Raw genomic sequence first — 56,431 nt, forward strand, 5'->3', positions numbered from 1 at the left:
TCACCGCTGTGATTACGTCGGCGACGTCGACACAGCGGGCGATGATCAGCGGCCGCTTGTCGATCATGCCGTTGTAGAGCTTGCGGGCCTCGTCATAGCGGGCGTCGCCGGCGCGGATGACTTCGCCTCGCAGGCTTGCTGCGAATTTGGTGATGTCTTCATCGTTCATGACATTCCTCCCTGTTATTGGACCTGTCGGCCGGCCGATGAAACGCTAATCCCGTCCGCTGTTCCCGCAAATGTCACATCGTCCATTTCTGTTGCCCGATCGTTCAGAGTAGGATTAGACCGGATGGATAGTTGCCCGGGCGGCCATATTGCCGGATAGTTCGAGATGCCTGGCGGAAAAACTCGTTGTCAAAGGGAGTAGCCGATCGTTTCCGGAGGTGTAGTGCGTGGATGTCCTTTCCGATGTGCTCCGAGCCGTTCGCCTCACCGGTGCGATCTATTTCGACGTTGACGCTAGCTCTCCCTGGGTCGGCGAGTCGCCGGGCACGGCCGACATTGCCGCCGCCGTCATGCCGGAGGCAGAGCACATCATTTCTTTTCATGCCGTGATGTCGGGCTCGTGCTGGGCCGCGCTGGGAGACGATTCGGTGCCGCCGGTGCTCGTGAACGCCGGTGATGTCGTTGTCTTCCCCAGTGGTGTTCCGAACGTGTTGAGCTCCTCGCCGGGGGCGCGGGGCGAACCCAATATGGCGATGTATTATCGGCCGATAGACGAGAGCCTGCCGTTCGCGGTGATCCATGGTGGCGGCGGAGACGAGCGGACCCGGTTCATTTGCGGGTATCTTGGCTGCGATGCACGTCCCTTCAATCCTCTCCTGGCCGCATTGCCGGCCATCCTGTGTGCCCGCAAGCCCGCCGATGGAAGCAGTTGGGTTATCGACCTTTTTCGGCTGGCGCTGGCCGAAGGTGGCAGTGGGCGGGCGGGCTGTGAGACGATACTCGCCAAGCTGAGCGAGCTGATGTTTGTCGAGATCATCCGCCGCCATCTCGAGACCCTCCCCGACGATTCGCGCGGCTGGCTGTCAGGCCTACGGGATCCACATGTCGGCGAGGCGCTCCGGCTCATCCACGCTCGCCCCAGGGAGGAATGGACATTGGACCGGCTCGCCCGCGAAGTAGGGCTCTCGCGCACGGCGTTTGCGAGCCGCTTTACCCACTATGTCGAGGTCTCCCCCATGCACTATCTTGCTCGCTGGCGTCTGCAACTGGCAGGACGCTTGCTCGAACGCCCCGAAATGAGCATCGCGCAAGCGGGTGCCGAGGTCGGCTACGAGTCGGAAGCCGCCTTCAATCGCGCCTTCAAAAAGTTCGTCGGCATTCCACCTGGCACCTGGCGAAAGGGACGGTCGGCGTTGCTCGAGGCTCAGAGATTGCCCGCTGGCGTCGTACAATAGGAAAGAACTGGCAGGGCGTTGACGCTTCGGTCTGCGTGCAGCGTCCCAATGCCCGAAAGCCCCTGGCACAAAGCGGTAGACGATGACCGGCCGCCGCGACGCTTTCGGCGAGGCGTGTCAGACTTCGCGCCTCAATCCTTCGCGCGCTCGACATAGGCGCCATCGGCCGTCATCACCACCACGCGGGTGCCGGCGCTGATATGTGGCGGCACCAGGGTACGCACGCCGTTGGACAGCGTTGCCGGCTTGTAGGACGAGGACGCCGTCTGGCCCTTGGTCACCGGCTCGGTCTCGACCACCTCGAAAGTGGCGCGCTGCGGCAGTACCAGCGAGATGGCGATGTTGTTGTATTGCGAGATCTGCACCGGCATGCCTTCCACCAGATAAGGCGCCATGTCGCCGACCACGCTTTCCGGCACCGCGACCTGGTCGTAAGTCTCCGGATTCATGAAGTGAAAGCCTTCGCCGTCACGGTAGAGGAACGTGTGCTCGCGCTCCTCGACATAGGCGCGCTCGACCTGCTCGGTGGTGCGGTAACGCTCGGAAACCTTTACCCCGTCGGAGATACGCCGCATGTCGAGCTGGGTGACCGGCGTACCCTTGCCAGGATGGATGTTTTCGGCAAAGAGGATCACATAAAGCTTGCCGTCCTTTTCGACGACGTTGCCTTTGCGTAAGGAGCTGGCGATGACCTTCACGGGTTTCCATCCTGATAAAATTTGTTGGCGCAAATCGGCTGGAGAGGCCGTTGCGTGCGGCCTAGCGCATCTTGGCCGCAATCGCCAGCCCTCTGTGCAATTCCCCTGAAGCCGATGACCGCCGCCTCGCCGTGGTGGACGCCGCATGTCCACGCCGACCGCCGGCCGCGGCTGATCCTGCGCAATGCCATTGCCGCCGGGATGCGCGACTGGTTCGCCCGCCGCGACTTCGTCGAGGTGGAGACATCGGCCCTGCAGGTCTCGCCCGGCAATGAAGCGCACCTGTCGGCCTTTGCCACCGAGGCGATCGGGCCGGACGGGCAGCGCCAGCCGCTCTACCTCCACACGTCGCCGGAATTCGCCTGCAAGAAGCTGCTTGCCGCCGGCGAGGAGCGCATCTTCAGCCTCGGGGCTGTCTGGCGCAACCGCGAGCGCGGCCCCTTGCACCATCCTGAGTTCACCATGCTCGAATGGTACCGCGTCGGCGAGACCTATGAGAGCCTGATGCGCGATTGCGCCGAGCTCGTAGCGCTGGCGGCCGAACGGGCCGGAGCGAAGCGTTTTAGCTTCCGCGGCCGCGAGGCCGACCCGTTCGCCGAGCCGGAACGGTTGAGCGTCGCCGAAGCCTTCATGCGCCATGCCGGCATCGATCTGCTGGCGACGGTTGCAGCCGACGGCAGCACCGACCGCGCGGGGTTGCATGCCGCCCTGGTCCAGGCCGGATTGCGGACCGCGCCCGACGACAATTGGGCCGACCTGTTCAGCCGGGTGATGGTCGAAAAAATCGAGCCGGCGCTGGGGCAGGGACGCCCCACCATCCTTTTCGGATATCCGATCTCGGAGGCGGCATTGGCCCGGCCGAGCGCCGACGATCCGCGCACCGCCGAGCGTTTCGAGCTTTATTGCTGCGGCGTCGAGCTCGCCAACGCCTTCGGCGAGTTGACCGACCCGGCCGAGCAGCGCCGGCGCTTTGCCGTCGAGATGGACGAGAAGCAGCGCGTCTATGGCGAACGCTACCCGATCGACGAGGACTTCCTCGCCGCGCTCGCCATCATGCCGCAGGCGAGCGGCGCCGCGCTCGGCTTCGACCGGCTGGTGATGCTCGCCACCGGCGCGCTCAGGATCGACGACGTGATCTGGACGCCGGTGGCCGCTTCCTGAGGGATTGTCGATCTCGCTCGCCGTTCATCCGCCTGCGGCCTGCGGTTCTGTTTCGGCGCTTGATGCACCCGGTTTGCCCGCTTCTCCCATTGCAGAAGCGGCATCGGGACAATAGATGGTGCAGCAGCGGCTGCCCTTCAGCCGGCCGGAAATAACAGGATCATGCGCATGACCGATACGCTCGACGCAGCGAAACTGACCGATCGCGTCGCGGCCCTGGTCGAGGCTGCCAAACGGGCCGGCGCCGATGCCGCCGATGCCGTTGCGGTACGCGGCCGCTCGACCGGCGTGTCGGTGCGGCTTGGCAAGGTCGAAGGCACAGAGGCGTCCGAGAGCGAGGACGTCTCGCTGCGCGTCTTCGTCGGCAAGCGGGTAGCGAGCGTTTCGGCAACGGCGGCATCCGACCCCAATATGCTGGCCGAGCGCGCGGTCGCCATGGCCAAGGTATCCCCCGAGGATCCCTATCAGGGCCTCGCCGACCCGGCCTTGCTGGTCAAGAAACCGCGCGACCTCGATCTGTTCGACGCCACCGACGTGTCGGCGGACCAGTTGAAGGAAGCAGCGCTTGCCGCCGAAGCGGCGGCGCTTGCCGTCAAGGGCGTCACCAATTCGGCCGGCAGTGGCGCCAGTGCCGGGCTCGGCGGCCTGGTGCTCGCCACCTCGCACGGCTTCGTCGGCCATTACGTCGCCTCGCGTTTTTCACGCTCGACCAGCGTGATCGCCGGCGAGGGCACCGGCATGGAGCGCGACTACGAATTCTCCTCGCGCCAGCATTTTTCCGATCTCGACGCGCCGGAAGACATCGGCCGCAAGGCCGGTGAGCGCGCCGTACGCCGCATTGGCGCGCGAAAGGCGGCGACCGGGCCTGTCGACGTGGTGTTCGATCCGCGTGTGGCGCGCGGCATTGCCGGCCACCTTGCCGGTGCCATCAATGGCGCCGCGGTCGCGCGCAAGACCAGCTTTCTCCGCGACATGATGGGCAAGAAGGTGGCTTCGGCCGCAATCACCGTCACCGACGAGCCGCTCCGGCGCCGTGGACAGGCCTCGCGCCCGTTCGACGGCGAAGGCGTCGAGGGCGAAAAACTGTTCATGGTCGACAAGGGCGTGCTCAACCACTGGTTCCTGTCGACTTCGGCGGCTCGGGAACTCGGCCTCGTCACCAATGGGCGCGGCTCGCGCAGCGGCTCGTCGGTCTCGCCGTCGTCGACCAATCTCGCCATCGAGCCCGGGGAAAATACGCCGGAAGAGCTGATCAAGTCGCTCAAGACCGGCTTCTACGTCACCGAAGTGTTCGGCCAGGGCGTCGACATGGTGACGGGCGAATATAGCCGCGGCGCTTCCGGCTTCTGGATCGAAAATGGCGAGCTGGCCTATCCCGTCGCCGAGGTGACCATCGCCTCCAATCTGAAGACGATGTTCCTCAACATGGTTCCGGCGAGCGATCTCGACCGCAATTTCGGCACTGCCGCGCCCACGCTTTTGATCGAAGGAATGACCCTTGCCGGAGCTTGACCCGGCCGTCTCGGCCGGCGCTACTGAAGACCTGCAGCTGTTGCGCGATGCCGCCCGCGAGGCGGGGCTCATCGCCATGCAGTACTTCAACAACAATCCGCAGGTGTGGATGAAGGGCGGCACCTCGCCGGTCAGCGAAGCCGATCACGCCGCCGACAAATATCTGCGCGAGACCTTGCTGGCGGCCCGGCCGGATTATGGCTGGCTGTCGGAGGAAACCGTCGACGACCCGGTAAGGCTTGTCGCGCGCCGCACCTTCGTCGTCGATCCGATCGACGGCACGCGCGGCTTCCTCGAGGGCCTGCCCACATGGTGCGTCAGCGTCGCTGTGGTCGAGAACGGCCGAACGCTTGCCGGCGTGCTCGACTGCCCGGCGAAGGGCGAAATCTATTGGGCGCTGCCGGGCGAGGGCGCGTTCCTGAATGGCAGGCGCATCAGCGTGCGTCCGCCGTCGGAAACGGCCGAAATCGCCGGACCGAAGCCGATGATCGACCTGATGCCGGCGAAATGGCACAAACGGCTGAAGCGCGTGCTCTATATTCCTTCGCTCGCCTACCGGCTGGCGATGATCGCCGGCGGCCAGCTCGATGCCACCTTCGTCAAGGCCAACGCGCATGACTGGGACATCGCCGCGGCCGATCTCATCCTGCGCGAGGCAGGCGGCGCCTTGCTCGATCGGCATGGCCGCGCGCCGCTCTATGCCGGCGAAGTGATCCGTCACGGACCGCTCGCCGCCGGCAGCGGCGAACTCCTCGCCGTGCTCGCCGGCGTCATCGCCGGGCTGGACGATTGACCACTATCAATAGTTCCAAAGTCGGCGGCTTTGGTCTAGACCTGTCCCAAACTCACGATATGTGAAGGATCGACATGGCCGCTGAAGACGGAAAGAAACAGCTTTTGCACCTGGTGTTCGGCGGCGAACTCAAGAAGCTGGGCGGCACCGAATTCCGCGATCTCGACGCGCTCGATATTGTCGGAATCTATCCGGACTATCAATCGGCGCACGCCGTCTGGAAGGCCAAGGCGCAAGCTAGCGTCGACAATGCCCATATGCGCTATTTCGTCGTTCACCTGCACCGCCTGCTCGACCCCGAAAACAAGGCTGTCGGTTGACATCGATGAACCATGAAGCGGTCAAGCGATCAGCCCCGCGGTCGGCGGTCAGACGTCGCAAGCCGAAGACGTTCTGGCGCAAGATCCGCGAACCGCTGGCGCAGTCGCGATTCGTCAAGAATGCGCTTGCCGCGCTGTTTGCGTATTTCGTCCGCCTTGTCCGCTTGACCAACCGCATGGTCGACGGATCGGCCAAGTTTTCCGGCGGCGCCTATGCGCAGCTCGAGCCTGGCATCATCGCGCTCTGGCACGGCCAGCACCTGTTGACCCCGGCCTACTATCCCAAGGGACGGCCGCTGGTTGCCATGGTATCGCGCAGCGCCGATGCCGAGCTCAACGCGCTGATGGTCGAGAAATTCGGCATCGAGGCGGTGCGCGGCTCTGGCGGGCGCGAAAGCGCAAGGCATCTCGACAAGGGTGGGGCCAAGGCGCTCATCGCCCTCAAAAAGTCGCTCGCCACCGGCAAGAATGTCGCCATGATTGCTGATATTCCCCACGGCACGCCGCGCGATGCGGGGCTCGGCGTCGTCCTTCTGGCGCGGCTGTCCGGCCGGCCGATCCTGCCTGCCGCGATAGCCACCAGCCGCCGCAAGGTGATCGAGGGCAGCTGGGACAAAACGACGATCAACTTGCCCTTCGGCCGCTCCTCGATCGTCGTCGGCACGCCTGTCTTCGTGCCGGCCAACGCCGACGCCGCGGAAATGGAACGCAAGCGCCAGGAGGTCACGGCCTCGCTCAATGCCGCGACCGCCGAGGCCTATCGCCTTGTGGACGGTTCGAAATGAGTATGCGCTGGGCCCGCGCCTTCCTGACGGCCTACCGCTTCGCCGGGGCCGCCGCTTACCCGCTGGTCGGACCTTACGTCGCCTGGCGCACTTCCAGAGGCAAGGAGGACCGCATTCGCCGGCGTGAACGCTACGGCGTCGCCGGACGCGAGCGTCCCGAAGGCCCGGTGATCTGGATCCATGCAGCCAGCGTCGGCGAGACCATCGCCGTCGTGCCGCTGGTCGAGAGCATTCTCGATTACGGCGTCAACATCGTGCTGACGACGGGCACGGTCACCTCGGCGCAGGTCGCCGAAGAACGGCTGGGCGACCGCATCATCCACCAATATGTGCCGCTCGACCTCAAGCCGGCGGTCAGCCGCTTCCTCGACCATTGGCAGCCGGACCTGGCGATCATCGCCGAATCGGAGATCTGGCCGATGACCATCCTGGAACTCGGCGCCCGCCGCGTGCCGCAGGTTCTGGTCAACGGCAGGCTGTCCGACCGCTCCTTCAAGTCCTGGAAGAAGCGCGCCAACATTGCCGAAGCATTGTTCGAAAATCTTGCCCATGTCGTCGCCCAGTCGGACCTCGATGGCGAGCGCTTCCTTTCGCTCGGCGCCAGGCCGGTCACCGTATCCGGCAATCTCAAGGTCGACACCGCGCCGCCGCCGGCCGACGAACGGGCGTTGGCGGCGCTGAAACGCCAGATCGGCGGCCGCCCGACCTGGGCGGCGATCTCGACCCATGACGGCGAAGAGGCGGTCGCCGCCGAAGTTCATGCCATGCTGCACAAGCGCCACCATGGGCTTTTGACCATCATCGTGCCGCGCCATCCCGATCGCGCCGGGCAGCTGGCCGCCCAGATTTCCGGCATGGGCCTGAAGCTGGCGCAGCGCAGCAAGGGCGACAGGATCACCGCCGACACCGATATTCTGCTCGGCGACACGATCGGCGAGATGGGGCTTTATCTGAGGCTGACGGAAATCGCCTTTGTCGGCCGTTCGCTGACTTCCGAGGGCGGCCAGAACCCGCTGGAACCAGCCATGCTGGAGACAGCGGTGCTTGCCGGCCGCAACGTCCAGAATTTTCGCGAGGCCTATCAGCGCCTGCTCGATAGCGGCGGCGCCAAGCTGGTGCGCGACCGCGATATGCTGGCCGGCGCCGTTAATTTCCTTTTGACCAACGAGGCGGCCCGCCATGAGATGATGGCGGCGGGTGCGGCGACGGTCGACGAGATGCGCGGTGCGCTGGCGCATACGCTCAGGTCGCTCGAGCCCTATATCCAGCCGCTGGTCGTCAAGTCGCGCCTGAAGGGCGCGAACGGGCGCTGACGTGACCTCGGAAGCGCCGCCCTTCTGGTGGGAGGAGCCCGATTGGCGGGTCACGGCGCTGTCGCCGCTCTCCGCCGTCTATGCGCTTGTCGCCGGTCGCCGCATGCGGCACGCGCCGCGCGAAAAGGTTGAGGCGCCGGTGCTTTGCGTCGGCAACTTCACCGTCGGCGGCACCGGCAAGACGCCGGTGGCGATCGCGCTGGCCGAGCAGGCCAGGCGCATGCAGCTCAATCCGGGTTTCCTGTCGCGCGGCCATGGCGGCTCCTTCGCGCAGCCGCATATCGTCGATCCGCACCACGACGCCGCCAAGCATGTCGGCGACGAGCCGCTGCTTCTGGCCGAACACGCGCCGGTCGCGGTGACGCCGAACCGGGCCGCGGGCGCCAGGCTTCTGCTGGAGAAGCTCGGCTGCGATTTCTTGATCATGGATGACGGTTTTCAGAGCGCGCGCATCCACATCGACTATGCGCTGGTCGTTGTCGATGCGCGCCATGGCATCGGCAATGGCCGCGTCATCCCCGGCGGGCCTCTGCGGGCAAACATCGTCGACCAACTGGTCTTCACCAGCGCCTTGCTGAAGATGGGCGAGGGCACCGCGGCCGACACGGTCGTGCGCCAGACAGCGCGCGCCGGCAGGCCGATCTTCGAGGCGCACACTGCCCCGAGCAGCAAGGTGACGCTGGCCGGCAGGCGTTTCCTGGCGTTCGCCGGCATTGGCCATCCCGACAGGTTTTTCGACACCGTAATCGAGGCCGGCGGCGAGCTTGCGCTGACCCGACCGTTTCCTGACCATCATTTCTACAGTGCGGACGAGCTTGCCGAATTGGCGGCGACGGCACGTAAAGCCGGGCTTGGCCTCATTACCACCGCCAAGGACGCTGCCCGCCTGCGTCACGGCGCGGCACCGCCGGAATTCCTCGACCGGCTCGATGTGCTGGAGATCGACACCGTCTTCGAACTCGACCATGTGCCGCAACGCATCATCGACGAGACGCTGGATGCCTGGCGGCAGCGCCGGCTTAAAGGCTGACCAGAAGCTTGAGCACCGAGGCAATGCGGGACTGGAATTTGCAGCTTTCCGCCGGTCGAACGTATTTTGTTCTTGCTTTGTGCCGGCAGCTATGCTAGTAATTTGGGTATGGTGATGATTCGCCAGTGACCCGCCCTCGAGCCTGAGGCGGGTTTTTTATTTCAAGATTGCCTCTAAGGTTTCGGTGTTGCCGGCCTGACGCCGCGGCAGAGGGCGCAGGATCGCAACGGGGCGACTTCCATTTGCGCTGGACTAGCGTCGGCGGCGCAGTTCCGGATGCGCTTCGATCTCGCGGCGCAGCGAGGCGGCGGCGTTCACATAGGGTTCCTGCCTGGCGACACTCCAGTATTTAAGCTCGTCGAGCGGGATGCTCTCGCCGGTCACCGCGCAGCGCACGAAGGCGCCGGGGCTGGTCACCTGGAAGTCGCCGTCGAGATAGCGGATGCGGGCTTCCTTGCCGCCGGGTCCTTCGAAACGGTTCATCATGGGGTGGTGCCGAAATTCATGACGATGTCATCGCCACAAATTGCGGCGAGGTCAAGCTCGGTTGGCCTTGCCTGGTTCTGTTTCTGGTGGCACTTGCTCGAACAAGCCGGCAAACCGGATGCCAATGCATGTCGCGCAAAAGTGTGCAGCGGTTTTGCGCGACATGCATAAACACAAGAACCTGAAGCGCGTCGCATGAGGCCGGTCGAACGCAACGCGCCTTAGGCATCTCATTCTTCGGCGATGATAAACTCTTCGATCTTCTCCGCTGGCAGCCCGGCCTGGACGGCGATGCGCCGGGCGAGTTCGGCGGCGGCGGCGCGCGGGCGCCCCAGCGGCCGGTCGAGCCAGTAAGATATCGGGCTTAGCGCACTGCGCTCGTCTACGGCGACGATGCGGCCCGATTTCAATTGGTCCACCGTCAACGGCGGACGTGCCAGCGCAATACCGAGCCCGTGCGCGGCGGCGTCGAGCACGAGGTTGTAGTCCTCGAAACGGCGGTCGTGCGGCCGCGGCCGATAGTCCGTCTCCTGCGCCGCAAACCAGGCGCGCCAGGCCGAAGCGTCGGAATCATTGATCACCGGAAATTCGAGCAGTCGGGCGGGATCTCCGCGACCGATCTGCCTGGCCAATTCCGGCGAGGCGACAGGGAACACATATTCTTCGAAAAGCTGTACCGAGATCCGGCCCGGAATGCGGCCGCGCCCGCAGCGGATCGACAGGTCGATGCCCTCGTCGGCAAGATCGCCCTGGCGGATGTCGACGTCGAGCACTATACGCAGCTTGGACGGGTGGTTCTCCAGCGCCGCCATGCGCGGCATCAGCCACAGCCCGCTGACCGAAGGGATCGAGGTCAGCCGCACCACCGCCGTGCCGCGCGGCTCGACCCAACGGTCCGAATTGCTGGCGATCAGGGCAAAGGCTTCGGTGGTGCGCAGATGCAGGCGATTGCCTTCGACGGTCAGCGAGACGCCGCGCGCGCCGCGATCGAAGACTTTCAGCCCAAGCCAGCCCTCGAGCTTGGCGATCTGCCGGCTGACGGCGCCATGGGTGATGTTGAGCTTCTCGGCCGCCGCCGAAAAGCTGCCAGTCCGAGCCGCGGCGTCGAAGGCGCGCAGCGTTTCGAGCGGCAGCATCGGGTCTAAGCTGTGATCCATAGTCACAGGTGATCCTCGATTTGTTCGTTTGTCAACCGACCCGCAATAGCGTTTCTCTACTTCATGGCATTGGATCGCGAGGACACCCAGATGAGCGCTTACACCGGCACGTTGAATACGACACAGCGCATGGATGCCACGGCTGCCATCGCGGTGGCGCTGACGGTGGTCGGCTGGGCCTCCGCCTTTCCGGCGATCCGCGCCGGCCTTGCCGCTTTCGGGCCGCTGGAACTTGGCGCGCTGCGTTTTGCCATCGCCGCGGTTCCGGCGGCGATCTTCCTCGCGGTCAAGCGGCCGGCACTGCCCAGGCTCGATGAACTCTGGCGCTTTGTCTTCGGTGGTGCCGTCTTCGTCGCGCTCTACACGGTGATGCTCAATTTCGGCGAGCTGACCGTTTCGGCCGGTGCGGCCGGCTTCATCATCAATGTCAGCCCGATCTTCACCGCCATCATGGCCATGGCGCTGCTCGGCGAACGCTTCTCGGGCCTGGCCTGGGCCGGCACATTCCTGTCCTTCGCCGGTATCGGGATCATCGCCATGGGCGAGGGGCAAGGGCTGCATTTCAACAGCGGTGCGCTGCTTGTCCTCGGCTCGGCGCTGTGCTCGGCCGTCAACACCATCGTCCAGAAGCCGCTGTTTGGTCGCCACCACCCGCTGACCATCTCGGCCTCGAACATGGTGCTTGGCGCGCTCTGCCTGTCGCCGTTCCTGCCGAGCGGTCTGGCGCAGGCGGCGGTCGCCGATGCCGCCGGGCTCGGTGCCGTCATCTTTCTCGGCATCGTGCCCAGCCTCATCGCCTATGCCGCATGGGCAACAGCGCTTTCCCGGCTGCCCGCGGCGCGCGCTTCCAATTTCCTCTACCTGGTTTCGCCGGTGGCGACGCTGATCGGCTTCTTCTGGCTGGGCGAGGTGCCGACGCTGCTCGGCATCTTCGGCGGCGCGCTGGCGCTGGGCGGCGTCATCGTGGTGAATTTGAAGAGATGAGCAAAGGGTTTGGGGCTGTGCCTGACTCGAAAAGAGCCGCTGTACAGCGGCTCTTTTCGTACCCCCACCCCGCTGCTTCGCAGCGACCTTCCCCACAAGGGGGAGGGTAAGCTCCTCGCGAGGCGTCGGCGGGTAGGCTCCCTACCTCCCCCTTGTGGGGAGGTCGGACCGAAGGTCCGGGTGGGGGCTGCGCCCTGCGAGTTTCTTATCGCCGCCCAAACAGCCTCTCAATATCCGCGAGCTTGAGCTCGATATAGGTCGGGCGGCCGTGGTTGCAGGTGCCGGAACCGGGCGTCGCCTCCATCTGCCGCAGCAGCGCGTTCATCTCTTCCGGTTTGAGCAGGCGGCCGGAACGTACCGAGCCGTGGCAGGCCATGGTCGCGGCTATTTTGTCCAGCCGCTCCTTCAGCGTGTCGACCGTGTCGTTGTCGGCGATCTCGTCGGCGAGATCGCACACCAGCTGCTGGACGTTGGTCTCGCCGAGCATCGACGGCGTCTCGCGCACGGCCACCGCACCGGGGCCGAAGCGCTCGATGCCGAGGCCGAAGCGGGCCAGCGTCTCGGAATGCCTGGCAAGCCGCTCGGCATCCTCTTCCGACAGATCGACAATCTCGGGCAACAGCAGCATCTGCGACGGCACCGCGCGTGAGTGGAGGGCGTTCTTCAAGGCCTCGTAGACCAGCCGCTCATGCGCCGCATGCTGGTCGACGATGACAAGCGAATCCCTGGTCTGGGCGACGATATAATTCTCGTGCACTTGCGCGCGCGCCGCGCCCAGCGCCGTGCCGAGCAGCGTTTCCGCCGCTTCGTTTTGCCCGGCGCGCGCATCGGCGCTGTGCAGCGGCCCCGCGTCGAAGGCCGCCTGCTCGTCCTCGCCGAACCCGTCGCCCATATCGAGCGGCCGCTGCGGCGAACGGGCAGGATCGAACCCGGAAAAGCCCGATGCCCGATAGGCGGCCTCGTAGCTGCGGTGACCGTTGGCCGGGCCACCATGCGCATAGGATGCGGCGCCTGGCCGGAACGCCGCCATCATGCCGGCGGCCCCGGTGGTGGCGGCGCGGATGCCGGCATCGGCCAGCGCTTCGCGGATAGCGCCGACGATCAGCCCGCGCACCAGCCCCGGGTCGCGGAAGCGCACGTCTGCCTTGGCCGGATGGACGTTGACGTCGACGATCGCCGGATCGAGCGTCAGGAACAGCACGGTGACGGCATGGCGGTCGCGCGGCAGCACGTCGGCGAAGGCGCCGCGAATGGCGCCGGCGATCAATTTGTCACGCACCGGGCGGCCGTTGACATAGGCGTATTGCTGCAGCGCGTTGGCGCGGGTGAAGGAGGGGACCGAGACATGGCCGGCGAGATGCACGCCGTCCCGCATCGCGTCGATGGCGATCGCATTGTCCGGAAAGTCGGCGCCCATCACCTGTGCCACCCGGCGCAGCCGGCCTTCCGGGCCGTCGTCGGTCGCCGGCAGCTCCAGCGTCGAGCGGTCCGGGCCGGCCAGGGTGAAGCGCACGGCGGGGAAGGCGATGGCGATGCGCTTGACCACGTCGCCGATGGCCGAGCTTTCGGCGCGCTCGCCCTTCATGAACTTGAGCCGCGCCGGCGTGGCGAAGAACAGGTCGCGCACCTCGACCGTGGTGCCGCGATTGGCCGCCGCCGGCCTGACCGCGGAGACGCGGCCGCCGTCGATGCCGATCTCGGCGGCGTTTTCACTGGACGCGGTGCGCGAGCGGATCGATAGCCGCGCCACCGAGCCGATCGACGGCAAGGCCTCGCCGCGAAAGCCGAGCGAGCGGATGTCGTGAATGTTGTCGGCGAGCTTGGAGGTGCAATGGCGCGCAATCGCCAGCGCCAGTTCCTTTTCCGGAATGCCCGAGCCGTCGTCGCTGACGCGGATCAGGTTCAGCCCGCCGCCGGCGGTGACGATCTCGACTCTGGTAGCGCCTGCATCCAGCGCGTTCTCGACCAGTTCCTTGACCACGCTTGCCGGACGCTCGATGACTTCGCCGGCGGCGATCTGGTTGATCATCGTTTCGGAAAGCTGGCGGATCGGCATGGGGCACTATAGGCGGATTCGCGGTCGATGCGGGAGGGCGGAATTGAGGAAATCCACGCAGCCGACCGCGGCCGTGCACTTCAACTCATGAGCTTGGGCAGCGCTGCCGACAGTGCATCGACGGCAAGGCGGACTTTCATCGGCAGATGAGGCGTCTGCAACCACAGGGCATGAACGTCGTAGAGAAACCGGGATTGTTCCGGCAACAGCGGGACAAGTGCGCCCGCCTGGATGCGCTGGCGAACCATCCAGTATGGCAGCCACGCTAGCCCCATGCCGGCCGCCGCGGCATCGGCGATGGCATCGAGGTCGTCGAGCCGCAATCTGCTGACCGGCCTGACCTCAATCGCGGGGTGGCCATCGCGTGGAAACAGCCACGGCTGAACGGCACGCCCGGAACGGCGGTAGATGATCGCGTGATGGCTGCCGAGGTCATCTATTTCCTGCGGCTGGCCGTGCCGGTCGAGATAGGGCGGGGACGCGCAGACGACCATGTGCTGGCGCGCGATGCGACGCGCCATCACCCCGGTCTGGTCCTCCAGATCGCCCGTTCGGATGGCAAGGTCGCAGCCATCCTCTGCCAGATCGGCGATGGCATCGCTGAACGATAGGTCAAGTTCCAGCGCCGGATATTGCTGCGCAAGCCCGAACAGGATCGGGGCAACGCAGCGCCGGCCGAAATGCACCGGCATGAGCACACGCAGCTTTCCGCGCGGTTCGGCAAGCTGGTCGGCGGCGAGTGCATCCGCGGCCTCCGCTTCGGCAAGCACCAGCCGGCAGCGTTCATAATAGGCGCGCCCGAAATCGGTCAGGCTTTGGCGACGCGTGGTCCGGTTGATGAGGCGCACGCTCAGGCGCTCCTCGAGAAACCGGACATGCTTGCCGACCATCGGCCCGGACAGATCGAGAGCCGCCGCCGCGGCTGCGAACGAGCCCAGGTCGACGGCTTTGACGAACACGGCCATGCTCGTAAGGCGATCCATATTCAAAACCTGCAGTTTCTGCTGATCTACTCAAGCGGCTATTTATCCGCCTGATGAGCGCTGGCATAGCTGATTCAGTTCAAATATTTTGGAGTTGCGACCGATGGCACGTGTCGTTCGCTTTCATGAGCTCGGTGGTCCCGAGGTCCTGCGCATCGAGAATGTTGACGCGCCTGCGCCCGCGAGCGGTGAGATTCAGATCCGCGTCAAGGCGTTGGGTATAAACCGCGCCGAGGCGCTGCTGCGTTCGGGGACCTACATCCAGGCCGCGCCGTTGCCTTCCGGTCTTGGGCTCGAGGCGGCGGGTATTGTCGAGATGGTCGGCGAAGGCGTGGACGGGTTTGCGCCTGGCGATGCCGTCAGCATCGTTCCGCCATTATCGATGGCCCGCTGGCCTGCCTATGGTGAGATTGCCACATACCCCGCCGAGCTCGTCGTCAAGCATCCACCATCGCTGAGTTGGGAAGAAGCCGCCGCAGCGTGGATGCAATATCTCACCGCCTACGGTGCGCTGATCGACATTGCCGACCTCCAAAGCGAGGACTTTGTTGTCATTACCGCAGCCTCGAGCAGCGTCGGACTGGCCGCGATCCAGATCGCCAACATGGTTGGCGCGACCCCGATCGCGGTCACACGGACATCTGCCAAGAAGCGGGCTTTGCTTGAGTTCGGCGCCGCCCACGTCATCGCCTCGGCAGAGGAGGACCTGGAAGCCAGGCTGAAGCGAATCGCCGGCCCGGACGGCGTGCGCGTGGTGTTCGATGCCGTCGGCGGCCCGATTTTCAAGCCTCTGACGGCAGCGATGGCACCGGGTGGCATTCTCATCGAATATGGCGGCTTGAGCCTCGACCCGACACCCTTTCCGCTACCTGCGGTGCTGGCCAAGACACTGACGCTGCGCGGCTATCTCGTCCACGAAATCACTAGCAATCCGGCCCGGCTGCAGGCCGCCAAGACATTCATCCTCGACGGACTGAGCTCGGGTTCGCTGAAGCCGGTAATCGCCAGGACCTTTCCGTTCGACCAGATCGTCGAGGCGCACCGCTATCTCGAATCGAACGAGCAATTCGGCAAGATCGTCGTGACCGTTTGACTGGGCATTTATCGGCCTCACGCCTGCGCCGCCAACCAGTCCCGCACCTTGCGGGCGTTGTCGCTGAGCTCGCGGTTCCTCGACCAGATGACATGAAAGCCCTTGCCGGTCGTCATCGTGTGGCCGGTGACGCGGACCAGCAGCCCTGATGCCAGCAGCCGCTCGGCGAGGTGACCCCAGCCGAGCGCGATACCTTGCCCTTCCATGACGGCCTGGATCACCAGCGCATAGTCGTTGATGCGCAAGCCGCGTCCGGCATCGGCGATCTCGACACCGGCCGAGGCGAACCATTCGTCCCAGCTTGCGGCCTCGCGAAACGGCTCTTCGAGATGAATAAGGCGGTGCGATTGAAGGTCCGCGACACGCTCCGGCAGCCCGAACCGTGCCACATAGCTAACGCCGGCAACGGGGAATATCACCTCATCGGCCAGCGGCAGCGAATGATAATCCGGCCATTCCCTGGGCTCGCCGCCGCGGACGCCGAGCGGGATGTCTTCGGCGATGATGTCGAGATCGCGGTCGGCGGTCTGGATGCGCAGGTCGATGCCCGGCAATTCGTCGCGAAACTGCTGCAGGCGCGGCATCATCCAGAACGAGGCGAAGGCGGTCGAGGCGGCGAGTGTCACATGCGCGCCGACGGCGATCTGGCGCAGATCCTCCGCCGACTTGCGAATGTGCGACAGGCCGAGCGAGACGTCGGCATGGAAGCGGTCGCCGGCCTCGGTCAGGCTGACTTGCCGGTGGCGGCGCTGGAAGAGTTTGGCGCCGAGCTGCTCTTCGAGCCCACGGATCGCATAGGAGACGGCAGCCTGCGTCATGCCGAGCTCGCGCCCGGCGGCGGTAAAGCTCGACAGCCGCCCGGCGGCCTCGAAAACGATCAGGCTGCCGGCCGACGGCAGCAGGTGGCGCAAGCTTCGCATAAGCTGAGCTTATACAAGAGATCAGGATTTTCCAGCGTCACAGCCGCATTTTGTCTGGCTAGATTGGTCACCAACAGGAATATGGAGCCTTCATGAACGCACCGGCCGTTGAAGTGAGCGAACACACCAACCGCCGCAGCGGTGGCCGCCTGGGGCGCAAGGCGCTGCGGGGCGCACCCATAGCGTCGTTTCCAACCCTGGTCCGCCAGATTCCCGTCTATCAGATGGTTCCGGACGAGGCGGTTGAGCTGATCCACCAGGAGTCGCTCTCCATCCTCGAAGAAGTGGGATGCGAGTTCCGCGACGACGAGGCGATCGCAATGTGGAAGGCGGCGGGCGCCGATGTCTCGGAGACAAGGGTCCGGATCGACCGCGCCCTGCTGATGGAGCTCATCTCGAAGGTCCCGTCGGAGTTCACGCTCAATGCGAGGAATCCCCAGCGTTCCGTACGTGTGGGTGGAAACAACTCCATCTTCGTGCCGATGTACGGGGCGCCTTACGTGCGCGACCTCGACAACAACAGGCGCTACGGCACACTCGCCGACCTCAACAATTTCCACAAGCTCGCCTACATGGCGCCGGCGCTGCATTCGTCGAGCTCGATCATCTGCGAGCCGATGGAAATCGCGGTGCCGAAACGTCACCTCCACATCATCCATTCGGCGCTGAAGCACTCCGACAAGCCGTTCATGGGCATCGTGACCTCCAGGGATCGAGCCGAAGACACGATGGCGATGGCAGGCATCGTGTTCGGCGAGGACTATGTCCGCGACAACCCGGTCCTGGTGTCGATCACCAACTGCAATTCGCCGCTGGTGTGGGACGCCACCATGCTGGACGCGATGAAAGTCTATGCGCGCCACAACCAGCCGCTGATCCTCGCCCCCTTCGCCCTTTGCGGCGCCTCGACTTCGGCCTCTGCCGTCGGTGCGGTCGCGCAGGTCAATGCCGAAGCGCTGGCGGGCGTCGCGTTCACACAGCTCCTGCGTCCGGGTTCGCCGCAGATCTACGGACAGTTCATGGTGACGGTCGACATGAAGACCGGCGCTCCCATGGGCGGCACGCCGGAGGCGGCCCAGATGATGTATCTCATGGGCGCGCTGGCGCGGAAGTATCGTCTGCCGTGGCGCACGTCCGGTTTCCATGTCGGCTCGAAGCTGAACGACGCCCAGGCGGGCTACGAGGCGAACATGCTGATGCATGCCGCCATCCTTGCCGGCGCCAACTACATCTGGCACTCTGCCGGTTGGCTCGAGGCCGGCCTGACCTGCGGCTATTCGAAATTTGCCACCGACTGCGAGCAGCTTGTCGGCTGGTACAAATATGCTGGCGGGCTGCCATTCGACGATTTCAAGGAGGCTATGGCGGCTATCCGCGAGGTCGGACCGCAGGGCCATTTCCTCGGCACCCAGCACACGCTTGAACATTTCGAGTCCGCCTTCTTCATACCGAGCATCATGGACTTCAATTCGTTCGAACAGTGGAAGGCGGAAGGAGCAAAGGACCACGACACCCGCGGCCGCGAGAAAGCGCGCAACATGCTCGCCGATTATGAGGAGCCGAAGCTCGATGAGGGCATCGCCGATGGTCTCAAAGATTTGATTGCGCGGCGCGAGGAGAAACTGCCGGACAGCGTTAGTTGATCAGGGGCGAAGACCCGATGCGAACCATAAGGGAGGAAAAAATGACACTCTTCAGAAGCAACGGCGATCGCGTACCGAGCGCCATCGAAGCAATGGCCAGCGAGGCGCGCGCCGGTCGCGTCGACCGGCGGGAGTTTCTGGCCCTGGCAAGCGCTTTCGGCGCATCGACGGCCCTTGCCTACGGCATGATTGGACTTGCCGTGCCGGAGCGGGCTTTGGCTGAAGAGCCGAAGAAAGGCGGAACGCTGCACGTTTCGATGTCGGTGAAGGCGCAAAAGGACACGCGCACCTACGACTGGGTGGAACTTGCGAACATTTCACGCTGCTGGCTCGAGCCGCTTGTCCGCTACACCCGCCAGTTCACATTCGAGCCGGTTCTGCTCGAAAGCTGGGAGGTCAACGACGACGCCACCGAATACGTGCTGCATGTGCGCAAGGGCATCGCCTGGAACAACGGCGATGCTTTCAACGCTGATGATGTGGTCTACAATCTGACGCGCTGGTGCGAGAAGGCGGCCGCCGGCAATTCGATGGCCGCGCGCGTCGGTGCGCTGATCGATGCAAAGACCGGCAAGGCCAGGGAAGGGGCGATCACCAAGGTCGACGACAACACGGTGAAGCTGAAGCTGAACGAGCCGGACATCTCGCTGATCCCGAACTTCACCGATTATCCGGCGCTGGTGGTCCATCGCAACTTCGACGCCGACGGCGCCAATCCGATCGAGAAGCCGATTGGCACCGGGCCGTTCGAACTGGTGTCTTATGCGGTCGGCCAGAAAGCGGTCGTCAAGCGTCGTGAGAATGGCAAATGGTGGGGCGGTGAAGCGCTTCTCGACGGCGTCGAATTCATCGACTACGGAACCGATTTCAACGCCTCGATAAATGCATTCGACTCCGGCGAAATCGACCTCAACTTCGAGACGCCGGCCGACTTCATAGAGATTCTCGACAAGATGGGGCTGGTCAAATCGGAGGTCGCGACAGCGACCACGCTCGTCGCCCGGACCAACATCACGAACAAGCCCTATGACGACAAGCGGGTTCGCAACGCCCTCCAGATGGCCGTCGACAACAAAGCGGTGCTCGAACTTGGCTACGCCGGGCGAGGCACCGTTGGTGAAAACCACCACGTCAGCCCGATTCATCCGGAATACTACGCGCTGCCCAAGAAGACACGCGACGCCGCGGGCGCCAAGAAGCTTATGGCCGATGCCGGGCAGGACGACTTCGAGCATGAACTGATCACCGTCGAGGACGATTGGCAAAAGAACACCGGCGACGCTATTGCCGGCCAGTTGCGCGATGCCGGGATCAAAGTGAAGCGCACCGTGCTGCCGGGGTCGACCTTCTGGAACGACTGGACGAAATACCCCTATTCGATGACCATCTGGTACATGCGCCCGCTTGGCGTACAGGTGTTGGCGCTCGGCTATCGCACCGGCGAGGCCTGGAACGAAACCGGCTACTCGAACCCTGATTTCGACGCCAAGCTCAAGCAGGCTCTTTCGCTCATCGACGTGGAAAAGCGCCGCGAGGTCATGAAGGACATCGAGCAGATCCTGCAGGATTCGGGCGTCATCATTCAGCCGTTTTGGCAGAAGCTGTTCAGCCACATGAACGAGAAGGTGAAGAACTACGGTGTCCACCAAACCTTCGAGATGGATCTCCAGGATGTCTGGCTGAACGCCTGAGTTGCCAGCAGAGGACGCGTTGCAGGATTTCATGGACCGCAAGAAAGCCGACGGGCAAGATGCGTGGTACTGATAGCTTCCGTCAGTGAACAATCGGGGACACCCATGAAACTGCCACTTTTTGTTGCCGCGCTTTCGATGGCCGTGCCGGCGGCCGCGTTTGCCGGCCCTGCTGCCAACGCCGTGAAGTTCTTTTATGTCCCGTCGGTCAAATTCGAGGCCGATGCGCAATATCGCGACCGCTTCACCGCGCCGGTAACGAAACTGTTCGAACTGAACGACAATGCGGCAAAGAACCATCCGGATGAAGTTCCCTGCATCGACTTCGCCCCTGGTCTCGATGCGCAGGACTATGACGAGAAGACCGTGGCCAAGACGCTGACGTTGGCCGAAACGCTGGATGGCGACAGCGCCGAGGTGACGGCGACGTTCAACCTTTTTCCGGAAGGCGATGATTCCAAACGCGAAATGGTCTGGTCGTTGAAGAAGATCGACGGCCAGTGGAAGGTCGCCGACATTACCTCGAAGACCAGCGGCTGGACGCTGAGTGCGCTCGAATGCCTGGCCGGGCAGCCTCCGGAGTGACGCCGTGCTTCGCTGCCGTCCCTGGATTTTGGCGACTGCGTGCATGCTGGCCGGATTGAGCAGCGCCGCCGCTCAGGGCCTGTTCGGCGCGCCGCCCGCAAACGCGCCGGCCGACAGTGCGGCACCTCCGCCGGCAGTGTTGCCGCCGGCAGAAAACGCGCCGGCCGCACCCGTGCAGCCGGGCTCGCCGACGGCGGTAGTGAAGCCGTTCTACGAGCATGCCGGGCTCGAGGTCGATCCGGCTCAGCGGGGCCATTTCACCGACCCGGCAAAGTCGGTGCTGGACAAGAGCGACGCGCTGCGGAAGTCGGGGCAGGGCGAGTGCCTCGATCCCAACATGGCGCTCGACAATTCCGAATACGACAAGGCGGAGATCGACAAGAGCCTGAAGACCATCGAAGCGGTCAAGGGCGACGAGGCCAAGGTCGTCGTCGCCTTCGTCGTCGCCGGCAATCCGCACCGGCTGGAATGGAAGTTCAAAAAGATCGACGGCGACTGGAAGATATCCGACCTTCTCTCGGTGACCGGCGAATGGGCGCTCAGCCAATACCAGTGCGAGTGAGAACGGAACCGATGAAGATCACCAACATCCGCGTCACCCACGTCAACGTCCCGCTCGATGCTCCGTTCTGGTGGACGGCTGGTCTCTACGGCGGCGCCTCGAAATCGATCATCGAGGTCGAGACGGACGAAGGCGTGGTCGGACTGGGCGAGGCGCCATGGTGGCATTTCGGCGAGGTGATCAAGGCCGAGATCGCGCCGGCGCTGATTGGCGCCGATCCGCTCGACATCGCCGACTGCGAGACGCGCTGCGTGCCGCCCTGGCAGATTACCGCCAACACCGGCGAGAATGCAGCCACGGTGGCGTTCGGCGCCGTCGAACTGGCGCTGTGGGATATAAGAGGCAAGGTCTTCGGCATGCCGCTCTACAAGCTGCTCGGCGGCGCGGTGCGCAAGGACATTCCGTTTTCGGAATATTTCGCCTTTCGCCCCGCTCAAGGCGGAGCCGGCGGCGAGATGACCGCCGAAGCGATCGTCGACTACTGTCTCGGCATGCGAGAACAGCACGGCTCGACGATCTTCGAGGGCAAGCTGATCATGGGCGATCCCGAGCTCGAGATCAGGACAGTGCGCATGCTGCGCGAGGCGCTTGGCGATAAAGCGCAGATCAAACTCGATTCCAACATGCAGTGGTCGCTGACCACAGCGCGCTGGGTGCTGCGCGAGATCGAGCCGTTCAACATCCGCAACTACGAGGATCCGGTCGCGACCTTCGAGGAGATGGCTGCGCTGCGCCAGCATTCGCGCATTCCGTTCTCGACGCACATCCCGGATCTCAGACGGGCAGTCGCGCTCGGTGCGCCGGATTACTTCGTCTGCAATTTCGCAGCACTCGGCGGATTGTCGAAAACTCTGAAATTCATCGCCGCCTGTGAGGCGATGGGCAAGGGGTTCTGGTGCTATTCGAACGATCTCGGCATCATGACATCGGCTTATCTGCACGTCGTGGCGGCAACGCCATGGATCACCGAGGCGTCGCAATCCCTGTTTCGCTGGCAGATCGGCGACGTGATCAAGGACGGCCCGTTCAAACAGATCGCCAACACGGTGCGCGTGCCGGAAGGTGACGGGCTGGGTGTCGAGCTCGCCCCGGCGGCAATGAAACGCTGGTCAGCACACTTCGCCGAACACGGGCCGATGCACCATTTCAGCGATCCGAACAGTCCCGGCCGTTACCGGCGGCTGCCGCTCAACTGATGCGAAGTGCACGTGACCGATCGATGAGAAGAGGTCCTGTCGTGGTTGCTTTATTCGCGGCGGTTTGCGTCCTGGCCTGCGCTGTCACCTGGGAGGCAGGAAGCCGCGCGGTGGCCCGCGTGCCTCAGCAAAGCTTCACGCTGCCTGTGGGGTTAGAGGTGGAGCGCATCGTTCTGAAGCAAGAGGGCGCGCCCGATCTTGCCGGTTGGGTGGCGGATCGGCAGGACAGTTGCGGAACAATCGTGCTGTTACACGGACGCGGTTCAAACAAGCTGGCCATGGTTCCAAGAGCGAAGCTGCTTTTCGAAAGCGGCTACTCGATCGTGCTGTTCGATCTGTCGGGACATGGCGAAAGCGGCGGCGATATCAGAGGCTTTGGTTACATCGAACGGCAGGACGCCAGCCGCATCCTCGCCTTTGCGCGGCAACGCTTCGCCGGTCGCAAGGTGGCGGCCATCGGCTCGTCGCTCGGTGCGGCTGCTTTTGTATTTGGCGCTCAGCAGGAGCATGCCGATGCCTATGTCCTGGAGCAGCTCTACGCGACTTTGCTGGAAACCACGGCGTTGCGAGCGCCCTTGCCTATGTTGCGCGACGTACAGGCGACCATCCTCTTGGCGCAGATGCAGCTCCGCCTTGACTTCGGGGTAGATGATGTCAGGCCGGTCGATCGCATCGGCGCGATTGATCGGCCGATATTGCTGCTAGGTGGCAATTCGGATCCGTTTGTCGCTCGCAGCCAGACACTGGCGTTGAAAGATGCGGCAGGCGCTGACGCAAAGCTGGTCTGGTTCGACGGCGCGCGGCATGTTGATCTCTATCGCTATGACCAACAGCGGTACCGCGACGCGGTGATGCCTTTCCTGGAGACTAACCTGTGCCGGACCGGGATCAGGTGAGCCGCTTCGTCCGATTAGCCGCGTCCGCGATAGGGTGCAACCCCTGTGTCGGGCAGCCACACACCTTCCGGCGGTGCGCCGGTCTGCCAGAACACGTCGATCGGAATGCCGCCGCGCGGATACCAGTAGCCGCCGATGCGCAACCACAATGGCTTGGTCGCGGCGATGATGCGGCGGCCGATCATCACCGTGCATTCTTCGTGGAAGGCGCCATGGTTGCGAAACGAGGTCATGAACAGCTTGAGCGACTTCGATTCCACCAGCAGCGCATCGGGTGCGTAGTCGATGACGATATGGGCGAAGTCCGGCTGGCCGGTGACCGGGCAGAGCGAAGTGAATTCCGGGCAGGTGAAGCGAACGATGGCCGGCGGGCCGTCGCCGCGCGAAAACGGCACGGTTTCCAGGACTGCCGCTTCAGGGCTCTGTGGCGCCTCGACGTTGGTGCCGAGCTGGGTGAGGTTTTTCGTATCGGTCATGAGCAGGTTCCTTGCTGCATGTCGCCCAAAACTGTGCAGCGGATTTGGGACGGCGACATGCGTAAAAACAAAATTTGCCGCTCATTAGCACAATTTGAAACAGCAGGAAGACGATGACCAGCAACGATCCGCTTCTCCAGCCCTATCAGCTCAAGCATCTGACGCTGAAGAACCGGGTGATGTCGACCAGCCATGAGCCGGCCTATTCCGAGGACGGCATGCCGAAAGAGCGCTACCGGCTCTATCATGCCGAAAAGGCCAAGGGCGGCATGGCGCTGACCATGACCGCCGGTTCGGCGATCGTCTCGCGCGACAGCCCGGCCGCTTTTGGCAATCTGCATGTCTATGACGACCGCATCGTGCCATGGCTCGCCGAGCTTACCGATGCCTGCCACGAGCACGATTGCAAGGTGATGATACAGATCACCCATCTCGGCCGCCGCACCGGTTGGAACAAGGCCGACTGGCTGCCCGTCCTGTCGGCTTCGCCGGTGCGCGAACCGGCCCATCGTGCCTTTCCCAAGACTATCGAGGACTGGGATATCGAGCGCATCGTCGCCGACTATGCGGCGGCGGCGCAGCGCTGCCAGGCTGCCGGCCTCGACGGCATCGAGTTCGAAGCCTACGGCCATCTGATGGACGGTTTCTGGTCGCCGGCCACCAACCAGCGCGACGACGATTTCGGCGGCTCGCTCGACAACCGGCTGCGCTTCACCGGAATGGTGCTCGACGCAGTGCGTGCCGCGGTCGGCGAAAAGTTCGTCGTCGGCATCCGCATGGTCGCCGACGAGGATTTCGAGAAAGGTCTGTCGAAACAGGAGGGCGTCGAAATCGCCAGGCGGCTGGCCGGCTCCGGCAAGGTCGATTTCCTGAACATCATCCGTGGCTCGATCGAGACCGATGCGGCGCTGACAAAAGTCATCCCGGTGACCGGCATGCGCTCGTCGCCGCATCTCGACTTTGCCGGCGAGATCAGGGCGGCGACGAAATTCCCGACCTTCCATGCGGCGCGGATTTCCGACGTCGCCACCGCGCGTCACGCCATCGCCACCGGCAAGCTCGACATGGTCGGCATGACGCGCGCCCACATCGCCGACCCACACATCGTCAGGAAGGTCATGGAAGGCCGCGAGCACGAGATCCGGCCTTGCGTCGGCGCCACCTATTGCCTCGACCGCATCTATGAGGGCGGCGAGGCGCTGTGCATCCACAATGCGGCGACGGGCCGCGAGGCTGATATCCCGCATATTATTCCGAAAACCGAGGGACCGAAGCGGAAGGTGGTCGTCGTCGGCGCCGGCGCCGGCGGGCTGGAGGCGGCGCGCGTCGCCGCCGAGCGCGGGCACCAGGTGACGGTGCTGGAAGCATCGAGCCAGGCCGGCGGCCAGGTGCGGCTGGCAACGCAGAACCCGCGCCGCAAGGAATTGATCGGCATCATCGATTGGCGTCTGGCCGAGCTCGACCGGCTCGGCGTCGAGATCCGTTACGACAAATGGGCGGAAAAGGACGATGTGCTGGCGCTGTCGCCCGACGTGGTGGTGATCGCCACCGGCGGGCTGCCGCAGAACCCGCCTCTGACGGCGGGCGACGATCTCGTCACCTCGAGCTGGGATATCATGGCCGGCAGCATCAAGCCGGCCGAGAATGTACTGCTCTATGACGACAATGGCGGCCATCAGGGCATGGGTGCCGCCGAACTGATCGCCAATAGCGGCGCCAGGCTGGAGCTGGTCTCACCAGAGCGCTTCTTCGCCCCGGAAATGGGCGGCATGAACCATGTGCCCTACATGCGCGCCTTCCAGGAAAAGGGGGTCACGGTGACCATCAACACACGGCTGCGCTCGGTGCGGCGCGAAGGCAACCAGCTGATCGCCGAGCTCGCCTCCGACTTCGCCGATGGCTGGCGCGGCGAGCGGCGGGTCGACCAGGTGGTGGTCGAGCACGGCACGCTGCCGCTCGACGATCTCTACCTGGCGCTGAAGCCGCTGTCGAAGAACGCCGGCGCGATCGATTACGAAAAACTGGTCAATGGCGGCGACATCTTTCCGGTGCGCAATCCGCAGAGTGGTTTCGTGCTCTTCCGCATCGGCGATGCAGTAGCCTCGCGCAACATCCACGCCGCCATCTATGACGGCATCAGGTTCGGCTTGCGGATCTGAGGAATATTGATTGGTGGCGCGCAGCCGAACCTCCGTACGGAGAGCCACCAGGCACGTCGGTCCGATCTGCGCGCCGCGCACGCCGCCGGCTATCGCCGGGCACCGTACGATCTTGCGATTGCGGCAGGACGCTCAAAACATCCTGGCGGTGGCCATGCAGAACACGGTGATGACCAGCAGGCCGCCAGCGATGCGTTCGCCTTTTGTCATCTTGGCGCGCAATTGGGTTTGCTTCGCCGCATCAGCGCCGGCCAACTGCCTGCTGGCGGAACCCACCAGCGCGCCCTGAACCCCGGCGGCGATTAACGCCGTCAAGATGCCCAGCGCCAAGACCTTCTCCATCGAGCCGAAAGAGCCGTTGTGGAAGAAATACCACAGCAGCAAGCCCGTGAGGAAAACCACGCCGGCTGCGCCCATTTGCGGCCGGAAGAAACGTTCCGCTCTGATCTCCGGTTCGCGGGCGACCGCGATGGTGGTGCCGGCCCAGAACACGCCCGCCATGACGTGAAGGCCGAGGACGATGATGTAGGCATATTGCATGACCGCATTTCCTCTCTTGCCCACCGCTAGTCATATTGATAGATATCAAATGATTAGATGTCAACGCATAAGCTCGAGCCGGTTCCATAGGCTTTGCCCTTGTTCTAGTGTCGGATCATGACGCCCTTTGACCGCCCGCCGATCGGGATGAATCTCGCGCGCACCGCCAAGCTGGTTGCGCAGGCTTTCGACGCTGCCTTGGTCGAGGCAGGCGGCACGCTGCCGGTCTGGGTCACGTTGCTGTCGGTCAAGTCGCGGGAGCTGGCCAACCAACGCGAGCTCGCCGGCATGATCGGCATCCGGGGCGCAACGCTGACCCACCACCTCAACGCCATGGAGACGCAAGGCCTGCTGATGCGCCGCCGCGATCCCGAGAACCGCCGGGTTCACCAGGTGGAGCTGACCCAAGCCGGAGAAGCGCTGTTCCTGAAATTGCGCACCGCCGCGTTAGCCTTCGACAAACGGCTGCGGAAGGGATTGTCCGACGACAGGCTGGCGGAGTTTGCACACGTGCTGGCTGCGCTGCGGGCCAATGTCGAGGGTTAGAAATTAGGATAGGAAACGCCATGCGCGAAATTTCGCTGAAGGATGCCGGGGCTACACTCTCGGCGCTGCTCGATCAGGTCGTCGCGGGAGAACCGGCCATCATCACCCGGCACGGCCGCAAGCAGGCGGTCATTTTGTCGTTTCAGGACTACGAAAGACTGGCGCGTGTGCCCAACTTTGGACAATTGCTGGCAGGATTTCCCGGTGATGAGGATGACCTTCCGCCTCGGCAGATCATGTCGGTTCGCAAGGCCGAACCATGACGGATCTACGCCCGGCAGCCCTGCAGCACCGTCAGCCTGGCCTTCTTGGGCGTTCGCGCCACCAGCCATCCGCGCACGCTGTCCGGCGGCATCGGGAAAGCGATGGAATAGCCTTGCACCTGGTCGCAGCCGATCGCCATCAGCGAGTCGAGCTCGGCTTCGGTTTCAGCGCCCTCGGCAACGATCGAGATGCCGAGACCGCGGGCGAGTTCTGTGAGGGCACGCACGATCTTGGTGTTGCCGCTGTTCTCGTTGATGTTCTGGACGAAACGGCGGTCGATCTTCAGCCGATCGATCTCGTTTGGATTGACATGGCTGAGCGATGCGTAGCCGGTGCCGAAATCATCGAGCTCAAGATGGATGCCGGCGGCGCGAATGTGCCGCAGCTTTGCCGCGATACCGGTCTTCTCGTCGTCGAGGATGACGGATTCGACGATCTCCAGCGACAGTTTGTGCGCTGGCAGGCCAGCCCTCTCCAGCATGTCGAACAGGAAGACTTCGAAATCTGTCTCGCGCAGCTCCGAGCCGGATACATTGACGGCGATCCGTCCGAAGGCGATGCCTGCGCGGTTCCATTCGGCTGCTTCGTCGATCGCCTTGGCGATGACGATGCGGCCGATCTCGGGCATGAGACCGCATTTTTCCGCGATCGGAATGAACTCGCCCGGCGCGATCATGCCGCGCTCGGCATGTCTCCAGCGAGCCAGAGCCTCGATGCCGCTGATGCCGCCGTCCGACAGCGACACCTGCGGCTGGAAATAGACTTCGAACGCCTTCTCCGAGATGGCGGTCCTGATGTCGAGCTCGAGCTGCTTGCGATAATCGAGTTCGTGCCTCAGCTCCTCGGAGAAGAACGACAAGCTGCCGCCACCCTGCTTCTTGGCGGAATACAGCGCCAGATCGGCATGGACGAGCAGATCCTGCGCATTGTCGGCGTCGACAGGGTAGACCGCAATCCCGGCACTGACGCCCGGATGGATTGTCGTGCCTCGAAAGACGATCGGCTTGTTGAGCTTGGTCAGGATGCGCCGGGCGACGGTATCGATGTCCTCGGTGCTGCCGGCACCGTTGAGAATCATGACGAATTCATCGCCGCCGAGCCGCACGTTGAGATCCGACGTACGGCACGAATCACGCATGCGCTGCGCAGCCGCCACCAGCACATAATCGCCGGCGGCGTGGCCGAACGTGTCGTTGATCTGCTTGAACCGGTCGAGATCGAACTGCACCACGGCAACCCGTTCACGCCGTCGCTGCGCGGCATTGATCAGCGTATCGAAATGCTCGGTCAGGAAGGTGCGGTTGTGCAGGCCGGTCAGCCCGTCATGCACGGCGATAAAGGCCATGGAATTGCGCGCATCGACCAGCTCGCGCGTCCTGCGCAGGATGGCATTCGACATTGGCCTGAAAATGAAAAGCGCCACCAGCACGATGACGCCGATGGTCGAGTAGAACAATGTGCGGTTAAGATCGAGAAGTGTTTCGGATCGCTGGTCTGCAAAGGCGCTGATGCGCTGGCCAAGTGCGGCATAGCCCGACAATGTTGCGTTGGCAACGGAAGCGTTCAGGTTGACGCGCTCCTCTCCGCCTTTGTAGCCACCATTGCCGGCCATGTTGAGCCGCGATTCGAATGACGAGATCAGGCGTTCGCCGTTGGCGATAAGCCCGACCGAGAAATAGTCGAGATGGTACGGCTTGGCGAAAAGCACGCTCTCGATCGATTTCGGATCGAACCTTGCCGGCGACGCCGGATCGGCGGCGGTCCGTTCGAGCAGCAGATCGTAGTTCTTCTCGAACTCCACCGTCGCTTGCTTGAGCGCGGTAACCAGGGCGCGCTGTTGATCGCGCTGGGCGCTGCCTGTCGCGCCGGCGAGGAAGACGATGCGCTGCGACAGGGCTTTCTGTGTGCTGACGATATCGAGCAGCGCCTGATTGTGCCGTTGGGTAGACATCACCTGTTGCAGCAGGATGAAGGAGGCCACGACCATGGCGGCGATGATCAGCAGAGCCAGCCAGTAGCCGGATTTGATCAGGAGTATGAGCCTGCCCGAAACGGCGTGCACCGGCTGCTGTGACATTTTCTGAGGCGGCCCTCTCGCCAACGAATTCTTGTGCGATAACCTTTGGCTCCAAAGTGTTAACAGGTTTGGGACGGCAACAGGCCGGCGGCGGCGGCCGCGGCGGGAAACCCGCAAAGTGGTTATTGCAATCTTTCGCGGCACCTCCGCATTTGAACATCGTTGCCTTGCCGTGCCATTGCCGCCACCGAAGCGGTCGTTTTTGCGATGGATTTTTCGCCCTCGCGGCGCGACAGTCCTCGTCGATCTCAACAGGGCCTGATCATGACCGAAGCATTCCTTTCCCACATCGACAGCGAGCTTGAAGGACTGAAATCGGCCGGCCTTTACAAATCCGAACGGGTGATAACCTCGACCCAATCGGCCGAGATCGAGGTCGGCGGCGAGAAGGTGCTGAATTTCTGCGCCAATAATTATCTCGGTCTCGCCGACAGCGCCGAACTGCGGGAAGCGGCCAAGCAGGCGCTTGACCGTTACGGCTATGGCATGGCGTCGGTGCGCTTCATCTGCGGCACGCAGGAAGAACACAAGCAGCTCGAGGCGACGATTTCTGGCTTCCTCGGCATGGAGGATACGATCCTCTACGGCTCCTGCTTCGACGCCAATGGCGGCCTGTTCGAGACGCTGCTCGGCGAGGAGGATGCGGTCATCTCCGATGCGTTGAACCACGCTTCGATCATCGACGGCGTGCGGTTGTCGAAGGCAAAGCGCTTCCGCTACGCCAACAACGACATCGCCGATCTGGAGGCGCGGTTGAAAGAGGCGAGCGACTGCCGGTTCCGGCTGATCGCCACCGACGGCGTGTTCTCGATGGATGGCATCATCGCCAATCTGAAGGGCGTCTGCGACCTCGCCGACAAATACGATGCGATGGTGATGGTCGACGACAGCCATGCAGTTGGTTTCGTCGGCAGGAATGGCCGCGGCTCGGCCGAACATTGCGGCGTCGAGGGCAGGGTGGACATCATCACCGGCACGCTTGGCAAGGCGTTGGGCGGCGCGTCGGGCGGCTACACTTCGGGCAGGAAGCAGGTGGTCGACTGGCTGCGCCAGCGCTCGCGGCCCTATCTGTTTTCCAACACGCTGATGCCGGCGATCGCCGGCGCCTCGATTCGGGTGTTCGAACTGGTCCGCAATGGCGATGCGTTGCGTCAGCGCCTATATGCCAACGCAGCGCGGTTTCGCTCCGAGATGGGCAGGCTCGGCTTTACACTGGCCGGCGCCGACCATCCTATCGTCCCGGTGATGCTGGGCGACGCGACGCTGGCGCAGGAGATGGCGGCGCGGATGCTGAAGCGCGGCATCTACGTCATCGGCTTCTCCTTCCCGGTGGTGCCGAAGGGCCAGGCGCGCATCCGCACGCAGATGTCAGCCGCCCATTCCAGGGCAGACATCGATCGCGCGGTTGAGGCGTTCGCGGCAGTCGGTCGCGAACTCGGCGTAATTTCCTGAACGGCCGGAACCGAAAAGCGATTCCGGATCAAGAGATTCAAGCGACTGAGGTTCAGGCGACTAAGGTTCAGGCGACTAAGGTTCAGGGGACAAGAGAATGTCGAACATGATGAAGGCGCTGGTCAAGGCCAAGGCCGAGCCGGGCATCTGGATGGAAGAAGTGCCGGTGCCGGAAATCGGTCCGAACGACGTGCTGATCAAGATCAGGAAGACGGCAATCTGCGGCACCGACGTGCACATCTACAATTGGGACCAGTGGGCGCAAAAGACCGTGCCGGTGCCGATGGTGACCGGCCACGAATTCGTCGGAACCGTCGCCGATTTCGGCACGGCGGTGACCGAGTACAAACTCGGCCAGCGCGTTTCCGGAGAAGGCCATATCGTCTGCGGCCATTGCCGCAACTGCCGGGCGGGCAGGGGGCATCTGTGCCGCAACACGCTTGGTGTCGGCGTCAACCGGCCGGGCGCCTTCGGCGAGTATCTGGCGATCCCGCAGCACAACGTCGTGCCGATCCCCGACGACGTGCCGGACGAGATCGCGGCAATCTTCGATCCCTTAGGCAATGCCGTTCACACGGCATTGTCCTTTGACTTGGTTGGCGAGGACGTGCTGGTCACCGGCGCTGGGCCGATCGGCATCATGGGCGCACTGGTGGCGCAGTGCGTCGGCGCGCGAAAAGTGGTCATCACCGACATCAACCCGGTGCGCCTGGCACTGGCGAAAAAGCTCGGCGTCCAGCATGTCGTCGATGCGTCGAAGGAAAAGCTGCGCGACGTGATGCCGGCGCTCGGCATGACCGAGGGCTTTGACGTCGGCCTCGAAATGTCGGGTGCCGCGCCGGCCTTCCGCGACATGATCGACACCATGAACAATGGCGGCAAGATTGCCATTCTCGGCATCGCGCCGACCGGCTTCGAGATCGACTGGAACAAGGTCATCTTCAAGATGCTGCATCTGAAAGGCATCTACGGCCGCGAGATGTTCGAGACCTGGTACAAGATGATCGCGCTGGTGCAAGGCCCGCTCGATGTCAGCGGCCTGATCACGCATCGCATCGGCATTGACGACTATATTTCCGGCTTCGAGGCGATGAAGAGCGGCAATTCCGGCAAGGTGGTGATGGATTGGTAGCGCCACGCCCATTGCTGTCATGTAGGGACCGAGATGGCGGATAACGAGCACGGACGTATCATTGCTTTGGAAGCAAAGACCGTACTGCAGCCGGCCGGATTTCGGCGAAAGGGGCAGTCACGTGTCTGGATCGCTGATCGTGGCTTCTGGCTGAGTGTAGTCGAATTTCAGCCCAGCTCTTGGTCCAAAGGCACTTACCTGAACGTGGCTGTCCACTGGCTTTGGGGTTCGCTTCCGCAAACACTGACCTTCGATCGTTCTGAACGCGTCGGCGGGTTCGTTGAGTTCCAGAACTCCGCACAGTTTGTGCCCCTGGTCGGTCAAATGGCGAGGAAGGTACTCGAAATTGATCAGATTCATCGATCGATGTTCCCTTCCGTGCAGGCGACAGCCGCGATCCTCGTGAATGAATTGCAGCTTGGTGCGTACGGCGAATGGGCAGCTTTCCACGCCGGGGTGGCGGCCGGCTTGGCTGGTGACTTTGAAACGGCAAGGCGGCTGTTTGAAAGCGTTCGAAGACACGCAGCTTCGCAGGCACAGGCGCTCCTGGCCTACATCGATGATCCGGTAGAATTTCGAAGCCATGTCAAAGGCATCATTGAAGCCGAACGCGCCTATTACGGTTTAGGAGCGTTGCCTGCCGCGGTAGCCATCTGATTTCTGCGACGGTCGAACCTATGGAGGATTTCAACCCAGGGTGAGTTTTGCCTCCAGCGCCGCTACCCCACTGACAATCGCCGCCCGCTCTTCCGCACCAAGCCTCTCCAGCAGCTCCCGCTCGAACTCCTTCGCCAGCGGCACCATTTCGCGATAGGCGGCAAGCCCCGCTTTGGTCAGCGTCAGATGCTCGACGCGACGGTCTTTCTCGTCTGGCGTGCGGGTCAGCCAGCGCCGCCGCTCAAGCTCGGCCACCGCTCGCGACACCTTGGTCTTGTGCATGGCCGATTGCTCGCCGAGCGCCGTCGCCGTCATCGTGCCGTGCTGTCCAAGCCCGGCCAGTGTGCGCCATTCGGGCCGGGTCAGTCCGTGACGGTCCTTGTATATCCTTGAAAACTCGCGGCTGACGGCATCGGCAAGCCGATAGAGCCGGTAAGGCAGGAAGGATTCCAGTTCGAGGATTTCGATGGTTGGTCTTGATTGAGCAGGCTGGCGGCTCATGCCGAAAATCACCGTTGATGGTTACATTTTCAATGGTTACAAATGAAACCAGTCTGGTCAACTCAGAGCTTCCCTTCGGACGCTCCGGGACTATGAATTCGGGAGGATTCCATGACCTTTTCCTACATGCCGGGCTTCGGCAACGACTTTGAAACCGAAACCCTGCCCGGCTCGCTGCCGCAAGGGCGGAACTCGCCGCAACGGCCGGCCTATGGCCTCTATGCCGAGCAGCTTTCCGGCTCTCCTTTCACCGCGCCGCGCGGCACCAATGAGCGCTCCTGGCTTTATCGGATAAGGCCGAGCGTCAGGCACACCGGCCGCTTCAAAGCGGCGAATTATCCGCTTTGGAAAAGCGCGCCGAACGTCGGCGACCACCGGCTCGCGCTCGGCCAATATCGCTGGAGCCCAGTTCCGATGCCGACCGAGCCGACCGATTTCATTGCCGGCATGCGCTCGATCACCACCGCCGGCGACGTGCTCGGCCAGACCGGCATGGCGGCACATGTCTATGTCGCCAACCGTTCGATGGCCGACGATCATTTCTTCAACGCCGACGGCGAGTTGCTGGTCGTGCCGCAGGTTGGAGCCTTGCGCTTCGTCACCGAGATGGGTGTCATCGAACTCAGGCCGGGCGAGATCGCCGTGCTGCCGCGCGGCCTGGTGTTCAAGGTCGAACTGGTGGATCCGCAAGTGCGCGGCTATGTCTGCGAGAATTACGGCGCCAAGCTGACGCTGCCGGATCGCGGCCCGATCGGCGCCAATTGCCTGGCCAATCCGCGCGATTTCAAGACGCCCTGCGCCTGGTTCGAGGACAAGGACACGCCCTGTCGGCTGATCGCGAAATGGTGTGGCCAGTTCCATGTCACCGAGATCGACCATTCGCCGCTGGATGTGGTGGCGTGGCACGGCAATTATTCGCCCTATAAATATGATCTTGCGACCTTTTCGCCGGTCGGCGCGCTCCTGTTCGACCATCCCGATCCGTCGATCTTCACCGTGCTGACCGCGCCGAGCGGCGAGGAAGGCACCGCCAATATCGATTTCGTCATCTTCCCGCCGCGTTGGCTGGTCGCCGAAGATACGTTCCGCCCGCCCTGGTATCACCGCAACATCATGAGCGAGTTCATGGGCCTCATACATGGTCAGTACGATGCCAAGGAAGAGGGCTTCGTGCCCGGCGGCATCAGCCTGCACAACATGATGCTGGCTCACGGACCCGATGCGTCTGGCTTCGAAAAAGCCTCGCGAGCGGAGCTGAAACCGGTCAAGCTCGACAACACCATGGCCTTCATGTTCGAAACACGCTTTCCGCAGATGGTGACCCGCTATGGCGCCGAGCTCGAAACCCGGCAGGACAACTACATCGACTGCTGGGCCGGCCTGAAGAAGCGCTTCAACGGCACGCCAGAGGGCGACTGGTCTTGAGCGCCGTCGCATGACGGATCGTCTGGTGCTTCTGGGTTCGAAGGGTGGCCCGGCGCTCCGGCCGGGCGGCCCGTGGCCGAGTTCGTCGCTGCTGGAGATTGGCGGCCGCACCATCGTCGTCGATTGCGGGCTCGGCGTAACGCGCGGGCTGACCGATGCCGGCATCAGCCTGAAGGCGCTCGACCTGATCTTCATCACGCATTTGCACTCCGACCATGTTCTGGAACTCGGACCTCTCATCCACACCGCCTGGACCGCCGGCCTGGCGGCGCCCGTCACTTTATTCGGCCCGCCCGGCATCGGCCATTATTGGCAGCGCTTTTGCCAGGCAATGGAATTCGACATCGAGATCCGCATCGCCGATGAAGGCGGGCCGGATATCCGCGACCTGGTCTCGATCGTCGAGTTTGGTGAAGGCCACGTGGTCGGGGAGCGCGGTCTCAAAATATCGGCGCTGCGTGTCGACCACCCGCCGGTGACGGATTGCTTTGCGCTGCGCTTCGATCATGCGGGGCAAGGCATCGTCTTTTCGTCGGATACGGCGTTCTTTCCGCCATTGGCGGATTTCGCCGAGGGCGCCGACGTCCTGGTCCACGAGGCCATGCTGGAAGAGGGTATCGAGCGGCTGGTCGCAAAGACCGGCAACGGCGCAAGGCTGAGGGAACACCTGCTTGCCAGCCACAGCTTTGCCGAGGAAGCGGGTCGCATCGCCACCGATGCAGGCGTCAACAGACTGGTCCTCAACCATCTCATTCCCGCCGACGATCCCGAGATCGGCGAGGCCGACTGGATTGCCGCCGTGAGGAAAACATGGGCCGGCGACTTGACGATCGCCCGCGACGGCCTTGTTGTGGGGCTGGAGCATGATCCCGAAAAGTGGAACCGGTTTTCGGAAGAGATCATGCGTAGAACAAAAAATCAAAGCAGCGCCAAAGCTGCGCCAGGAGAGGAAACCGCATGAAGCTTGCCACATTGAAGGACGGGACGCGCGACGGAAAGCTCGTCGTCGTCTCGCGCGACCTGACGCGGTTTACCGATGCTTCGTTCCTGGTGCGGACGCTGCAGGCCGCGCTCGACGACTGGCATCGGATCGCGCCGCATCTCGCTGCGATGGCCGAATCGCTCGAGAATAATGCGGTGCCGTCTGCCCGCTTTCACGAGCATGACGCCCATTCGCCGCTGCCGCGCGCCTATCAATGGGCCGACGGCTCGGCCTATGTGAACCACGTCGAGCTGGTGCGGAAGGCGCGCGGCGCCGAGATGCCGGCAAGCTTCTGGACCGATCCGCTGATCTACCAGGGCGGCTCGGACGCTTTCCTCGCACCGCGCGACCCAATCCGCATGACCGACGAGACCCTTGGCATCGACATGGAAGGAGAGGTCGCCGTCATCGTCGACGACGTGCCGATGGGTGCAGGCCTCGACCAGGCGCGGGCGGCGATCCGGCTGGTCATGCTGGTCAACGATGTAACGCTGCGCGGCCTGACCGGACCCGAGCTCGCCAAGGGGTTCGGCTTCTACCAGTCGAAACCGTCATCGGCCTTTTCGCCGGTTGCGGTGACGCCGGACGAGCTGGGCGATGCCTGGGACGGCGGCAAGGTCAGCCTGCCGCTGCTGGTCGATCTCAACGGCAAACCGTTCGGCCGGGCGAACGCCGGCATCGACATGACCTTCGATTTTCCGGCGCTGATTGTCCATGCCGCAAAAACGCGGCCGCTGGCCGCCGGCACCATTATCGGTTCGGGCACCGTCTCCAACAAGCTCGACGGCGGGCCGGGCAAGCCTGTCTCGGCGGGCGGCGCCGGCTATTCCTGCATCGCCGAGCTGCGTATGATCGAGACCATCGAAACCGGCGAACCGAAAACGCCGTTCCTGCGCTTTGGCGATAGCGTGCGTATCGAGATGAAGGACCGGGGTGGGCATTCGATCTTCGGCGCCATCGAGCAGAAGGTCGAGAAGTACGAGGGGTAAGAGAATGACAGGCGAGACGTTCTATCTGCTGTGCGGTGCCTGGGCTCTTGCCATGCTGGCGATCTTCATCCAGGCAATCAGGCTGAGCTACCGCATCGAGGCGCGCTCGCCCGGCCTGACCAACCGCAGCGGCTTTCCGCGCAAGGCGATGATGTTTCACACCGTCACCAACACGAATGTCGCGCTGGACCAGGAAACGCAAGGCATGCGGCGGCGCATGATCGGGCTGCTGCTGATTGTTTTGGCTGGGTCTGCGCTTCTATGGGCGGGTGTGTCGCTATTCCGGGTCGCGCCGTGAAGTCATGGACCTGCTGAACCATTTCCGCCGCATGGCAGCCAACAGCCTGTGGTCGAACGACCGGCTCTACCGCGCCGTGCTGCAGCTTGAGCCCGGCGAATTCGAAGCCGAACGGACGAGCTTCTTTCCGTCGATCAAGGCAACGCTAAACCACATCCTGGCGGTCGATCACCTCTATCTCGATTTTCTCGAAGAGGGCGGCGTCGGCGCCGCGGCCTACGATGAGTTCTTGCTCTTCGACGAAGCGGACGCGCTCTTTGGCAAGCGGACGGAGGCCGACCGGCGGCTGATCGCCTTTTGCGACCGCCTGTCGGCGGACGATCTCGAGCGCCGCGTTCTCACCGACCGGCGCGAGGACGGCATGATACCGGAACGGATCGGCGACTTGCTCGCCCATCTCTTCATCCACGACATCCATCATCGCGGCCAGGCGCACGCGATGCTGTCCGGCACCTCGGTGAAACCGCCGCAACTCGACGAGTTTTTCCTCGATTACGATGTGAAGTTGAGGAAAGCCGAAGTCGAGCGGCTGGAGCTGGATGATCAGGCCAACGCGACGTCGTAGGCTGAGAAATGTCGATCCGCAGTGACCACCGTCAGACCTTCAATTTGAGCCTGTGCGATGAGCAGACGGTCGAAGGGATCGCGATGATGGAACGGCAGATGCTCAAGCCTCGCTGCGTGTAGTTCATTCACACTGAGGATCGGAATGCCGTTCGATCGCAGGATTTCCACGATGTTGCCTGTGAGCGTGACTTTGCCGAGCGATTTCTTAATGGCGATCTCGGCTACCGAGACGGCGCTGACGACCACATCCTCGCCCGCAAGAAAGATGTCGCGATGGTGATCCGAAAGGCGTGAATCCGCGTTGAGTACCCAAAGCAGAATATGAGTATCCACCAGATATTGGCGGCTCATTTAATGTACTCGTCCCATTCGGGACCGAGTTCATCAAAATCATCCGGTATCCGAATTTGGCCTTTCAGGGCCCCAAAAAGGCCTTTGCTCCCGCCGGCCCGGGTGGGCGCGCTTAAGGTCGCCACCACCTCTCCATGCCGCGTCAGATGGATCTCTTCGCCGGCCTGGGCACGTTTCACCAACTCAGAGAGTTGGGCCTTCGCTTTTGCTATCGGAACATTCATGGTCAGACCTCTTATGACCAGAATTTAGGTCATAATTGATCAAACCACAAGGCACCTCGGCCGAGTTGGCTACGCTGCCTTGCCGTCCACCTTCAGCACGCCGCGCTTGATCTGGTCCTGCTCGATCGATTCGAACAAAGCGCGGAAATTGCCCTCGCCAAAGCCTTCGTCGCCCTTTCTCTGGATGAACTCGAAGAAGATCGGGCCGATCACTGTCTTGGAAAAGATCTGCAGCAGGATCTTGGTCGTGCCGCCATCGACGACGCCTTCGCCGTCGATCAGGATGCCGTGCCTTTTCATACGTTCGATCGGCTCTTCATGGCCGTTCACGCGGGCGTAAGACATGTCGTAATAGGTCTCGGGCGGTCCCGGCATGAACTTCAGGCCGTTGGCGGCCAGCCTGTCGGTGGCACCGTAGATGTCGTCGGTGCCGACGGCGATGTGCTGGATGCCCTCGCCATTATACTTCTTCAGATATTCGGCGATCTGGCTGGTCTCGTCCTTGGACTCGTTGAGCGGGATGCGGATCTTGCCGCAGGGCGAGGTGATGGCGCGGCTGACCAGGCCGGTGATCTTGCCGTCGATGTCGAAGAAATGGATCTGCTTGAAGCCGAACAGGTCTCGGTAGAAATCCCACCATTTGTCCATCTGGCCGCGATAGACATTGTGGGTCAGGTGGTCGAGATAATAGAAGCCGACGCCTTCCGGCCTGGGGTCGCGCTCGCCCAGCCAGTCGAACTCGGCGTCGTAAGCCGAGCCCTTCTCGCCGTAGGTTTCGATGAAATAGAGCAGCGACCCGCCGATACCGACGATCGCCGGCACATCGAGCGTCTTGTCGTTGCCTTCATAGGGCGTCGCGCCCTTGGCCACCGCGTGATCGAAGGCATGCGTTGCATCGACCACCCGCCACGCCATCGAGGCGGCGCAAGGGCCGTGCTTGTCGACGAATTTCATGGCATGCGAGCCGGGTTCGGCATTGACGACATAGTTGATGTCGCCCTGCCGCCAGACGGTGATGTCCTTGCTGCGGTGCTTGGCCACCGGCACATAGCCCATGCGGGTGAAAAGCTCGGCGAGCTTTTCCGGCTCGGCATGCGCGAATTCGACGAACTCGAAGCCGTCGGTACCGGCGGGATTGGTTTTGCTGATCTTGGCGGGCGGTGCGTCGTGCGGGAAGGGACCCATGGCATTGCTCCGAAATCTGGAACTGGCCGCGTCGGCCATCTAAACCCAATTATAGCGCGGAGCGAGTGCAAATTGCTTGCATTCAAACGCTTGAAATGGTCTGATCATGCGCGAGTTGTGCACTGCGGACCCGAAATTCATGGATGAGGCGCGCATCGACCAGTTTGACCGCAAGATAATGGCTCTTTTGCAGGGCGATGCACGGCTGACCAACAACGATCTGTCGGAACGGGTGAACCTGTCCGCGTCGCAGTGCTCGCGTCGTCGCCAACGGCTGGAGGAGGACGGCTATATCAAGGGTTACCGGGCGGTGCTCGACCGCGACAAGCTCGGTTTTTCTCTGGTCAACGTCATCTCGGTGACGCTCGCCACACACAACCGCGACAATGCGCGGCGTTTCGGCGAACTGGTGGCGCGGCTGCCGCAAGTGCAGGAAGCGCACGCGCTAACCGGCGAGATGGATTATATATTGAAGGTCGTGACGCCGGACCTGAAGTCGCTGTCGGAATTCGTCAACGGCGTGCTGCTGCCGCACGAATCGGTGCAGCATGTGAAGACGGCGATCGTGCTGGAGACGCTAAAGGAAACCGGCGCGCTGCCGATTTAGCCCAGACGGCTTTTCGTTAGATATGGCTGAGGGACAGCACCCCCCTCTGGCCTGCCGGCCATCTCCCCCTCAAGTGGGGAGATTGGCAGCTCTGACCTCGCTGCCCACTCCGCAACGCTGAAAATTGGCGAAAGCCAACGCGACATCCAATCTCCCCACTTGAGGGGGAGATGTCCGGCAGGACAGAGGGGGGTGTGAAGGATCGCCACAGTGCGGAACTTGACTTCCTCCGCTCGGAATGTGAGGCCTCTCACCCCTTCGACTGCTGGATCAGCCCATAAAGATTAGTGCAGCGGGCGCCGGACCGGCAGTAAGCGAAGACCGGGCCTTCGAGTTCGTCAAGCGCCTCGGCCTGGTCCTCGACATTCTCGGCCGTGATCTGGCCGCTGATGACCGGGATGTAGCGGAAGGCGAGCCCGGCGCCCTCGACCGCCGCCTTGACGGTGTCGGCCGATGGCTGGCCGGGCTGCTCGTCGTCCGGCCGGTTGCAGATCACGCTCTTGAAGCCGGCGGCCTTGATGGTCGCGACATCTTCGGGCTGGATCTGGCCCGAGACTGAATAGTCCTCGCTTATCTGACGGTATTCCATGGCTGGGGTCCTCGCAATCTGGTTAGCGGCAGTCTTGCCACTCCCTGACCCGGTCGGCAATCCGCGCGAAAAGAAATCCATCCGCAGATAGAGATTTCGATGCCAGAAATCCAGCCGGGCTAACGCCGCATGTCGCCAGGACGCATCATGCGCCAACCCGGCTGGATGAACCGGATCAGTCGGCTCAGCTTCCTAGGATCGCGCCTTTGATCTGGGCGATGTTGTTGTGCATCAGATCGATATAGGTCGCGGCCGGGCCGTCGGGCTGCGACAACGCATCGGAATAGAGTGTGCCGCCCACCTTGATGCCGGTCTCGCTGGCGATCTGCTCGATCAGCCGCGGGTTGGTGATGTTCTCGACGAAGATCGCCGCCGCCTTGTCCTGTTTCACCTGGCTGACCAGCTTGGCGACGTCGGCAGCGGAGGGCTCCGACTCGGTCGACACGCCTTCCGGGGCAAGGAACGTCAAGCCGTAGGCCTGCTCGAAATAGCCGAAGGCGTCATGCGAGGTGATGACGACGCGCTTCTCCTGCGGGATCGACTGGATCGCCGCCTGCACTTCGCCCTCAAGCGCCTCAAGCTTCTGCGTATAGGCGGCTGCATTGGCCTTGTAGCTGTCGCAACCCGCAGCGTCGGCCGTGCAAAAGGCGTCGGCGATGTTCTTCACATAGATCTTGGCATTGGCGATCGACTGGAAGGCATGCGGATCGGTGACCGTCTTGCCGCCATCGGTTTCCGCGCCTTCGGCGACATCGGCCTCGGCGAATTCGGGTTTGAAATTGATCGGCGTGACCCCCTTGGTCAGCACGGCGACAGTCGCCTTGGTGGCGCTGGCGTCGACCAGGCGCTGCAGAAAACCTTCGAAATGCAGGCCGTTGACCAGCACGATGTCGGCCTTGGCCATCGCCACCGCATCGGCGGGGCTCGGCTCGTAGACGTGGGCGTCGCCGTCCGGCCCGACGATGGTGGTCAGATCGATGCGGTCGCCGCCGACATTCTTGGCGAAATCGGCGATGATCGTGAAGCTGGCGACCACTTTCAACGGCTCTGCGAAGGCCGAAGATGCGCCAAAGGCGGTTAATGTTATAACGCTCACGGCCAAAGCGGCGCGGATCGATTTCAGCATGGACAGGTTCTCCTTGTTGGGATCAGGCAGTTCTGTGGCGGTGATGAACGATGCGGGCACGCAGGATGCCGCGCGTGCCGAACAGGATCGAGGCGAAATAGACGACGCCGGCGGACAGGATGATGGCCGGGCCGGAGGGCAGCGACGCATGGTAGGACAACAGCAGCCCGGCAATGCAGGAGGCAAAGCCGATCACTGTGGCCAACACGCACATCGGCTCGACGCGCGAGGTCCAGAAGCGGGCCGCCGCCGCCGGCAGCATCATCAGCCCGACCGACAGCAAGGTGCCGAGCGCCTGGAAGCCGCCGACGAGATTGAGCACGACGAGGCCGAGAAAGATGAAATGCACCGGGCTGCCCATCCGGCTGACCGAGCGCAGGAACAAAGGGTCGAGGCATTCGGCGACCAGCGCCCGCCAGAAGATGGCGAGGCTGACCAGCGTCACCACGACGATGCCGCCGATCAGCGTCAGCGCCTCGTTGTTGAGCGCCAGCACGGTGCCGAAGAGCACATGCATGAGATCGACGCTGGAACCGCGGATCGATACCATGAGCACGCCGATGGCCAGCGAAATCAGATAGAAGGCCGCCATCGAGGCGTCCTCGCGCTGAATGGTGAAGCGCGAGACGGCGCCGGCGCCGAGCGCCACGATGATGCCGGCGATCAGTCCGCCGATAGTCATCGGCAGGATCTCCAGGCCATAGAACAGGAAGCCGGCGGCAGCACCGGGCAGGATGGCATGCGCCATGGCGTCGCCGGACAGGCTCATGCGCCGCAGCATCAGGAACACGCCGACCGGGCAGGCGCCGAGCGACAGCATCATCGAACCGGCGAGCGCCCGCTGCATGAAGGCGTAGTCGGCGAAAGGAGCGACGAAAAGACCGTAAAGCACGTCCATCATGCCGTCCTCGGCCCGGAGCCGTGATAATGGTCGTGGTCATGGCCGTGCTCGTGGCCACCGTGCTGGTGATCATGCTCGCCGGGCTCACACCATGGCGCGTTGTCCTCCCAGGCTTCGTGGAAGCGGCGCGCGCGCAACAGATTCTCCGGCTGCAGCGTCTCCCTGGTCTCGCCCCAGGCGATCGGCTGGCGCGCCAGCAGCAGTGTTTCGGGGAAATTCTGCCGCACCAGATCGAGATCGTGGACCACAACCATGATCGTGCGTTCCTCGCCGTGCCAGCGCTTGATCAGCGCGATCAGGTCACCGACCGTCTTGGCATCGACGGCGTTGAACGGCTCGTCGAGCAGGATGAGCTCGGCATCCTGCAACAGCACGCGGGCAAACAGCGTGCGCTGCAGCTGGCCGCCCGACAGTGTGTCGATCGGCCGCTTCTCGAAGCCGCCGAGGCCGACGGCCATCAGCGCCTTGCTGACAGAGTCGCGATCTTCCCTCGTATAACGGCCGAGCATGCCGCGCCGCGGCCACAGACCAAGCGAAACCAGGTCGACGACCCGGGCCGGAAAGGAGCGGTCGAGTTCCGATTGCTGCGGCAGATAGGCGGCGCGTACGCCGGGCGCCCGGATCACCGCGCCGGCCATCGGCTTCAGGACGCCGACAATGCCCTTCATCAGCGTTGATTTGCCGGAGCCGTTGGCGCCGACGACCGCCGTCAGCGATCCCTTGCGGATCGTACCATTGAGGTGGTGGACCGCAGGATGGCTATTGTAGCCCAGCGTCAGGTCGCGGAAGGTCAGGCAGGTTTGGCTCATGTGACGATCCATGGGGCGATGATCGGCGCTGCAGGGGCGGATTCGATATGTGATGTTATTACATTAGTCAACAAGCCAATCGGGCGGAATTGCGGCCGGGCCGTCTTGTTGTGTGCTTTGGCTTGGCTCAAGAAGTTCCGCTCGAGCGGCCTTGCCCCCGGCGAACCCGGCCCCTAAACAGGCGCACCGACAAGAGGAGAAGGAATATCCAATGAGCATTCGTCGTATCGATGTAGGCCCGCGCATGAGCCAGATCGTCATCCACGGCAACACCGTCTATCTGGCCGGTCAGGTCGGCAAGCCGGGCGGAAACGTCGGTGCCCAGACCAGGGACATTCTGGCGGCGATCGACGAATTGCTGGCCAAGGCCGGCACCGACAAAACCAAGATCCTGCAGGCGATCATCTGGCTGGCCGACATGAGCACCTTTGCCGAGATGAACGCGGAGTGGGACAAATGGGTACCGCAAGGCAACACGCCGGCCCGCGCCACCGGCGAAGCCAAGCTTGCCGGACCGGAATATCTGGTCGAGATTATTGTTACCGCGGCGATTTGAGGCCTTTACCCTCCCCCTCGAGGGGAGCAAATGCCGCAAGGCGGCATTTTGTGAGGCGGGGTGGGGTCGGTGCAGCCTCGCCGCCGCCCCCCCCCCGCCCCCAAAAAACACAGGGGCCCACCGAACCCCCCCCCCCCCCCCCCCCGGGGGGGGGGGCCCCGGGCGCCCGCGGACCCGGGGTTTTTTCCCGCCCACACCCCCCCCCGCGCGGGTAGAAAAGCCCCCAGGGGGTTTTTTGGCGGGGGGGGGGGGGGGGGGGGCCCCCGCCCCCCCCCCACCCCGTCTCGCAATCTCCGCTTCGCTCCGATCACTCGCCGACCCTCCCCTCGAGGGGGAGGGTTACCCCGTTGACGGCGTGAACCGCGCCACCAGCGTGTGGTTCTCTGCCGCATAGGTGAAGCGGACATGGGTGATGGGGTGCTCGGCGCTCCATGTCCGCCGCTCGATCACCAGGCACGGCGCGCCGGTCTCGATGTCGAGCGCCGCCGCGATGTGCTGTTCGGCGGCAACCGCGCGGATGCGATGCTCGGCCGCACTCCACGGCACACGGCCGATCAGCCACGGACCGGGCGCGGTGTCGAAAAACGCCTCTTCGGCGGCCTCCGGCACGGCAGCCAGGTTGATCAGCCGCTGCTCGTGGGCGAACGGCCGCTTGCCGGCGAAATGCCGGCATTCCAGCACCAGCACCGGCCCGGCGACGTCGAGTTCCAGCAGGACGCGGTCGTCGGCGCTGCTGCGCCTTCTGTTTCGCGCCATGCGCTCATAGCGGTAGGGCAGGCCAAGTGCCTCGACCTCGATCCGGATGTCGTGGATTTCGAGAACGGCTGCCTGCGACTGCGGCCGGCGGACAAAACTGCCGGAGCGACGCCGGCGCTCGATCAGCCCGGCCTTGGCCAGTTGCGACAGGGCCTTGTTCACTGTCATGCGCGAACAATTGTATTCGGCCGTCAGTTCATGCTCGAACGGGATGCGGTGGCCGGGCGCCCAGGCACACGACAGGATCCGTTCGCTGATGTCCGACAGGATGCGCTGGTGCAGCGAAAGAACCTCGCCGCCGTCCGCGCTTCCAGAATCCGCGCTTATTGTCCCGATCATGCTCATGCCGAAAGTGCCGTCATCACCTTGCGGAACCGCTCGGCGATGGCATCGCGCCTGGCATGCATGCCGCCGCTGACCAGTTTCCTGCCATGCACCCAGACGCAATCGATCTTGGTGCCGTTGGCAAAAATCCAGGCGTCGAGGATTGCATCGCCCGTCTTGCCGGCCAGCGATGGATGCTTGCCGTCGAGCGAGACGAAATCGGCCGAGGCACCTGCTGCGATCTGCGAGGGGCCGGCGCCCAGCGCGGCACTGCCACCATCGAGCGCTGCATCGAACAAAGCACGGCCGGTCGAGCCACCGGCGACCGCCAGCACGTTGCGGGCGCGGTGGGCGAGGCGCTGCGAATATTCGAGCTGCCGCAACTCGTCCGGCAGGCCGATCAGTACGTTTGAATCCGAGCCGATGCCGAAGCGGCCGCCATGCTGCATGAACAAGGACGCGGCAAAGGTGCCGTCGCCGAGATTGGCCTCGGTGATCGGGCAGAGACCGGCAACGGCGCCGCTTTTCGTCATTTGCACCGTCTCGGTCTCGGTCATGTGGGTGGCGTGGATGAGACACCAGCGCCGGTCGACCTTGGCGTTGGCAAGCAGCCATTCGACCGGCCGCGCCTCGGACCAGGCAAGGCAGTCCTCGACCTCCTTCATCTGCTCGGCGATGTGGATGTGGATCGGCCCCTCCGGCGCCATCACCGTGATGTTTTCCAGTTCCTCCGGTGTCACGGCGCGCAGGCTGTGCGGGGCGATACCGACGACGCCTTGATTCAGAATGCGAATGGATTCGCGGCATTTCTCAACAAGCCGCGAGAACTGGTTCACATCATTGATGAACCGGCGCTGGCCTTCATTTGGCGCAGCGCCGCCGAAAGAGGAATGCGCGTAGAACACCGGCAGCAAAGTCAGCCCGATGCCTGTCTCGGACGCTGCAGCAACGATGCGCTGCGCCATCTCGGCGATATTGGCATAGGGCCGGCCGTCGCGGTCATGGTGTAAATAATGAAACTCGCCGACGCGCGAGAACCCGGCCTCCAGCATCTCGACATAGAGCTGGGCTGCGACCGCCTCGACCTGGTCCGGCGTCATCGACAGCGCGAAACGGTACATCACCTCGCGCCAGCTCCAGAAACTGTCGGCGGAAGGGCCGCGCAATTCGGCAAGGCCGGCCATGCCGCGCTGGAAGGCATGGCTGTGCAGGTTCGGCATCCCTGATAGCAGGATGGCACGGCGCTCGTCGCCAGGCAGGAGCGAGGTATTCGCCTTGACCGTGGCGATCCTGCCGTCGGAGATGACGATCCGCACATTGCTGTGCCAGCCGTCGGGCAGAAGCGCCTGTTCCGCAAAGATTGCTGTCACGTTTTTCTCCAAATCCCGGTCTGCCGTGCGATGATAGCGCTTGCAGTGCCTTTTCATATGTATATACATAATCGTCACCTATTGAAACGGAAAAGATGATGGCTGCAGAGAGCAAAAGCCGGGCAGGGGAGGTTCGTCTCTGGCGCAATGCGCGCCTCGCGACTATGGCCGAAAGCAGCCCCGGGTCAGGCGTTGTCGAGCACGGTGCAATCGCCGTGCGCAACGGCCGGATCGTCTATGCTGGGCCGGAAGCCGACATGCCGGCAGCACTTAGCAAAGGCGCCGAGGCGATCGACTGCGAAGGCCGCTGGATCACGCCCGGCCTGATCGACTGCCACACTCATCTGGTCCACGCCGGCAACCGTGCCAATGAATTCGAGATGCGGCTGGCCGGCGCCAGCTATGAGGAGGTTGCCAAGGCCGGCGGCGGCATCGTCTCCTCGGTCAAGGCATTGCGCGCGGCGAGCGAGGACGAACTGGTCGGCCAGTCGCTGCCGCGCCTCGATGCGCTGCTTGCCGAAGGCGTCACCACCGTCGAGATTAAATCCGGCTACGGTCTCGACCTCGAAAACGAGAAGAAGTCGCTGCGCGCCGCACGACGGCTGGGCGGTGAGCGGCCGGTGACGGTCAGGACCACTTTCCTCGGCGCTCATGCGCTGCCGCCCGAAGCAAAAGGTGACAAGGACGCCTTTATCGATCTTGTTGCAAAGCAGATTTTGCCGGCCGTCGCTGCCGAGGGCCTGGCCGATGCCGTCGACGGTTTTTGCGAAGGCATTGCCTTTTGGCCGGAGCAGATCGCCCGCGTGTTCGATGCCGCGAAGGCGGCGGGCCTGCCGGTCAAGCTCCATGCGGACCAGCTGTCCAATCTGCACGGCGCCGAACTTGCGGCGCGCTATGGTGCGCTATCGGCCGACCACCTCGAATACACCGACGAGGCCGGTGCGGCGGCGATGGCGAAGGCCGGAACCTTGGCGACCATCCTGCCCGGCGCCTACTACTTCATTCGCGAGACCAAGAAGCCGCCGATCGCCTTGTTTCGCCAGCATGGCGTCAGGATGGCCGTTGCCACCGATAACAATCCCGGCACGTCGCCGCTGACCTCGCTGCTGCTGACCATGAACATGGCCGCGACATTGTTTGGCCTGACCGTCGATGAATGCATTGCCGGCGTTACCCGCGAGGCTGCCCGCGCGCTCGGGCTGCTTGGACAGACCGGCACGCTGGAGGCCGGAAAATCGGCCGATCTGGCGATCTGGAACGTCGAGCGCCCGGCCGAACTCGTCTACCGCATGGGCTTCAACCCGCTGCATGCCCGCATCTGGAGGGGACAATGACCGAACTCAAGCTAAGGCCGGGCAATGCCACGCTGGCCGATTGGCGCGCCATCTATCGCGGCGCCGCGCTGAGGCTCGACGATGCCTGCCGGCCGAAGATCAAGGCCAGCGCCGAGGCCGTCGCCAGGATCGTTGCCAAGGGCGAGCCGGTCTATGGCATCAATACCGGCTTCGGCAAGCTGGCCAGCGTCCGCATCCCCGCCGCCGATCTGGAAACGTTGCAGCGAAACATCGTGCTGTCTCATGCCGCCGGCGTCGGCGAGCCGATGCCCGTCGCAATCTGCAGGCTGATGATGGCGCTGAAGCTGGCCAGCCTGGCACAGGGCGCCTCCGGCGTGCGGCCGCGGACGATCGAACTGATCGAGGCGATGCTGGCCAACGACGTTATCCCCGTGGTGCCGGCGCAAGGCTCGGTCGGCGCTTCCGGCGACCTTGCGCCGCTGTCGCACATGACCGCCGTGATGATCGGCGTCGGCGAGTGCTTTACCCCGCATGGCCGCTTTCCCGCCAAGGTCGCCTTCGTTTCGCATGGGTTGGAGCCGGTGACACTGGGCGCCAAGGAAGGCCTGGCGCTGCTCAACGGTACCCAGTTTTCGACCGCCTATGCGCTTGCCGCTTTGTTCGAGGCGGAAGTGCTCTACCAGTCGGCACTGGTCGCCGGCGCGCTGTCGACCGATGCCGCCAAGGGCTCCGACGCTCCGTTCGATCCACGCATCCATCTGCTCAGGAAACATCGCGGCCAGATCGAGACGGCCGAGGCGTTGCGCAATTTGATGGCCGGCAGCGCCATCCGTGAATCGCACCGCGTCGGCGACGAGCGCGTGCAGGATCCGTATTGCCTGCGCTGCCAGCCGCAGGTGATGGGCGCAGCACTCGACGTGCTCCGCAAGGCCGCCGAGACGCTCGGCACCGAGGCCAACGGCGTCACCGACAATCCGCTGATCTTTGCCGAGGACGACTCCGCACTTTCGGGCGGCAATTTCCATGCCGAGCCGGTCGCCTTCGCCGCCGACATGATCGCACTCGCCGTCTGCGAGATCGGCTCGCTGTCGGAGCGGCGCATCGCCATGCTGGTCGATCCGGCGCTGTCGGGCATGCCGGCCTTTCTCACGCCCAAGCCGGGTCTGAATTCCGGTTTCATGATCCCTCAGGTCACGGCGGCAGCACTGGTTTCTGAAAACAAGCAAAAGGCCTATCCGGCCAGCGTCGATTCGATCCCGACCTCGGCCAACCAGGAAGACCACGTCTCGATGGCGGCGCATGGCGCGCGCCGCCTCATCGGCATGGTCGAGAATGCGACGGCCGTCATCGGCATCGAATTGCTGGCCGCCGCGCAAGGCTGCGATTTCCACGCACCGCTGGCCTCGAGCGCGGCCCTGGAGGCGGTGCGCCGGCTGGTCAGGGCAGAGGTGCCGCATCTCGACAACGACCGGCACTTCCACCCCGACATGGAGAAGGCCATCGCCATGATACGCAGCGGCGCGGCGGTGAAGACCGCGGGTGCGGTGAAACTGCCGGGCGTTGCGTCATGAGGCGGTGTGCCGTGACAGGTCGCGTTCTGTCGCGCCCCCCTCTGTCCTGCCGGGCTGTCCGGCAGGACAGAGGGGGGCGCTGTCCCGCCGACGTCCAGCCAGAAACAAAAAACCCGCCTCAAAGGCGGGTCGTCGGGCCGAATCAGCACCATACCGAAATTAGTAGCATAGCTGCCGGCACAAAGCAAGAACAAAATGCGTCGCAGCGGGAAGAAAAATGCGAATTCCCTGCGCTGCCGCGCCTTATCGGCAAACCCGACGTCGGTACGCTAGGTCGAGTTCCTTCGCGCCCCCCTCTGCCCTGCCGGGCATCTCCCCCTCTAGTGGGGAGATTGGCAGCTGCGGCGCCTCGCTCAATCCTGCAACGTTGGAGACTGGCGGAAGCCAGTGTGACGGCCAATCTCCCCACTAGAGGGGGAGATGTCCGGCAGGACAGAGGGGGGCGCCGTAGAGCTCCAACGCGGGAAAATCTTCTATGACCTCACCCTCCTGGCTCACCGTCACCCAAGGCACAGCACCCCTGCTGGTTTCGATCCCGCATACCGGCATCGATCTCGCCGGCCTCGACAGCCGGCTGGTCTCGCCCTGGCTCGGCCGCCGTGACGCCGACTGGTGGATCGACAAGCTTTATGACTTCGCCGAGAGCCTCGGCGCGACGGTCGTGCATACGGCGATTTCGCGCACCGTTATCGACGTCAACCGCGATCCGTCCGGCGTTTCGCTCTATCCCGGCCAGACGACGACTGGGCTCTGCCCAACAGAGACCTTTGACGGCGATCAGCTCTACCGCAAGGGTGAAGAGCCGGGACCGTCGGAGATCGACGAACGCCGCGAGAAGTTCTTCGTACCCTATCATGCCGCTCTGCAGGCCGAGATCGACAGGCTGCGCGCTTTGCATGGGAAGGTCGTCGTCTATGACTGCCATTCGATCCGCTCGGTGCTGCCGCGCCTTTTCGAAGGCAAATTGCCGGTCTTCAATCTCGGCACCAATGACGGCAAGAGCGCCGATCCGACGCTGCAAGCGACGGTTGGCCGGATCCTCGCCGAAACCGGCGAGAGCTACGTCGTCAACGGCCGCTTCAAGGGCGGCTGGATCACGCGCCATTTCGGCCAGCCGCTAGCCGGCGTCCACGCGCTGCAGATGGAACTCTCCAACCGCGGCTATATGCGCGAGCCCGAAGGCAAGGGCGAACCGGCTAACTGGCCGGTGCCTTACGGGGCCGAATTCGCGGCGCCGATCCGCGTCACGCTGAAGAAGATCCTGGAAACCGCGATCGCCTGGGCCGAACGCTGACGCGCGGTGCACCTCACTCGAAAGGGACAATCATGACCGATCCTCGCCACAACATCCGTGAAGTGCGCAGCCCGCGCGGCAGCGAGCTCAACGCCCGCACCTGGCTGACGGAAGCGCCGTTGCGCATGCTGATGAACAATCTCGACCCAGACGTCGCCGAAAACCCCAACGAGTTGGTCGTCTATGGCGGCATCGGCCGGGCGGCGCGCACCTGGAACGATTTCGACCGCATCGTTGCCTCGCTGAAGACGCTTGGCGACGACGAGACGTTGTTGGTGCAATCGGGCAAGCCGGTCGGCGTGTTCCGCACTCATCCTGACGCCCCGCGCGTGCTGATCGCCAATTCCAACCTGGTGCCGCACTGGGCGACATGGGAGAAATTCAACGAGCTCGATAAAAAGGGCCTGATGATGTACGGCCAGATGACGGCCGGCTCGTGGATCTACATCGGCACGCAAGGCATCGTGCAGGGCACCTACGAGACCTTCGTCGAGGCCGGCCGCCAGCATTATGGCGGCAATCTCAGGGGCAAGTGGATCCTGACCGGCGGTCTCGGCGGCATGGGCGGTGCCCAGCCGCTCGCCGCGGTCATGGCCGGCGCCTGCTGCCTGGCCGTCGAATGCGATCCCGACCGCATCGATTTCCGGCTGCGCACCCGCTATGTCGATGAGCGCGCCGACACGCTCGACGAGGCCTTGGAAAAGATCGAGCGCTGGACCAAAGCCGGTGAGGCGAAATCGGTTGGCCTGGTCGGCAACGCCGCCGACATCCTGCCGGAACTGGTGCGGCGCGGCGTGCGCCCCGACATCGTCACCGACCAGACCTCGGCGCATGACCCGCTCAACGGCTATCTGCCCAAGGGCTGGTCGCTGGCCGAGTGGCGCGAGAAACGCACCAGCGACCCGAAGGCCGTTGAAAGAGCTGCCCGCGCGTCGATGCGCGAGCATGTCGAGGCGATGGTGGCGTTCTGGAATGCCGGCGTGCCGACGCTCGACTACGGCAACAACATCCGCCAGGTGGCGAAGGAGGAGGGGTTCGAGAATGCTTTTGCCTTCCCGGGTTTCGTGCCGGCTTATATCCGTCCGCTGTTTTGCCGCGGCATCGGCCCGTTCCGCTGGGCAGCGCTTTCCGGCGATCCCGAGGATATCTACAAGACCGACGCCAAGGTGCGCGAGCTGACCCCCGGCAACACCCATCTGCACAACTGGCTCGACATGGCGCGTGAGCGCATCGCCTTCCAGGGCCTGCCGGCGCGCATCTGCTGGGTTGGGCTTGGCGATCGCCACCGGCTCGGCCTCGCCTTCAACGAGATGGTCGCCAGGGGCGAACTGAAGGCGCCGGTGGTCATCGGCCGCGATCACCTCGATTCCGGCTCGGTCGCCTCGCCGAACCGCGAGACGGAGGCGATGAAGGACGGCTCCGATGCCGTCTCCGACTGGCCGTTGCTCAATGCCTTGCTCAACACGGCGTCCGGCGCCACCTGGGTGTCGCTGCACCATGGCGGCGGCGTCGGCATGGGCTTTTCGCAGCATGCCGGCATGGTCATCGTCGCCGACGGCACGCCCGAGGCGGCCAAGCGCCTGGAGCGGGTTCTGTGGAACGATCCGGCGACCGGCGTCATGCGTCACGCCGATGCCGGCTATGACATCGCGATCGAGTGCGCCCGGGAGAACCAGCTCAACCTGCCCGGCATTTTGGGCTGAGCCGCGCCTTGTGCATCCTTCGGGCAGCCGAATACCGGTCGATGCCGTGGAAGAACGGCGGCGGGGTGACGACGGAGATTGCCGTCTCGCCGCCAGGTGCCGGGCTCGACGATTTCGACTGGCGCGTCTCGATGGCGCTGGTCGAGGGCGGCGGCCCATTTTCCGGATTTGCCGGCGTCGACCGGACCTTGGCGTTGCTGGAAGGCGAGGGCATGATCCTCGACATCGCCGGCCGGCTACCGATCGAAATCACCAAGGCTTCCGCACCGCTTGCCTTTCCGGCCGACGTGCCGACGCAAGCCACGCTTATCGCCGGTCCGATCACCGACCTCAACGTCATGACCCGCCGCGCCCGGGCGATCCACACGGTCGAGCGCCTGCTGATTTCGGCTCCGACGGAGATCCAGGCCGAAGCCGATGAAACACTCATCCTGTGCGTCGACGGCGAACTCAGCGTGGCCGGCGCGGCGCCCATGCAACTTGGGCCGCTCGACGCGCTGTTGCTCGGGGCGCAAGCGCCGGAACCGCGCCTGGATCCGGTCCGGCCGGCCATGCTGTTCGTGATCCGCATCGACCGCATTGCCGGCAACGATTAACGTCTGTTTCCAAACATGATCGTGACGCCAGCCAAATATCGCGTAAGCTGGTAGCTGCATCACGAAAAAGCCTGAATCTTCCGCCGATCAGAAGCCGAAACGATGCTCATAGTGCCGCCTGGAAGTTGTCGAAAGACGGCATCTTGTCGTGGCGCGGAAACAAACTTTCGGCCAAGTGTTGCGATGCAACCAATTGCATTTGGACCGGTTTTAGGGACATTGCCGTGGCGGTGACGCCGCACTGCGTCCCCAACACGGAACCTTAGATGAATATCCAGACCAATCTCGCACAGATCGAAAAGACGAGCGCCAGCTTCCCGGCTGTCACCGACGTGCCGATACGCTCCAATTTCCTGCCGGAAGATCGGCTGCGCGCTTTGGGCGCAGCCCTTGCCAATGGCGACGCCAAGGACTTGTTCGGTCTGACGCCTTTCGATTTTCAGGCGCGCATCCGCGACAGCGCCAGGAAAATTCTCGATGTCTACCGTTCCACCAACGCTGCCCAGGCGAGGGGCGAAACGATCACGCCCGCGGCGCAGTGGCTGCTCGACAACAACTACCTGGTCGAGGAGACCATTTTTCAGGTCAAGCGCGACCTGCCGCGCCGCTTCTACCGCCAGTTGCCGACGCTGAAACTGTCGGATGGATCCAGCGTGCCGCGCGCACTGGCGGTCGCGTGGACCTATGTCGCGCATTCCGACAGTTCCGTCTCGTCGGCCATGTTCAAGGCGATTGTCGAAGGCTTCCAGTCCGTCGAGCCGCTGAAGATTGGCGAATTATGGGCGCTGCCGTCGCTGCTGCGCTTCGTCCTGATCGAGAACCTTCGCCGGATCGCGGTCCGCGTCAATCGCACGCGGGAACTGCGCCAGATCGCCAACGAGGTCGCCGACCGTGTGCTGGCGACGGACGACAGCGCCGACCGGCAGGCGATACTTTCCCACTACAGCGCCCATGCGCAGGACACCACCTTCGCCACCCAGTTGCTCTACCGGCTGCGTGACGGCTCGCAAAATGCCGGCAGGGCGCTGGAATGGCTGGAGGGCGAGCTGGAAAGGACCGGCTCCGACGCCGAGGAGATCATCCTCAGCGAGCACCACACGCTGTCCAGCGGCAACGTGACCACCGGCAACATCATCCGCGGCCTGCGCCTGATCAACGACATCGACTGGACGGTGTGGTTCGAGGGCGTCAGCCGCATCGACACCTTGCTGCGCGAACGCACCGATTTCGCCGCGCTCGATTTCTTTTCGCGCGACCAATACCGGACTGCGATCGAGGAGCTGGCGCGCCGTTCCGATCTCTCCGAATTTCGCGTTGCCGAAAGGGCGATCGAGCTCGCCGGCCATGCTGCCGATGCACCGGGCTCCGAAAGCGGTCCGATCGCTCACACCGACGTCGGCTTCTTTCTGGTCGGCCCGCGCCGGCAGGAGCTCGAGCGGTCGATCGGCTACCGGCCGACCATCGGCAAGACGCTCAACCGGACCTTCCGCAAGACCGGATGGCTGGGCATCGTCGTGCCGGTGTTTGCGCTGACGGTCCTGCTTCTGGTCGTTTCCGGCAATGCGCTTGCCAATCTCGGCCTGTCGGTGCCGCCGATCGTCCTGATGCTGGCCCTGTTCGCGGTGCCGGCCAGCGAAGGCGCGCTCGCATTCTTCAACACCGTCGTCTCGCTGTTTTTGAAGCCGACGCGTCTCATCGGCTATGATTTCAGGCACGGTGTGCCGCCCGAGGCGCGCACGCTGGTGGTGGTGCCGTCGCTGATCGGCTCGCGCGACGATGTCGAGGAGAACATCCGCAACATCGAGGTGCATCACCTCGCCAACACGGCGGGCGAAGTCTATTTCGCGCTGCTTTCCGACTGGCCGGACTCGAAGACCGAGATCGATACGGCGGATGTCGAAATCCTCGAATTCGCCCGCGCCGAAATCGCCAGGCTGAACGCCCGCTATCCCTCGGAAGGGGCGCCGCGCTTTTATCTGCTGCATCGGCGCCGGCTCTACAACGCATCGCAAGGCGTCTGGATGGGCTGGGAGCGCAAGCGCGGCAAGCTGCACGAATTGAACCTTCTGCTGCGCGGGGACAGCGACACCACCTTCCTGCCGTTGGAAGTGCCATTGCCGGAGAGCGTCGTCCACGTGATGACGCTGGACGCCGACACCCGCACCACCCGCGACGCCGTCGCTGCGCTGGCCGGCAAGCTTTGCCACCCGCTCAACCGTCCGCATTTCGATGTCGCACGGCACGAGGTTACGGCAGGTTATTCCATCCTGCAGCCGCGTATCACCGCGTCGCTGACCAGTGGCGACGAGGCATCGTTCTTTCAGCGTGTCTTTTCCGCCAATCGCGGGCTCGATCCGTACGTCTTTGCCGTGTCGGACCTCTACCAGGACATCTTCGGCGACGGTTCCTTCACCGGCAAGGGTCTTTACCATGTCGACGCCTTCGAGGCGGCGCTGAAAGGCCGCATCGAGGAAAACACCATCCTCAGCCATGATCTGCTCGAAGGCGCCCTGGCGCGCTCGGCCTTGGTCACCGACGTCGAACTGGTCGAGGACTATCCGACCCGCTATTCGGTCGACGCGTCGCGCCACCATCGCTGGGCACGCGGCGACTGGCAGCTTCTGGGCTTCATTCTTGGCCCGCGCTCAAACGTGCCGGCGCTGTCGCGCTGGAAGATGGTGGACAATCTGCGCCGCTCGGTGACGCCGATCTTCTGGGTGATGGCCGCGATCGCCGGCTGGACGCTGCTGCCCTTCACGCAGGCCGCGCAATGGCAGGCGCTGCTGATCCTTACGCTGTTCATGGCGCCCACTTTCGACATCGTCGACGCCATCCTGCCGAAGAGCGGCGACCAGACGCCGCGCGGCCATTTCTCGGCACTGGCGCGCGACGTTGCCTTCGGCACCGCCCTGGTGGCGCTGAAGATCGTGCTGATGGCGCACCTTGCCTGGATGATGGGCGACGCGATCATCCGCACGCTCTACCGCCTGTTCGTCAGCCGCCAGAACCTGCTCGAATGGCGCACCGCCTCGCAGGCACACAAGGGCGGCGACAACGATCTCGGCTCCTACTACAGCATCATGTACGGCGCGGTGATCATCGGCGTCGTCGGCCTCGCCGTCCCGGTGCTGGCCGATTCCACCGGCGCCTTCGTCGCCTTCTTCTTTGCCTTGTTCTGGATCGGCTCGCCCGCCATCGCCTGCTGGATCAGCCGTTCGGCCGAAACCGAGGACCGCCTGCGCATATCGGCCGCCGACATCCACGCGCTGCGCACCGTGGCGCGGCGTACATGGCACTATTTCGAGACCTTCGTGACGGCCGAGCATCACCATCTGCCGCCGGATAATTTCCAGGAAAGCCCGGCCCCCGTGGTGGCGCCCCGCACCTCGCCGACCAATATCGGCGTCTACCTGCTGTCGGTGATTTCGGCACGCGATTTCGGCTGGATCAGCCTCTCCGACGCCGTCAACCGCATCGACGCGACGATGTCGACCATCGAGAGCATGCCGCGCGACCGCGGCCATCTCTTCAACTGGTATGACACGACGACCCTGAAGCCGCTCTACCCGCTGTACATTTCGGCGGTCGACAGCGGCAATCTCGCCGGCCATCTGGTGGCCGTGGCCGCTGCCTGCGCCGAATGGGCCGAAGCGCCGTCGGTGCATGTGCAGGGCGACTTCGAAGGCATCCTCGACACCGTCACCATCCTCGACGAAAGCCTTGAGGAACTGCCCGACGACCGGCGTCAATTGCGGCCCTTGCGCCAGCGGCTCGCCGACCGTCTCGACGGCATGCGGCGGGCGGTCGAATTGATCAAGGCGCAGCCGGAGATGGCGTCGATC

General features: G+C 63.7%; 55 protein-coding genes (2 of these 55 only partly in view). 35 read left to right on the plus strand and 20 right to left on the minus strand.

The genetic code is table 11. The features are described 5' to 3' along the window. A protein-coding gene (locus tag NKI16_RS27575; RefSeq protein ID WP_352624184.1) for an FAD-binding oxidoreductase crosses the window boundary here: on the minus strand, positions 1–169 show its beginning. Its footprint begins 1,214 nt before the window's first position; the window shows 169 of its 1,383 coding nt (coding positions 1–169); it begins with the start codon at positions 167–169; the stop codon falls past the left edge of the window. 226 nt (positions 170–395) lie between these two features. Here NKI16_RS27575 and NKI16_RS27580 point away from each other — a divergent pair, with 226 nt between their 5' ends. Next, the gene (locus tag NKI16_RS27580; RefSeq protein ID WP_352624185.1) at positions 396–1,403 is read left to right on the plus strand and encodes an AraC family transcriptional regulator; all 1,008 of its coding nucleotides are present in this window, start codon (positions 396–398) and stop codon (positions 1,401–1,403) included. 131 nt (positions 1,404–1,534) lie between these two features. On the opposite strand, the gene efp is transcribed toward NKI16_RS27580, so the two are convergent. Continuing rightward, entirely contained in the window at positions 1,535–2,101 is a 567-nt protein-coding gene (gene efp / locus NKI16_RS27585) for an elongation factor P (RefSeq protein WP_023674374.1), read from the minus strand. Positions 2,102–2,215: 114 nt separating this feature from the next. Here efp and epmA point away from each other — a divergent pair, with 114 nt between their 5' ends. From epmA to lpxK, 7 genes are all read left to right on the plus strand, one after another. Continuing rightward, positions 2,216–3,262 (plus strand): EF-P lysine aminoacylase EpmA, encoded by a 1,047-nt coding sequence (gene epmA / locus NKI16_RS27590; RefSeq protein ID WP_352624186.1) that lies wholly within the window; start codon positions 2,216–2,218, stop codon positions 3,260–3,262. 168 nt (positions 3,263–3,430) lie between these two features. Next, positions 3,431–4,774: a TldD/PmbA family protein gene (locus tag NKI16_RS27595; protein ID WP_352755965.1), complete on the plus strand. Its 1,344-nt coding sequence runs from the start codon at positions 3,431–3,433 to the stop codon at positions 4,772–4,774. After that, on the plus strand, positions 4,761–5,567 hold the full coding sequence (locus NKI16_RS27600; protein ID WP_352541559.1) for a 3'(2'),5'-bisphosphate nucleotidase CysQ: 807 nt from the start codon (positions 4,761–4,763) through the stop codon (positions 5,565–5,567). The genes NKI16_RS27595 and NKI16_RS27600 overlap by 14 nt, the downstream gene beginning before the upstream one ends. A 74-nt stretch (positions 5,568–5,641) precedes the next feature. Beyond that, positions 5,642–5,887 (plus strand): DUF4170 domain-containing protein, encoded by a 246-nt coding sequence (locus NKI16_RS27605; RefSeq protein WP_023674378.1) that lies wholly within the window; start codon positions 5,642–5,644, stop codon positions 5,885–5,887. Positions 5,888–5,892: 5 nt separating this feature from the next. Then, positions 5,893–6,672 carry a lysophospholipid acyltransferase family protein gene (locus NKI16_RS27610; RefSeq protein ID WP_023717166.1) on the plus strand — a complete coding sequence of 260 codons (780 nt, stop codon included), beginning with the start codon at positions 5,893–5,895 and terminating at the stop codon, positions 6,670–6,672. Continuing rightward, positions 6,669–7,985, plus strand: a complete 1,317-nt coding sequence (gene waaA, locus NKI16_RS27615) for a lipid IV(A) 3-deoxy-D-manno-octulosonic acid transferase (protein WP_254817457.1) — start codon at positions 6,669–6,671, stop codon at positions 7,983–7,985. The genes NKI16_RS27610 and waaA overlap by 4 nt, the downstream gene beginning before the upstream one ends. A 1-nt stretch (position 7,986) precedes the next feature. Further along, entirely contained in the window at positions 7,987–9,015 is a 1,029-nt protein-coding gene (gene lpxK, locus NKI16_RS27620) for a tetraacyldisaccharide 4'-kinase (RefSeq protein WP_352755967.1), read from the plus strand. Between the two features lie 252 nt (positions 9,016–9,267). Here lpxK and NKI16_RS27625 read toward each other — a convergent pair whose 3' ends face one another. Both NKI16_RS27625 and NKI16_RS27630 read right to left on the minus strand, forming a co-directional pair. After that, positions 9,268–9,501, minus strand: coding sequence for a DUF2093 domain-containing protein (locus tag NKI16_RS27625; RefSeq protein ID WP_031211156.1), 234 nt, complete (start codon positions 9,499–9,501; stop codon positions 9,268–9,270). Between the two features lie 230 nt (positions 9,502–9,731). Continuing rightward, entirely contained in the window at positions 9,732–10,658 is a 927-nt protein-coding gene (locus NKI16_RS27630) for a LysR family transcriptional regulator (protein ID WP_352593094.1), read from the minus strand. Positions 10,659–10,748: 90 nt separating this feature from the next. On the opposite strand from NKI16_RS27630, the gene NKI16_RS27635 reads away from it, so the two are divergent. Continuing rightward, entirely contained in the window at positions 10,749–11,642 is an 894-nt protein-coding gene (locus tag NKI16_RS27635; protein WP_352755968.1) for a DMT family transporter, read from the plus strand. A gap of 205 nt (positions 11,643–11,847) precedes the next feature. On the opposite strand, the gene mutL is transcribed toward NKI16_RS27635, so the two are convergent. Next, positions 11,848–13,698 carry a DNA mismatch repair endonuclease MutL gene (mutL, locus tag NKI16_RS27640; RefSeq protein ID WP_352783228.1) on the minus strand — a complete coding sequence of 617 codons (1,851 nt, stop codon included), beginning with the start codon at positions 13,696–13,698 and terminating at the stop codon, positions 11,848–11,850. Positions 13,699–13,778: 80 nt separating this feature from the next. Then, positions 13,779–14,681, minus strand: coding sequence for a LysR family transcriptional regulator (locus NKI16_RS27645; RefSeq protein ID WP_352783226.1), 903 nt, complete (start codon positions 14,679–14,681; stop codon positions 13,779–13,781). 103 nt (positions 14,682–14,784) lie between these two features. Between NKI16_RS27645 and NKI16_RS27650 the strand changes: the two genes are divergently transcribed. Then, positions 14,785–15,774, plus strand: coding sequence for a zinc-dependent alcohol dehydrogenase family protein (locus NKI16_RS27650; protein ID WP_352783224.1), 990 nt, complete (start codon positions 14,785–14,787; stop codon positions 15,772–15,774). 17 nt (positions 15,775–15,791) lie between these two features. Here NKI16_RS27650 and NKI16_RS27655 read toward each other — a convergent pair whose 3' ends face one another. Beyond that, positions 15,792–16,694, minus strand: coding sequence for a LysR substrate-binding domain-containing protein (locus NKI16_RS27655; protein ID WP_352783221.1), 903 nt, complete (start codon positions 16,692–16,694; stop codon positions 15,792–15,794). 92 nt (positions 16,695–16,786) lie between these two features. Here NKI16_RS27655 and NKI16_RS27660 point away from each other — a divergent pair, with 92 nt between their 5' ends. The 6 genes from NKI16_RS27660 (at position 16,787) to NKI16_RS27685 (ending at position 23,267) form a co-directional block, all read left to right on the plus strand. Next, positions 16,787–18,337, plus strand: a complete 1,551-nt coding sequence (locus tag NKI16_RS27660) for a trimethylamine methyltransferase family protein (protein WP_023674389.1) — start codon at positions 16,787–16,789, stop codon at positions 18,335–18,337. A 41-nt stretch (positions 18,338–18,378) separates the two neighbouring features. Continuing rightward, the gene (locus tag NKI16_RS27665; protein WP_352783219.1) at positions 18,379–20,028 is read left to right on the plus strand and encodes an ABC transporter substrate-binding protein; all 1,650 of its coding nucleotides are present in this window, start codon (positions 18,379–18,381) and stop codon (positions 20,026–20,028) included. Positions 20,029–20,133: 105 nt separating this feature from the next. Continuing rightward, a complete protein-coding gene (locus NKI16_RS27670) occupies positions 20,134–20,613 on the plus strand; it encodes a DUF3828 domain-containing protein (protein WP_352578322.1) in 480 nt (159 codons plus the stop codon). Between the two features lie 43 nt (positions 20,614–20,656). Next, entirely contained in the window at positions 20,657–21,175 is a 519-nt protein-coding gene (locus NKI16_RS27675; protein WP_352783217.1) for a hypothetical protein, read from the plus strand. Positions 21,176–21,186: 11 nt separating this feature from the next. After that, entirely contained in the window at positions 21,187–22,371 is a 1,185-nt protein-coding gene (locus NKI16_RS27680; RefSeq protein ID WP_352783216.1) for a mandelate racemase/muconate lactonizing enzyme family protein, read from the plus strand. A 23-nt stretch (positions 22,372–22,394) separates the two neighbouring features. Beyond that, positions 22,395–23,267 (plus strand): alpha/beta hydrolase, encoded by an 873-nt coding sequence (locus tag NKI16_RS27685; protein ID WP_352593113.1) that lies wholly within the window; start codon positions 22,395–22,397, stop codon positions 23,265–23,267. Positions 23,268–23,281: 14 nt separating this feature from the next. On the opposite strand, the gene queF is transcribed toward NKI16_RS27685, so the two are convergent. Further along, a complete protein-coding gene (queF, locus tag NKI16_RS27690; protein WP_023674394.1) occupies positions 23,282–23,743 on the minus strand; it encodes a preQ(1) synthase in 462 nt (153 codons plus the stop codon). 113 nt (positions 23,744–23,856) lie between these two features. Between queF and NKI16_RS27695 the strand changes: the two genes are divergently transcribed. Continuing rightward, positions 23,857–25,902, plus strand: coding sequence for an oxidoreductase (locus NKI16_RS27695; RefSeq protein WP_352645897.1), 2,046 nt, complete (start codon positions 23,857–23,859; stop codon positions 25,900–25,902). A 132-nt stretch (positions 25,903–26,034) separates the two neighbouring features. Here the strand turns inward: NKI16_RS27695 and NKI16_RS27700 are convergent, their stop codons facing one another. After that, positions 26,035–26,442, minus strand: a complete 408-nt coding sequence (locus NKI16_RS27700) for a hypothetical protein (protein WP_352624197.1) — start codon at positions 26,440–26,442, stop codon at positions 26,035–26,037. Positions 26,443–26,559: 117 nt separating this feature from the next. On the opposite strand from NKI16_RS27700, the gene NKI16_RS27705 reads away from it, so the two are divergent. Continuing rightward, entirely contained in the window at positions 26,560–26,988 is a 429-nt protein-coding gene (locus tag NKI16_RS27705; RefSeq protein ID WP_292656276.1) for a MarR family winged helix-turn-helix transcriptional regulator, read from the plus strand. Positions 26,989–27,008: 20 nt separating this feature from the next. After that, positions 27,009–27,251, plus strand: coding sequence for a type II toxin-antitoxin system Phd/YefM family antitoxin (locus NKI16_RS27710; protein WP_352578329.1), 243 nt, complete (start codon positions 27,009–27,011; stop codon positions 27,249–27,251). Between the two features lie 5 nt (positions 27,252–27,256). On the opposite strand, the gene NKI16_RS27715 is transcribed toward NKI16_RS27710, so the two are convergent. Beyond that, positions 27,257–29,329, minus strand: a complete 2,073-nt coding sequence (locus tag NKI16_RS27715; protein ID WP_352624199.1) for a putative bifunctional diguanylate cyclase/phosphodiesterase — start codon at positions 29,327–29,329, stop codon at positions 27,257–27,259. A gap of 264 nt (positions 29,330–29,593) precedes the next feature. Here NKI16_RS27715 and NKI16_RS27720 point away from each other — a divergent pair, with 264 nt between their 5' ends. From NKI16_RS27720 to NKI16_RS27730, 3 genes are all read left to right on the plus strand, one after another. Then, positions 29,594–30,781 carry a glycine C-acetyltransferase gene (locus tag NKI16_RS27720; protein ID WP_352624201.1) on the plus strand — a complete coding sequence of 396 codons (1,188 nt, stop codon included), beginning with the start codon at positions 29,594–29,596 and terminating at the stop codon, positions 30,779–30,781. A gap of 97 nt (positions 30,782–30,878) precedes the next feature. After that, positions 30,879–31,913 carry an L-threonine 3-dehydrogenase gene (gene tdh / locus NKI16_RS27725; protein WP_352452270.1) on the plus strand — a complete coding sequence of 345 codons (1,035 nt, stop codon included), beginning with the start codon at positions 30,879–30,881 and terminating at the stop codon, positions 31,911–31,913. 33 nt (positions 31,914–31,946) lie between these two features. Then, a complete protein-coding gene (locus tag NKI16_RS27730; protein WP_352593133.1) occupies positions 31,947–32,570 on the plus strand; it encodes a DUF4304 domain-containing protein in 624 nt (207 codons plus the stop codon). 30 nt (positions 32,571–32,600) lie between these two features. Here the strand turns inward: NKI16_RS27730 and NKI16_RS27735 are convergent, their stop codons facing one another. After that, positions 32,601–33,038: a MarR family winged helix-turn-helix transcriptional regulator gene (locus NKI16_RS27735; protein ID WP_352452268.1), complete on the minus strand. Its 438-nt coding sequence runs from the start codon at positions 33,036–33,038 to the stop codon at positions 32,601–32,603. 144 nt (positions 33,039–33,182) lie between these two features. Here NKI16_RS27735 and hmgA point away from each other — a divergent pair, with 144 nt between their 5' ends. From hmgA to NKI16_RS27760, 5 genes are read left to right on the plus strand one after another with little or no spacing between them, the layout of a single operon-like run. Further along, entirely contained in the window at positions 33,183–34,496 is a 1,314-nt protein-coding gene (gene hmgA, locus NKI16_RS27740; RefSeq protein WP_352624203.1) for a homogentisate 1,2-dioxygenase, read from the plus strand. Positions 34,497–34,506: 10 nt separating this feature from the next. Next, positions 34,507–35,457, plus strand: coding sequence for an MBL fold metallo-hydrolase (locus tag NKI16_RS27745; protein ID WP_352624205.1), 951 nt, complete (start codon positions 34,507–34,509; stop codon positions 35,455–35,457). Next, on the plus strand, positions 35,454–36,467 hold the full coding sequence (locus tag NKI16_RS27750) for a fumarylacetoacetate hydrolase family protein (protein WP_352593142.1): 1,014 nt from the start codon (positions 35,454–35,456) through the stop codon (positions 36,465–36,467). Before NKI16_RS27745 ends, NKI16_RS27750 begins: the two co-directional genes overlap by 4 nt. Before the next feature lie 4 nt (positions 36,468–36,471). Further along, the gene (locus tag NKI16_RS27755) at positions 36,472–36,765 is read left to right on the plus strand and encodes a hypothetical protein (RefSeq protein ID WP_352642780.1); all 294 of its coding nucleotides are present in this window, start codon (positions 36,472–36,474) and stop codon (positions 36,763–36,765) included. Between the two features lie 4 nt (positions 36,766–36,769). Beyond that, entirely contained in the window at positions 36,770–37,330 is a 561-nt protein-coding gene (locus tag NKI16_RS27760) for a DinB family protein (protein WP_352624208.1), read from the plus strand. On the opposite strand, the gene NKI16_RS27765 is transcribed toward NKI16_RS27760, so the two are convergent. From NKI16_RS27765 to hppD, 3 genes are all read right to left on the minus strand, one after another. After that, positions 37,309–37,683, minus strand: a complete 375-nt coding sequence (locus NKI16_RS27765) for a type II toxin-antitoxin system VapC family toxin (RefSeq protein WP_023674406.1) — start codon at positions 37,681–37,683, stop codon at positions 37,309–37,311. The genes NKI16_RS27760 and NKI16_RS27765 overlap by 22 nt on opposite strands. Next, entirely contained in the window at positions 37,680–37,907 is a 228-nt protein-coding gene (locus NKI16_RS27770) for a type II toxin-antitoxin system Phd/YefM family antitoxin (RefSeq protein WP_352624210.1), read from the minus strand. The genes NKI16_RS27765 and NKI16_RS27770 overlap by 4 nt, the downstream gene beginning before the upstream one ends. 69 nt (positions 37,908–37,976) lie before the next feature. Then, complete coding sequence (hppD, locus tag NKI16_RS27775; protein WP_352624212.1) at positions 37,977–39,092, minus strand: 4-hydroxyphenylpyruvate dioxygenase; 1,116 nt, start codon at positions 39,090–39,092, stop codon at positions 37,977–37,979. Positions 39,093–39,231: 139 nt separating this feature from the next. On the opposite strand from hppD, the gene NKI16_RS27780 reads away from it, so the two are divergent. Further along, complete coding sequence (locus NKI16_RS27780; RefSeq protein WP_023674409.1) at positions 39,232–39,699, plus strand: Lrp/AsnC family transcriptional regulator; 468 nt, start codon at positions 39,232–39,234, stop codon at positions 39,697–39,699. 250 nt (positions 39,700–39,949) lie between these two features. Here the strand turns inward: NKI16_RS27780 and NKI16_RS27785 are convergent, their stop codons facing one another. The 4 genes from NKI16_RS27785 to aztA form a co-directional block, all read right to left on the minus strand. After that, positions 39,950–40,288 carry a protein tyrosine phosphatase family protein gene (locus NKI16_RS27785; protein ID WP_023674411.1) on the minus strand — a complete coding sequence of 113 codons (339 nt, stop codon included), beginning with the start codon at positions 40,286–40,288 and terminating at the stop codon, positions 39,950–39,952. Positions 40,289–40,472: 184 nt separating this feature from the next. After that, positions 40,473–41,414 carry a zinc ABC transporter substrate-binding protein AztC gene (gene aztC / locus NKI16_RS27790; protein ID WP_023674412.1) on the minus strand — a complete coding sequence of 314 codons (942 nt, stop codon included), beginning with the start codon at positions 41,412–41,414 and terminating at the stop codon, positions 40,473–40,475. Positions 41,415–41,436: 22 nt separating this feature from the next. Further along, positions 41,437–42,312: a zinc ABC transporter permease AztB gene (gene aztB / locus NKI16_RS27795; protein WP_023674413.1), complete on the minus strand. Its 876-nt coding sequence runs from the start codon at positions 42,310–42,312 to the stop codon at positions 41,437–41,439. Next, positions 42,312–43,124: a zinc ABC transporter ATP-binding protein AztA gene (aztA, locus tag NKI16_RS27800; protein ID WP_023674414.1), complete on the minus strand. Its 813-nt coding sequence runs from the start codon at positions 43,122–43,124 to the stop codon at positions 42,312–42,314. Before aztA ends, aztB begins: the two co-directional genes overlap by 1 nt. Positions 43,125–43,335: 211 nt before the next feature. On the opposite strand from aztA, the gene NKI16_RS27805 reads away from it, so the two are divergent. Then, positions 43,336–43,680: a RidA family protein gene (locus tag NKI16_RS27805; protein WP_023674415.1), complete on the plus strand. Its 345-nt coding sequence runs from the start codon at positions 43,336–43,338 to the stop codon at positions 43,678–43,680. Between the two features lie 339 nt (positions 43,681–44,019). Here NKI16_RS27805 and hutC read toward each other — a convergent pair whose 3' ends face one another. After that, positions 44,020–44,781 carry a histidine utilization transcriptional repressor HutC gene (gene hutC / locus NKI16_RS27810; RefSeq protein ID WP_352783210.1) on the minus strand — a complete coding sequence of 254 codons (762 nt, stop codon included), beginning with the start codon at positions 44,779–44,781 and terminating at the stop codon, positions 44,020–44,022. Next, positions 44,778–46,130, minus strand: a complete 1,353-nt coding sequence (locus NKI16_RS27815) for a formimidoylglutamate deiminase (protein ID WP_352625033.1) — start codon at positions 46,128–46,130, stop codon at positions 44,778–44,780. Before NKI16_RS27815 ends, hutC begins: the two co-directional genes overlap by 4 nt. Before the next feature lie 98 nt (positions 46,131–46,228). On the opposite strand from NKI16_RS27815, the gene hutI reads away from it, so the two are divergent. The 6 genes from hutI to NKI16_RS27845 all read left to right on the plus strand — a co-directional run. Further along, positions 46,229–47,464, plus strand: a complete 1,236-nt coding sequence (gene hutI / locus NKI16_RS27820) for an imidazolonepropionase (protein WP_023674418.1) — start codon at positions 46,229–46,231, stop codon at positions 47,462–47,464. After that, positions 47,461–48,996: a histidine ammonia-lyase gene (gene hutH, locus NKI16_RS27825; RefSeq protein ID WP_023674419.1), complete on the plus strand. Its 1,536-nt coding sequence runs from the start codon at positions 47,461–47,463 to the stop codon at positions 48,994–48,996. Before hutI ends, hutH begins: the two co-directional genes overlap by 4 nt. Positions 48,997–49,471: 475 nt before the next feature. Continuing rightward, a complete protein-coding gene (hutG, locus tag NKI16_RS27830; RefSeq protein ID WP_352783208.1) occupies positions 49,472–50,290 on the plus strand; it encodes an N-formylglutamate deformylase in 819 nt (272 codons plus the stop codon). A 32-nt stretch (positions 50,291–50,322) separates the two neighbouring features. Beyond that, a complete protein-coding gene (gene hutU, locus NKI16_RS27835) occupies positions 50,323–51,993 on the plus strand; it encodes a urocanate hydratase (RefSeq protein ID WP_352593169.1) in 1,671 nt (556 codons plus the stop codon). An 8-nt stretch (positions 51,994–52,001) separates the two neighbouring features. Further along, on the plus strand, positions 52,002–52,589 hold the full coding sequence (locus tag NKI16_RS27840; protein WP_352923920.1) for a HutD/Ves family protein: 588 nt from the start codon (positions 52,002–52,004) through the stop codon (positions 52,587–52,589). Between the two features lie 266 nt (positions 52,590–52,855). Continuing rightward, positions 52,856–56,431, plus strand: the beginning of a protein-coding gene (locus NKI16_RS27845; RefSeq protein WP_352625040.1) for a glycoside hydrolase family 94 protein. The gene runs 4,995 nt beyond the window's last position; the window shows 3,576 of its 8,571 coding nt (coding positions 1–3,576); it begins with the start codon at positions 52,856–52,858; the stop codon falls past the right edge of the window.

This window comes from Mesorhizobium sp. M0698, from assembly GCF_040320455.1.
GTDB lineage: Bacteria > Pseudomonadota > Alphaproteobacteria > Rhizobiales > Rhizobiaceae > Mesorhizobium.

Excerpts from the sequence above, each read along its gene's own strand:
- hutU (WP_352593169.1), top strand. The coding sequence starts at position 50,323 with ATGACCGATCCTCGCCACAACATCCGTGAAGTGCGCAGCCCGCGCGGC.
- waaA (WP_254817457.1), top strand. The coding sequence starts at position 6,669 with ATGAGTATGCGCTGGGCCCGCGCCTTCCTGACGGCCTACCGCTTCGCC.
- NKI16_RS27750 (WP_352593142.1), top strand. The coding sequence starts at position 35,454 with ATGAAGCTTGCCACATTGAAGGACGGGACGCGCGACGGAAAGCTCGTC.
- NKI16_RS27665 (WP_352783219.1), top strand. The coding sequence starts at position 18,379 with ATGACACTCTTCAGAAGCAACGGCGATCGCGTACCGAGCGCCATCGAA.
- NKI16_RS27700 (WP_352624197.1), bottom strand. The coding sequence starts at position 26,442 with ATGCAATATGCCTACATCATCGTCCTCGGCCTTCACGTCATGGCGGGC.
- NKI16_RS27610 (WP_023717166.1), top strand. The coding sequence starts at position 5,893 with ATGAACCATGAAGCGGTCAAGCGATCAGCCCCGCGGTCGGCGGTCAGA.
- NKI16_RS27645 (WP_352783226.1), bottom strand. The coding sequence starts at position 14,681 with ATGGATCGCCTTACGAGCATGGCCGTGTTCGTCAAAGCCGTCGACCTG.
- NKI16_RS27670 (WP_352578322.1), top strand. The coding sequence starts at position 20,134 with ATGAAACTGCCACTTTTTGTTGCCGCGCTTTCGATGGCCGTGCCGGCG.
- NKI16_RS27675 (WP_352783217.1), top strand. The coding sequence starts at position 20,657 with ATGCTGGCCGGATTGAGCAGCGCCGCCGCTCAGGGCCTGTTCGGCGCG.
- NKI16_RS27680 (WP_352783216.1), top strand. The coding sequence starts at position 21,187 with ATGAAGATCACCAACATCCGCGTCACCCACGTCAACGTCCCGCTCGAT.
- NKI16_RS27660 (WP_023674389.1), top strand. The coding sequence starts at position 16,787 with ATGAACGCACCGGCCGTTGAAGTGAGCGAACACACCAACCGCCGCAGC.
- NKI16_RS27635 (WP_352755968.1), top strand. The coding sequence starts at position 10,749 with ATGAGCGCTTACACCGGCACGTTGAATACGACACAGCGCATGGATGCC.
- epmA (WP_352624186.1), top strand. The coding sequence starts at position 2,216 with ATGACCGCCGCCTCGCCGTGGTGGACGCCGCATGTCCACGCCGACCGC.
- queF (WP_023674394.1), bottom strand. The coding sequence starts at position 23,743 with ATGACCGATACGAAAAACCTCACCCAGCTCGGCACCAACGTCGAGGCG.
- NKI16_RS27720 (WP_352624201.1), top strand. The coding sequence starts at position 29,594 with ATGACCGAAGCATTCCTTTCCCACATCGACAGCGAGCTTGAAGGACTG.
- hutI (WP_023674418.1), top strand. The coding sequence starts at position 46,229 with ATGGCTGCAGAGAGCAAAAGCCGGGCAGGGGAGGTTCGTCTCTGGCGC.
- NKI16_RS27715 (WP_352624199.1), bottom strand. The coding sequence starts at position 29,329 with ATGTCACAGCAGCCGGTGCACGCCGTTTCGGGCAGGCTCATACTCCTG.
- mutL (WP_352783228.1), bottom strand. The coding sequence starts at position 13,698 with ATGCCGATCCGCCAGCTTTCCGAAACGATGATCAACCAGATCGCCGCC.
- aztA (WP_023674414.1), bottom strand. The coding sequence starts at position 43,124 with ATGAGCCAAACCTGCCTGACCTTCCGCGACCTGACGCTGGGCTACAAT.
- NKI16_RS27770 (WP_352624210.1), bottom strand. The coding sequence starts at position 37,907 with ATGAATGTTCCGATAGCAAAAGCGAAGGCCCAACTCTCTGAGTTGGTG.
- NKI16_RS27780 (WP_023674409.1), top strand. The coding sequence starts at position 39,232 with ATGGATGAGGCGCGCATCGACCAGTTTGACCGCAAGATAATGGCTCTT.
- NKI16_RS27755 (WP_352642780.1), top strand. The coding sequence starts at position 36,472 with ATGACAGGCGAGACGTTCTATCTGCTGTGCGGTGCCTGGGCTCTTGCC.
- hutG (WP_352783208.1), top strand. The coding sequence starts at position 49,472 with ATGACCTCACCCTCCTGGCTCACCGTCACCCAAGGCACAGCACCCCTG.
- NKI16_RS27655 (WP_352783221.1), bottom strand. The coding sequence starts at position 16,694 with ATGCGAAGCTTGCGCCACCTGCTGCCGTCGGCCGGCAGCCTGATCGTT.
- NKI16_RS27605 (WP_023674378.1), top strand. The coding sequence starts at position 5,642 with ATGGCCGCTGAAGACGGAAAGAAACAGCTTTTGCACCTGGTGTTCGGC.
- NKI16_RS27695 (WP_352645897.1), top strand. The coding sequence starts at position 23,857 with ATGACCAGCAACGATCCGCTTCTCCAGCCCTATCAGCTCAAGCATCTG.
- aztC (WP_023674412.1), bottom strand. The coding sequence starts at position 41,414 with ATGCTGAAATCGATCCGCGCCGCTTTGGCCGTGAGCGTTATAACATTA.
- NKI16_RS27650 (WP_352783224.1), top strand. The coding sequence starts at position 14,785 with ATGGCACGTGTCGTTCGCTTTCATGAGCTCGGTGGTCCCGAGGTCCTG.
- tdh (WP_352452270.1), top strand. The coding sequence starts at position 30,879 with ATGTCGAACATGATGAAGGCGCTGGTCAAGGCCAAGGCCGAGCCGGGC.
- NKI16_RS27760 (WP_352624208.1), top strand. The coding sequence starts at position 36,770 with ATGGACCTGCTGAACCATTTCCGCCGCATGGCAGCCAACAGCCTGTGG.
- aztB (WP_023674413.1), bottom strand. The coding sequence starts at position 42,312 with ATGGACGTGCTTTACGGTCTTTTCGTCGCTCCTTTCGCCGACTACGCC.
- NKI16_RS27785 (WP_023674411.1), bottom strand. The coding sequence starts at position 40,288 with ATGGAATACCGTCAGATAAGCGAGGACTATTCAGTCTCGGGCCAGATC.
- NKI16_RS27710 (WP_352578329.1), top strand. The coding sequence starts at position 27,009 with ATGCGCGAAATTTCGCTGAAGGATGCCGGGGCTACACTCTCGGCGCTG.
- NKI16_RS27765 (WP_023674406.1), bottom strand. The coding sequence starts at position 37,683 with ATGAGCCGCCAATATCTGGTGGATACTCATATTCTGCTTTGGGTACTC.
- NKI16_RS27745 (WP_352624205.1), top strand. The coding sequence starts at position 34,507 with ATGACGGATCGTCTGGTGCTTCTGGGTTCGAAGGGTGGCCCGGCGCTC.
- hmgA (WP_352624203.1), top strand. The coding sequence starts at position 33,183 with ATGACCTTTTCCTACATGCCGGGCTTCGGCAACGACTTTGAAACCGAA.
- NKI16_RS27685 (WP_352593113.1), top strand. The coding sequence starts at position 22,395 with ATGAGAAGAGGTCCTGTCGTGGTTGCTTTATTCGCGGCGGTTTGCGTC.
- NKI16_RS27595 (WP_352755965.1), top strand. The coding sequence starts at position 3,431 with ATGACCGATACGCTCGACGCAGCGAAACTGACCGATCGCGTCGCGGCC.
- hutC (WP_352783210.1), bottom strand. The coding sequence starts at position 44,781 with ATGAGCATGATCGGGACAATAAGCGCGGATTCTGGAAGCGCGGACGGC.
- hppD (WP_352624212.1), bottom strand. The coding sequence starts at position 39,092 with ATGGGTCCCTTCCCGCACGACGCACCGCCCGCCAAGATCAGCAAAACC.
- hutH (WP_023674419.1), top strand. The coding sequence starts at position 47,461 with ATGACCGAACTCAAGCTAAGGCCGGGCAATGCCACGCTGGCCGATTGG.
- NKI16_RS27730 (WP_352593133.1), top strand. The coding sequence starts at position 31,947 with ATGGCGGATAACGAGCACGGACGTATCATTGCTTTGGAAGCAAAGACC.
- NKI16_RS27805 (WP_023674415.1), top strand. The coding sequence starts at position 43,336 with ATGAGCATTCGTCGTATCGATGTAGGCCCGCGCATGAGCCAGATCGTC.
- NKI16_RS27625 (WP_031211156.1), bottom strand. The coding sequence starts at position 9,501 with ATGATGAACCGTTTCGAAGGACCCGGCGGCAAGGAAGCCCGCATCCGC.
- NKI16_RS27705 (WP_292656276.1), top strand. The coding sequence starts at position 26,560 with ATGACGCCCTTTGACCGCCCGCCGATCGGGATGAATCTCGCGCGCACC.
- NKI16_RS27630 (WP_352593094.1), bottom strand. The coding sequence starts at position 10,658 with ATGGATCACAGCTTAGACCCGATGCTGCCGCTCGAAACGCTGCGCGCC.